Source organism: Micromonospora carbonacea (genome assembly GCF_014205165.1).
Classification (GTDB): domain Bacteria; phylum Actinomycetota; class Actinomycetes; order Mycobacteriales; family Micromonosporaceae; genus Micromonospora; species Micromonospora carbonacea.
This window is the reverse complement of record NZ_JACHMZ010000001.1, coordinates 1,377,872-1,433,682: the sequence shown is the minus strand read 5'-3', so window position 1 is coordinate 1,433,682 and position 55,811 is coordinate 1,377,872. Positions and strand designations below refer to the sequence as shown.

At 74.4% G+C, this 55,811-nt stretch carries 55 protein-coding genes and 1 other RNA gene (1 of these 56 cut by a window edge); 19 read left to right on the top strand and 37 right to left on the bottom strand.

Going from position 1 to position 55,811, the window contains the following annotated elements; translation table 11 throughout:
- The 3 genes from HDA31_RS06520 to HDA31_RS06510 all read right to left on the bottom strand — a co-directional run.
- A protein-coding gene (locus tag HDA31_RS06520) for a hypothetical protein (protein ID WP_246384051.1) crosses the window boundary here: on the bottom strand, positions 1-1,388 show its 5' portion. The gene continues 214 nt to the left of window position 1, outside the view; the window shows 1,388 of its 1,602 coding nt (coding positions 1-1,388); it begins with the start codon at positions 1,386-1,388; its stop codon lies beyond the left edge, outside the window.
- Positions 1,389-1,455: 67 nt separating this feature from the next.
- Entirely contained in the window at positions 1,456-4,590 is a 3,135-nt protein-coding gene (locus HDA31_RS06515) for a bifunctional [glutamine synthetase] adenylyltransferase/[glutamine synthetase]-adenylyl-L-tyrosine phosphorylase (RefSeq protein ID WP_178065931.1), read from the bottom strand.
- 7 nt (positions 4,591-4,597) lie between these two features.
- The gene (locus HDA31_RS06510) at positions 4,598-5,365 is read right to left on the bottom strand and encodes a type 1 glutamine amidotransferase (RefSeq protein WP_074474775.1); all 768 of its coding nucleotides are present in this window, start codon (positions 5,363-5,365) and stop codon (positions 4,598-4,600) included.
- Positions 5,366-5,489: 124 nt separating this feature from the next.
- Here HDA31_RS06510 and HDA31_RS06505 point away from each other — a divergent pair, with 124 nt between their 5' ends.
- A complete protein-coding gene (locus HDA31_RS06505) occupies positions 5,490-6,440 on the top strand; it encodes a S66 peptidase family protein (protein ID WP_246384053.1) in 951 nt (316 codons plus the stop codon).
- 91 nt (positions 6,441-6,531) lie between these two features.
- Here HDA31_RS06505 and HDA31_RS06500 read toward each other — a convergent pair whose 3' ends face one another.
- Positions 6,532-7,416 (bottom strand): Vgb family protein, encoded by an 885-nt coding sequence (locus HDA31_RS06500; RefSeq protein WP_178065932.1) that lies wholly within the window; start codon positions 7,414-7,416, stop codon positions 6,532-6,534.
- Positions 7,417-7,604: 188 nt separating this feature from the next.
- On the opposite strand from HDA31_RS06500, the gene HDA31_RS06495 reads away from it, so the two are divergent.
- Complete coding sequence (locus HDA31_RS06495) at positions 7,605-8,102, top strand: hypothetical protein (protein ID WP_178065933.1); 498 nt, start codon at positions 7,605-7,607, stop codon at positions 8,100-8,102.
- Between the two features lie 112 nt (positions 8,103-8,214).
- On the opposite strand, the gene HDA31_RS06490 is transcribed toward HDA31_RS06495, so the two are convergent.
- The 4 genes from HDA31_RS06490 to glnA all read right to left on the bottom strand — a co-directional run bounded on the left by HDA31_RS06490 (position 8,215) and on the right by glnA (position 11,326).
- Complete coding sequence (locus HDA31_RS06490; protein WP_178065934.1) at positions 8,215-8,592, bottom strand: VOC family protein; 378 nt, start codon at positions 8,590-8,592, stop codon at positions 8,215-8,217.
- A 124-nt stretch (positions 8,593-8,716) separates the two neighbouring features.
- Positions 8,717-9,409, bottom strand: a complete 693-nt coding sequence (locus tag HDA31_RS06485; protein WP_178065935.1) for a helix-turn-helix transcriptional regulator — start codon at positions 9,407-9,409, stop codon at positions 8,717-8,719.
- 35 nt (positions 9,410-9,444) lie between these two features.
- Positions 9,445-9,870 (bottom strand): DUF350 domain-containing protein, encoded by a 426-nt coding sequence (locus HDA31_RS06480; protein WP_074474771.1) that lies wholly within the window; start codon positions 9,868-9,870, stop codon positions 9,445-9,447.
- A 106-nt stretch (positions 9,871-9,976) separates the two neighbouring features.
- Entirely contained in the window at positions 9,977-11,326 is a 1,350-nt protein-coding gene (gene glnA, locus HDA31_RS06475) for a type I glutamate--ammonia ligase (RefSeq protein WP_074474770.1), read from the bottom strand.
- A 214-nt stretch (positions 11,327-11,540) separates the two neighbouring features.
- On the opposite strand from glnA, the gene HDA31_RS06470 reads away from it, so the two are divergent.
- From HDA31_RS06470 to HDA31_RS06460, 3 genes are all read left to right on the top strand, one after another.
- On the top strand, positions 11,541-13,331 hold the full coding sequence (locus tag HDA31_RS06470; protein WP_178065936.1) for an NAD+ synthase: 1,791 nt from the start codon (positions 11,541-11,543) through the stop codon (positions 13,329-13,331).
- Between the two features lie 121 nt (positions 13,332-13,452).
- Positions 13,453-14,298, top strand: a complete 846-nt coding sequence (gene panB, locus HDA31_RS06465; RefSeq protein WP_178065937.1) for a 3-methyl-2-oxobutanoate hydroxymethyltransferase — start codon at positions 13,453-13,455, stop codon at positions 14,296-14,298.
- A gap of 184 nt (positions 14,299-14,482) precedes the next feature.
- Positions 14,483-14,947 (top strand): hypothetical protein, encoded by a 465-nt coding sequence (locus HDA31_RS06460; RefSeq protein WP_178065938.1) that lies wholly within the window; start codon positions 14,483-14,485, stop codon positions 14,945-14,947.
- 147 nt (positions 14,948-15,094) lie between these two features.
- Here the strand turns inward: HDA31_RS06460 and npdG are convergent, their stop codons facing one another.
- The 4 genes from npdG to HDA31_RS06440 all read right to left on the bottom strand — a co-directional run bounded on the left by npdG (position 15,095) and on the right by HDA31_RS06440 (position 18,481).
- A complete protein-coding gene (gene npdG / locus HDA31_RS06455) occupies positions 15,095-15,793 on the bottom strand; it encodes an NADPH-dependent F420 reductase (protein ID WP_178065939.1) in 699 nt (232 codons plus the stop codon).
- A gap of 131 nt (positions 15,794-15,924) precedes the next feature.
- Positions 15,925-17,343 carry an RNB domain-containing ribonuclease gene (locus HDA31_RS06450; protein ID WP_178065940.1) on the bottom strand — a complete coding sequence of 473 codons (1,419 nt, stop codon included), beginning with the start codon at positions 17,341-17,343 and terminating at the stop codon, positions 15,925-15,927.
- Between the two features lie 33 nt (positions 17,344-17,376).
- Positions 17,377-18,195 (bottom strand): histone, encoded by an 819-nt coding sequence (locus HDA31_RS06445; protein WP_178065941.1) that lies wholly within the window; start codon positions 18,193-18,195, stop codon positions 17,377-17,379.
- A gap of 82 nt (positions 18,196-18,277) precedes the next feature.
- Entirely contained in the window at positions 18,278-18,481 is a 204-nt protein-coding gene (locus HDA31_RS06440; protein WP_036372683.1) for a hypothetical protein, read from the bottom strand.
- 438 nt (positions 18,482-18,919) lie between these two features.
- Between HDA31_RS06440 and HDA31_RS06435 the strand changes: the two genes are divergently transcribed.
- The 6 genes from HDA31_RS06435 (at position 18,920) to HDA31_RS06410 (ending at position 24,418) form a co-directional block, all read left to right on the top strand.
- A complete protein-coding gene (locus HDA31_RS06435) occupies positions 18,920-19,291 on the top strand; it encodes a hypothetical protein (protein ID WP_074474762.1) in 372 nt (123 codons plus the stop codon).
- Positions 19,288-19,776: a roadblock/LC7 domain-containing protein gene (locus HDA31_RS06430; RefSeq protein WP_246384056.1), complete on the top strand. Its 489-nt coding sequence runs from the start codon at positions 19,288-19,290 to the stop codon at positions 19,774-19,776. Before HDA31_RS06435 ends, HDA31_RS06430 begins: the two co-directional genes overlap by 4 nt.
- A 25-nt stretch (positions 19,777-19,801) precedes the next feature.
- Positions 19,802-20,593: a nucleotidyltransferase domain-containing protein gene (locus HDA31_RS06425; RefSeq protein WP_178065942.1), complete on the top strand. Its 792-nt coding sequence runs from the start codon at positions 19,802-19,804 to the stop codon at positions 20,591-20,593.
- 89 nt (positions 20,594-20,682) lie between these two features.
- A complete protein-coding gene (locus HDA31_RS06420; RefSeq protein ID WP_178065943.1) occupies positions 20,683-21,906 on the top strand; it encodes a S8 family peptidase in 1,224 nt (407 codons plus the stop codon).
- Positions 21,907-22,092: 186 nt separating this feature from the next.
- A complete protein-coding gene (locus HDA31_RS06415) occupies positions 22,093-22,635 on the top strand; it encodes a hypothetical protein (protein ID WP_178065944.1) in 543 nt (180 codons plus the stop codon).
- A gap of 241 nt (positions 22,636-22,876) precedes the next feature.
- Complete coding sequence (locus tag HDA31_RS06410) at positions 22,877-24,418, top strand: SulP family inorganic anion transporter (RefSeq protein ID WP_178065945.1); 1,542 nt, start codon at positions 22,877-22,879, stop codon at positions 24,416-24,418.
- A gap of 140 nt (positions 24,419-24,558) precedes the next feature.
- Here HDA31_RS06410 and HDA31_RS06405 read toward each other — a convergent pair whose 3' ends face one another.
- The 5 genes from HDA31_RS06405 to HDA31_RS06385 all read right to left on the bottom strand — a co-directional run bounded on the left by HDA31_RS06405 (position 24,559) and on the right by HDA31_RS06385 (position 29,685).
- Positions 24,559-26,226 carry a CotH kinase family protein gene (locus tag HDA31_RS06405; RefSeq protein ID WP_246384060.1) on the bottom strand — a complete coding sequence of 556 codons (1,668 nt, stop codon included), beginning with the start codon at positions 26,224-26,226 and terminating at the stop codon, positions 24,559-24,561.
- 114 nt (positions 26,227-26,340) lie between these two features.
- Positions 26,341-27,165, bottom strand: a complete 825-nt coding sequence (locus tag HDA31_RS06400; RefSeq protein ID WP_178065947.1) for an ABC transporter permease — start codon at positions 27,163-27,165, stop codon at positions 26,341-26,343.
- On the bottom strand, positions 27,162-28,121 hold the full coding sequence (locus tag HDA31_RS06395) for an efflux ABC transporter ATPase subunit, DrrA-related (protein WP_178065948.1): 960 nt from the start codon (positions 28,119-28,121) through the stop codon (positions 27,162-27,164). The genes HDA31_RS06400 and HDA31_RS06395 overlap by 4 nt, the downstream gene beginning before the upstream one ends.
- A 30-nt stretch (positions 28,122-28,151) precedes the next feature.
- Positions 28,152-28,991 carry a DUF4097 family beta strand repeat-containing protein gene (locus tag HDA31_RS06390; protein WP_178065949.1) on the bottom strand — a complete coding sequence of 280 codons (840 nt, stop codon included), beginning with the start codon at positions 28,989-28,991 and terminating at the stop codon, positions 28,152-28,154.
- A 160-nt stretch (positions 28,992-29,151) separates the two neighbouring features.
- Positions 29,152-29,685: a YlcI/YnfO family protein gene (locus tag HDA31_RS06385; protein WP_178065950.1), complete on the bottom strand. Its 534-nt coding sequence runs from the start codon at positions 29,683-29,685 to the stop codon at positions 29,152-29,154.
- A gap of 124 nt (positions 29,686-29,809) precedes the next feature.
- Here HDA31_RS06385 and HDA31_RS06380 point away from each other — a divergent pair, with 124 nt between their 5' ends.
- Both HDA31_RS06380 and HDA31_RS06375 read left to right on the top strand, forming a co-directional pair.
- On the top strand, positions 29,810-30,802 hold the full coding sequence (locus tag HDA31_RS06380) for a DMT family transporter (protein ID WP_178065951.1): 993 nt from the start codon (positions 29,810-29,812) through the stop codon (positions 30,800-30,802).
- Positions 30,799-31,479, top strand: a complete 681-nt coding sequence (locus HDA31_RS06375; RefSeq protein WP_178065952.1) for an HAD family hydrolase — start codon at positions 30,799-30,801, stop codon at positions 31,477-31,479. Before HDA31_RS06380 ends, HDA31_RS06375 begins: the two co-directional genes overlap by 4 nt.
- Before the next feature lie 55 nt (positions 31,480-31,534).
- Here the strand turns inward: HDA31_RS06375 and HDA31_RS06370 are convergent, their stop codons facing one another.
- Positions 31,535-32,248 (bottom strand): TetR/AcrR family transcriptional regulator, encoded by a 714-nt coding sequence (locus HDA31_RS06370; protein WP_178065953.1) that lies wholly within the window; start codon positions 32,246-32,248, stop codon positions 31,535-31,537.
- 76 nt (positions 32,249-32,324) lie between these two features.
- On the opposite strand from HDA31_RS06370, the gene HDA31_RS06365 reads away from it, so the two are divergent.
- Positions 32,325-32,555, top strand: a complete 231-nt coding sequence (locus tag HDA31_RS06365) for a hypothetical protein (protein WP_043967039.1) — start codon at positions 32,325-32,327, stop codon at positions 32,553-32,555.
- Positions 32,556-32,576: 21 nt separating this feature from the next.
- Here HDA31_RS06365 and HDA31_RS31980 read toward each other — a convergent pair whose 3' ends face one another.
- A complete protein-coding gene (locus HDA31_RS31980; protein WP_246384063.1) occupies positions 32,577-33,014 on the bottom strand; it encodes a hypothetical protein in 438 nt (145 codons plus the stop codon).
- Between the two features lie 267 nt (positions 33,015-33,281).
- Between HDA31_RS31980 and HDA31_RS06355 the strand changes: the two genes are divergently transcribed.
- A complete protein-coding gene (locus tag HDA31_RS06355; protein ID WP_178065954.1) occupies positions 33,282-33,503 on the top strand; it encodes a winged helix-turn-helix domain-containing protein in 222 nt (73 codons plus the stop codon).
- Positions 33,504-33,568: 65 nt separating this feature from the next.
- On the opposite strand, the gene HDA31_RS06350 is transcribed toward HDA31_RS06355, so the two are convergent.
- Positions 33,569-34,737 (bottom strand): IS3 family transposase gene (locus tag HDA31_RS06350; protein ID WP_178067077.1). Its coding sequence is split into 2 segments (ribosomal slippage): positions 33,569-34,450 and positions 34,453-34,737, totalling 1,167 coding nucleotides; the frame shifts between segments, so codons are not numbered across the junction.
- A 287-nt stretch (positions 34,738-35,024) separates the two neighbouring features.
- Here HDA31_RS06350 and HDA31_RS31745 point away from each other — a divergent pair.
- Positions 35,025-35,504, top strand: a complete 480-nt coding sequence (locus HDA31_RS31745) for a DUF1707 SHOCT-like domain-containing protein (RefSeq protein ID WP_219824943.1) — start codon at positions 35,025-35,027, stop codon at positions 35,502-35,504.
- A 154-nt stretch (positions 35,505-35,658) separates the two neighbouring features.
- Here HDA31_RS31745 and HDA31_RS06340 read toward each other — a convergent pair whose 3' ends face one another.
- From HDA31_RS06340 to rnpB, 4 genes are all read right to left on the bottom strand, one after another.
- Complete coding sequence (locus tag HDA31_RS06340; protein WP_178065955.1) at positions 35,659-36,201, bottom strand: DUF6036 family nucleotidyltransferase; 543 nt, start codon at positions 36,199-36,201, stop codon at positions 35,659-35,661.
- On the bottom strand, positions 36,198-36,701 hold the full coding sequence (locus HDA31_RS06335) for a helix-turn-helix domain-containing protein (RefSeq protein ID WP_246384712.1): 504 nt from the start codon (positions 36,699-36,701) through the stop codon (positions 36,198-36,200). Before HDA31_RS06335 ends, HDA31_RS06340 begins: the two co-directional genes overlap by 4 nt.
- A gap of 115 nt (positions 36,702-36,816) precedes the next feature.
- Positions 36,817-37,032, bottom strand: a complete 216-nt coding sequence (locus HDA31_RS06330) for a hypothetical protein (protein ID WP_246384066.1) — start codon at positions 37,030-37,032, stop codon at positions 36,817-36,819.
- Between the two features lie 407 nt (positions 37,033-37,439).
- Positions 37,440-37,858: RNase P RNA component class A (gene rnpB, locus HDA31_RS06325), an RNA gene on the bottom strand.
- A 217-nt stretch (positions 37,859-38,075) separates the two neighbouring features.
- Between rnpB and HDA31_RS06320 the strand changes: the two genes are divergently transcribed.
- Positions 38,076-38,837 (top strand): sulfite exporter TauE/SafE family protein, encoded by a 762-nt coding sequence (locus HDA31_RS06320; protein WP_178065958.1) that lies wholly within the window; start codon positions 38,076-38,078, stop codon positions 38,835-38,837.
- A gap of 55 nt (positions 38,838-38,892) precedes the next feature.
- Here HDA31_RS06320 and HDA31_RS06315 read toward each other — a convergent pair whose 3' ends face one another.
- Entirely contained in the window at positions 38,893-40,125 is a 1,233-nt protein-coding gene (locus HDA31_RS06315; RefSeq protein ID WP_178065959.1) for an MFS transporter, read from the bottom strand.
- Between the two features lie 53 nt (positions 40,126-40,178).
- Here HDA31_RS06315 and HDA31_RS06310 point away from each other — a divergent pair, with 53 nt between their 5' ends.
- Complete coding sequence (locus tag HDA31_RS06310; RefSeq protein ID WP_178065960.1) at positions 40,179-40,661, top strand: MarR family winged helix-turn-helix transcriptional regulator; 483 nt, start codon at positions 40,179-40,181, stop codon at positions 40,659-40,661.
- A gap of 148 nt (positions 40,662-40,809) precedes the next feature.
- Here HDA31_RS06310 and mctP read toward each other — a convergent pair whose 3' ends face one another.
- The 7 genes from mctP to HDA31_RS06275 all read right to left on the bottom strand — a co-directional run bounded on the left by mctP (position 40,810) and on the right by HDA31_RS06275 (position 47,770).
- A complete protein-coding gene (mctP, locus tag HDA31_RS06305) occupies positions 40,810-42,468 on the bottom strand; it encodes a monocarboxylate uptake permease MctP (protein WP_178065961.1) in 1,659 nt (552 codons plus the stop codon).
- A complete protein-coding gene (locus tag HDA31_RS06300) occupies positions 42,468-42,713 on the bottom strand; it encodes a DUF3311 domain-containing protein (RefSeq protein ID WP_178065962.1) in 246 nt (81 codons plus the stop codon). The genes mctP and HDA31_RS06300 overlap by 1 nt, the downstream gene beginning before the upstream one ends.
- Positions 42,714-42,914: 201 nt before the next feature.
- Positions 42,915-44,144 (bottom strand): bifunctional RNase H/acid phosphatase, encoded by a 1,230-nt coding sequence (locus HDA31_RS06295; RefSeq protein WP_178065963.1) that lies wholly within the window; start codon positions 44,142-44,144, stop codon positions 42,915-42,917.
- Positions 44,145-44,149: 5 nt separating this feature from the next.
- Positions 44,150-44,887 carry a zinc ribbon domain-containing protein gene (locus tag HDA31_RS06290; protein ID WP_074474726.1) on the bottom strand — a complete coding sequence of 246 codons (738 nt, stop codon included), beginning with the start codon at positions 44,885-44,887 and terminating at the stop codon, positions 44,150-44,152.
- Entirely contained in the window at positions 44,877-45,833 is a 957-nt protein-coding gene (locus HDA31_RS06285) for a Nif3-like dinuclear metal center hexameric protein (RefSeq protein WP_178065964.1), read from the bottom strand. Before HDA31_RS06285 ends, HDA31_RS06290 begins: the two co-directional genes overlap by 11 nt.
- A 108-nt stretch (positions 45,834-45,941) precedes the next feature.
- On the bottom strand, positions 45,942-46,544 hold the full coding sequence (locus HDA31_RS06280) for a flavoprotein (RefSeq protein ID WP_178065965.1): 603 nt from the start codon (positions 46,542-46,544) through the stop codon (positions 45,942-45,944).
- Complete coding sequence (locus tag HDA31_RS06275) at positions 46,541-47,770, bottom strand: helix-turn-helix domain-containing protein (RefSeq protein ID WP_178065966.1); 1,230 nt, start codon at positions 47,768-47,770, stop codon at positions 46,541-46,543. Before HDA31_RS06275 ends, HDA31_RS06280 begins: the two co-directional genes overlap by 4 nt.
- Before the next feature lie 251 nt (positions 47,771-48,021).
- Between HDA31_RS06275 and HDA31_RS06270 the strand changes: the two genes are divergently transcribed.
- Positions 48,022-48,693, top strand: coding sequence for a bifunctional DNA primase/polymerase (locus HDA31_RS06270; RefSeq protein WP_074474722.1), 672 nt, complete (start codon positions 48,022-48,024; stop codon positions 48,691-48,693).
- A gap of 402 nt (positions 48,694-49,095) precedes the next feature.
- Here HDA31_RS06270 and HDA31_RS06265 read toward each other — a convergent pair whose 3' ends face one another.
- From HDA31_RS06265 to HDA31_RS06245, 5 genes are read right to left on the bottom strand one after another with little or no spacing between them, the layout of a single operon-like run.
- A complete protein-coding gene (locus HDA31_RS06265; protein ID WP_178067705.1) occupies positions 49,096-49,881 on the bottom strand; it encodes an FAD:protein FMN transferase in 786 nt (261 codons plus the stop codon).
- A gap of 49 nt (positions 49,882-49,930) precedes the next feature.
- Positions 49,931-50,506, bottom strand: a complete 576-nt coding sequence (locus HDA31_RS06260; RefSeq protein ID WP_178065967.1) for an FMN-binding protein — start codon at positions 50,504-50,506, stop codon at positions 49,931-49,933.
- Positions 50,507-50,530: 24 nt separating this feature from the next.
- Positions 50,531-51,949: a ferredoxin reductase family protein gene (locus HDA31_RS06255; RefSeq protein WP_178065968.1), complete on the bottom strand. Its 1,419-nt coding sequence runs from the start codon at positions 51,947-51,949 to the stop codon at positions 50,531-50,533.
- Positions 51,946-53,325 carry a DUF1501 domain-containing protein gene (locus HDA31_RS06250; protein ID WP_178065969.1) on the bottom strand — a complete coding sequence of 460 codons (1,380 nt, stop codon included), beginning with the start codon at positions 53,323-53,325 and terminating at the stop codon, positions 51,946-51,948. The genes HDA31_RS06255 and HDA31_RS06250 overlap by 4 nt, the downstream gene beginning before the upstream one ends.
- A gap of 32 nt (positions 53,326-53,357) precedes the next feature.
- Positions 53,358-55,454, bottom strand: a complete 2,097-nt coding sequence (locus HDA31_RS06245; protein ID WP_178065970.1) for a DUF1800 domain-containing protein — start codon at positions 55,452-55,454, stop codon at positions 53,358-53,360.
- Between the last annotated feature and the right edge of the window lie 357 nt (positions 55,455-55,811).

Genomic DNA, 55,811 nt, shown 5'->3' with positions numbered 1-55,811 from the left:
GGCGCCCCGACCAGGGGCACGGGGTCGGTGACGGCGTACAGCCGCCAGGTGGCGTCCCGCCACACCTCGCGCAGGTACGGCTGACCGGCGGCGACGAGGGCGGCTTCCTGGCGGGCGTACCGGTCGGGCACGCTGTCGGGGGCGAGCGCGACGTACGCGACGGCCTCCCGGCGCAGCCAGCCGGCGTACGCGTCGGCGGTGAGGTCGTCGCCGTAGAACAGGGGGTTGCGGGCGGTGTCGACCTGCCGCTCCCAGCCCCGGGCCAGCGGCACGGTGTCCGGCAGGTACGCCGACTCCCAGTGGTCGCGCAGCGGCACCACCTCGACCCGGCCCACCGGCTGCCGGCGGGCCAACTCGTCGGCCAGCGGCCGGTAGTACGCCGCCGCGCTCTCGGGCGAACCGGCGCGGGCGAGGTCGTTGGTCAGCACCGGGTTCTGCCACCAGACGCAGGCGGCGAGCAGCCCGGCCAGCCACGGGCCGGGCAGCGGCGCGTACCCGGCGAGCAGGGGCAGCGTGAACAGCAGCGGCAGCCGCAGGGCGTTGGAGCCGATCGGGCTGGGCACGAGCTGCGCGGCGACCAGCAGCAGCACGGTCAGCCCCGCACCGGCGCGCAGCGCGCGGCGGCGACGCGGCACCGCGAAGAAGACGACCACGGCGAGGGCGACGTTGATCCGCATCGACTCGGCGGTGAACGGCTGCGTCCCGCCGTTGCCGAACAGCAGCGCCATCGGGGCGAGCGCGACCGCCGGGGCGAGGCACAGCGTCAGACACTCGGCGAGCGGCCGGTCGGCCCGCCACCCGCCGGGCAGCGCCCGCCCCGGTCCGGCACCCCGGCGCAGGCTCGCCAGCAGCAGCGCCGCGCCGGCCAGGCCGGTGAACAGGCCGGCGACGGGGCTGGCCCAGGTGGCCAGCGCGGCGAGCAGGCCGGCCACGGCCAGCCGCGCCGGACGGGCCCGGTCGCGTCGGCCCGCCCCCGCAGGCCCGGGCAGGTCGACGCCGACCGCGCAGAGCGCGAGCAGCCCCAGCGTCAGCCCGACGGCGAAGGTGACCCGACCGCTGGCCAGGTTGCCGACCAGCACGACCGCCCCGAGGACCCCGGCGAGCTGCGGCCGCCGGGCCCGGTGCCGGGCGAACAGGTGGCCCAGCGCGGCGGCGGCGAGCACCGCGGCGGCGGCGCCGAGCGGGCGGGGCCCGACCCACGCGGCCAGCCGGGCGGTGAAGAGGCTGTAGCCGAACTGGTCGACCCCGCCGTACCAGCCGAGGTCGACCGGGGTTGCGCCGTGCCGGTCGGCGAACCCGGCGCGGGCGACCTGCGCGGCGAGGTCGGTGCCCATCGGCGGGGCGATCAGGTACGCCCCCGCGAGCAGCACCGCCACGCCGGCCGCCACCACGGCAGGTGTTAGCAGGGGCCCCCTGCTATGCGGAAAGTGATAAGAAGGGGCCCTTCCTTGCGCCTCAGGCATCGAGGACGCGTTCCATCGCCGCGCGGGAGCGGCGAGCGGTGCGCAGGTATTCGTCGAGGAACTCGCCCGGGTCGTCGCGGCCGAGCAGCCGCACCACCCCGGCCAGCTCCACGCCGTGCCGGGGCAGTTGGTCGCCGGCGCGGCCCCGCACCAGCATCAGCGCGTTGCGGACCTGCGCGGCGAGGGTCCAGCCGGCGGCCATCGCCGTGGCGTCCGCCGGGTCGATCAGGCCCGCGCCGGCCGCTGCCGCGAGCGCGTCGAGGGTACGCGTGCCGCGCAGCTCCGGCAGTCGGCCGGCGTGCCGGAGCTGGACCAGCTGCACCGCCCACTCGACGTCGGCGAGCCCGCCCCGGCCCAGCTTGGTGTGGGTCGCCGGGTCGGCGCCCCGGGGCAGCCGCTCGGTCTCCACCCGGGCCTTGATCCGGCGGATCTCGACGATCTGCTCCCGGGTCAGCCCGTCGGCGGGATAGCGCACGGGGTCGACCATCGTCTCGAACTCGGTCCCCAGGTCGGCGTCGCCGCAGACGAACCGGGCGCGCAGCAGCGCCTGCGCCTCCCACACCTTCGACCAGCGGGCGTAGTACTGGGCGTACGCGGCGAGGCTGCGCACGAGGGGACCCTGCCGGCCCTCGGGGCGCAGGTCGGCGTCGACGCCCAGCGCCGGGTCGGGGGCGGGGGCGGACAGCAGCCGGCGCAGCTCCTCGGCGATCGCGTGGGCGGCGGCGCTGGCCGCGCCCTCGTCGGCCCCGGCGGGCGGGTCGTAGACGAAGAGCACGTCGGCGTCGGAGAGGTAGTTCGACTCGTACCCGCCGAGCCGGCCCATGCCGATCACCGCGAACCGCAGGCCGGGCAGGGCCGGCTGGGCGGCCCGGGCGGCGCGCAGCGCGGCGGCGAGGGTGGCGTCGGTGACGTCGGACAGGGCGGTGCCGACGGCGGTGACGTCGGCGAGGCCGAGCGCGGCCCGCCCGGCGGCGTCGGGGTTCCGGCCGGACGCCGGCCGGTCGGCGTCCCGGCCAGCGGCCACCCGGTCCGCGTCCCGGCCGGGGGTGGGGGCCAGCGACCCGGCCCGGCTCAGCATGTCGGCGCAGGCGATGCGGACCAGTTCCCGGCGGCGCAGCGCGCGTACGGCGCGGGTCGCCTCGACGGGGTCGGCGGCGTGCCGGGCCGCCGCGGCGGCGAAGCCCTCGCAGAGGACGGCGCGCGGACGGGGGGTCAGCTCGTTCTCCTCGGCGAGCAGCCGCAGCGCCTCCGGCTCGCGGGCCAGCAGGTCGGCCGCGTACCGGGAGGAGGACAGGACGCGGGCCAGCCGGCGGGCCACCGGGCCGGAGTCGCGCAGCAGCCGCAGGTACCAGGGGGTGCTGCCGAGGGAGTCGGAGACCTGCCGGTAGTTGAGCAGCCCCCGGTCCGGCTCGGGGGCGTCGGCGAACTCGCTGAGCAGCACCGGCAGCAGGGTGCGCTGGATGGCGGCGGTGCGGCTCACCCCGCCGGTGAGGGCCTGGAGGTGCCGCAGCGCCCCGGCGGGGTCGGCGAAGCCGAGGATCTCCAGCCGGTGCCGGGCCGCCTCGGGGGTGAGCCGCAGCCCGTCGGCGGGGACGCGGGCCACCGACTCCAGCAGGGGCCGGTAGAGCAGCTTGGCGTGCAGCCGGCGTACTTCGGTGGCGTGGGTGACCCACTCGGCGCGGAACTCCTCGACGGCGCTGCGGCCCGGCGTGGCCGCGTAGCCGAGGGCGGCGGCGAGCCAGCGCAGCGCGGCCGGTTCGGTCGGCACGGTGTGGGTGCGGCGCAGGCCCTGGAGCTGGAGCCGGTGCTCGACGCCGCGCAGGAAGCGGTAGCCGCGCAGCAGCGCCTCCCCGTCGGCGCGGCCCACGTAGCCGCCGGCCACCAGGGCGCGCAGGGCGGGGATCGTCCCGGGCACGCGCAGCGTCTCGTCGCCGCGGCCGTGCACCAGTTGCAGGAGCTGGACGGCGAACTCGATGTCGCGCAGCCCGCCGGGGCCGCGCTTGATCTCGCGGTCCAGCTCCTTCGGCGGGATGTTGTCGATGATCTTCCGGCGCATCGACCGGACGTCGTCGACGGCCTCGGGGCGCTCGGCGGCGGTCCACACCAGCGGGGCGAGCTGGTCGATCCACTCCTGGCACAGCGCCAGGTCGCCGGCCGCCGGGCGGGCCTTCAGCAGCGCCTGGAACTCCCAGGTGCGCGCCCAGCGCCGGTAGTAGGCCAGGTGGCTGGCGAGGGTGCGCACCAGCGGCCCCCGGTTGCCCTCCGGGCGCAGCGCCGCGTCGACCGGCCAGGCGACCAGCCCGCAGACGTGGATCAGCCGGGTGGCGATCGTGGTGGCCGCCGGCAGCTCGTCGTCCTCGGCGCAGACGAAGATCACGTCGACGTCGGAGACGTAGTTGAGCTCGCCGCCGCCGCACTTGCCCATCGCCACCACGCCGAGGCGGGGCACGGCGGTCCCCTCGGGCAGCTCGCCCACCGCGATGTCGTACGCCGCCGCGAGGGTGGCGTCGGCCAGCGCGGACAGCGCGGCCATGGTCTGCTCCAGGGCCCGGCCGCCGGTCAGGTCGGCCGCCGCGATGCGCAGCAGGGCCAGCCGGTACGCCTGCCGCAGCACCGCCACCGGCTGGGTGGACGGGGTGACGCGGGCGGCGGCGGCCAGGTCGAGCCGGCCCTCGGCGGCGGGGGCGAGCCCGTCGGGGGCCGTGGCGAGCACCGGCCACTGCCGGGGGTTGGCCACCAGGTGGTCGCCGAGGGCCGAGGACGCGCCGAGCACGGCGACGAGCCGCCGGCGCAGCCCCGGGTCGGCGTGCAGGGCGTCCAGCACGGCCGAGCCGGCGGGCCGGTCGCCGGCACCGCCCGCACCGCTGCCGTTGGTGGCGGGCGTGGCGGTGCCCCCGGTGGTGCGGCGCTCGGTCTCGACGAGGCGGTGCAGCTGGCGCAGGGCCAGGTCGGGGTCGGCGGCCCGGGACAGCGCGGCCAGCAGCTCGGCGGCCCGGTCGTCGACCGGCTCCTGCTCCTGCGGGTGCCACAGGTCGAGCCCGGCCGGGCCGAGCAGGTCGGCGGCGCGGGAGCCGTCGTCGGTGCCGAAGCCGTAGCGGGCGAGCCGGCCCCGCGCGGGTCTGCTCATCATCGCCTCAGTGCCCCAGCAGCGGCAGGGGGCGCCGGACGCTGTCGTCGCCCAGCTCGCCGAGGGCGAGGGCGGCGAACCGGATCGCGAACGGCTGCCACACCTCCTCGACGTCGGCCATCACCCGGTCGCAGGCGGCGACCACCAGCTCGGGGTCGTAGCCCAGCTCGTCGAGCAGGGCGGAGCCGGTCGCCCAGTCGGCGATCATCGCGGTGTCGCACTCGACGTGGAACTGGAGGCCCCAGGCCCGGTCGCCGAGCCGGAACGCCTGGTGCGGGTAGCGGGTGGACGCGGCCAGCAGGGTCGCCCCGTGCGGCAGCTCGGTGATCTCGTCGGTGTGCCACTGGAGCACGTCGGGGATCAGCGGCACGTACCGGAACAGCGGGTCGGTCTCGGCGGCGTCGCGGCGGCCGACGACGGCGGGGCCGACCTCGGGCCCGGACGGGCTGCGCTCGACCAGGCCGGCGTGGGCGGTGGCGAGCAGCTGCGCGCCGAGGCAGACGCCGAGGGTGGGCACCCGGTGCCGGACGGCCTTGCGCAGCAGCCCCTCCAGTTTCGGGAACCAGGGTGCGCCGGGGGCGCCGTCGGGGCCCGGGTAGGCGTGCTGGTCGCCGCCGAGCACCACCAGCGCGACGTGCCCGTCCAGGTCGTCGGGGAGGTCGTCGCCGGCGTGCGGGCGCAGCACGCGCAGCTCCAGGCCCCCCTCCACCAGCCACTCCCCCAGGCGGCGGGGGTCGTCGGTCGGGTCGTTCTCGATCACCAGCGCGGTTCCCACGCCGTCGAGGCTATCGGGTGCGTCGACCGCCGCCCGGAACGCCTCGGCCCGCGCGCCGGGCGCGTCCGGTCCCGTGCAGGAGTGCCCGCTGCGGGGAGCCGGCCGGCGGCTAGGCTCTGCGGCTGTGACCGCCGACGACGCCGCGCCGCGCCCGGCCGCCGTGCTGCGCCCACCGGCCCTGCGCCCCGGCGACACGGTGCTGCTGGTGTCGCCGTCCGGGCCGACCCGCCCCGAGCGGGTGGCCCGGGGCGTGGAGCTGCTCACCGGCTGGGGGCTGCGGCCGGTGCCCGCCGCGCACGCGTACGCCCGGCGGGGTTACCTGGCCGGCGCGGACGAGCTGCGCGCCGCCGACCTGAACGCCGCGTTCGCCGACCCGCAGGTGCGCGGGGTGATCTGCACCCGGGGCGGCTACGGCGCGCAGCGGATCGTGGACGCCATCGACATGGCGGCGGTGCGCCGGGACCCGAAGGTGGTGGCCGGCTTCTCCGACATCACCGCGGTGCAGCTCGCCCTGTGGCGGGGCGCGCGGCTGGCCGGCGTGCACGGCCCCGGCGCGGCCTGGCGGGACGAGCGCACCCCACTGCGCTCCGCCGAGTCGCTGCACGCGGCGTTGATGACCACCGCGCCGGTCACCGTCGCCGCCGTCCCCGGCGAGGAGACCTTCGGGGTACGGGTGCCCGGTCGCGCCACGGGCACCCTACTCGGCGGCAACCTGTGCCTGCTCACCGCCACCCTCGGCACCGCCGACATGCCGGACCTGACCGGCGCGGTGCTGCTGGTCGAGGACGTGCAGGAGCCCCCGTACAAGGTCGACCGGATGCTCACCCAGCTACGCCGTTCCGGGGCGCTGGACGGCCTGGCCGGGGTGGCCGTCGGTCAGTTCACCGACTGCGCGGACGGCTGGGACACCACGGTCGTCGACGTGCTGACCGACCGCCTCGGCGACCTCGGGGTGCCGGTCCTCGGCGGCCTGCCGATCGGCCACGGCCACGCCCAGCTCACGATCCCTGTCGGCACCGAGGCCACCCTCGACGCCACCGCCGGCACGCTGACCGCCGCCCCCGCCGTCCGCTGACCCACGCGATCTTGCACTTTCGGCCCGGGCAAAGGGTACGAACCACCCGCCCTGGGGGCCCGAAGTGCAAGATCGCGGTGAGCCGGGGCCGTCAGGCCGGGGTGAGGTGGGCGATCGCGCCCGACTCCAGGGCGACGTGGACCGTGCCGTCGGGCAGGACCGCCAGGCCGTGCGGCTCCGAGCCGGGGGTGGGCAGGTCGTACGCGTCGACGCGGCCGGCGGCCGTGACGTGGCCGATGCGGTTGGCCGCCCACTCGGTGAACCAGCAGCCGCCGGCCGGGTCGGCCACGATCGCGTGCGGGCGGGCGGCGCGGTCGGGCAGCGGGAACTCCTCGATCCGTCCGTCGGTGGTGATCCGGCCGAGCTGACCGGCGGCGATCTCGACGAACCACAGCGCCCCGTCGACGCCGAGGGTGATGCCGACCGGGCCGGCGGCGGCGGTGGGCAGCGGGTGCAGGGCCACCTCGCCGTCGCAGGCGATCCGGCCGACGGCGTTGGCCTGGTTGAGGGTGAACCACAGGGCCTCGTCGGGCCCCGCCGTGATCATCGACGGGAACCCGCCGGAGGTCGGCAGCGGGTACGCCGTGTGGGCGCCGTCGACGTCGACCCGGCCGACGGTGTCGTTGCTCATCCCCGCGTACCAGAGGGCTCCGTCGGGGCCGGCGGCGATGCCGCCCGGGCCGGTGCCGGCCGGCAGCGCGACGGAGGTCGCCGCCCCGGCGGTGGTGATCCGGCCGAGCCGGTCGTCGCCGGAGCGGGTGAACCAGAGCGCGCCGTCGGGGCCGGCGGTGACGACGAGGGGCCGGCTCGCCGGGTCGCCGGGGTGGACCCGCACCGCGCCGTCGGCGCTCACCCGGGCGATCCCGCCGGAGCGGACCAGCGTCGCCCAGAGCGCGCCGTCGGGGCCGGCGGCGATCCCGTACGGCCCGCAGTCCGGGTCGGGCAGGGCGGTCTCGCGGATGGTCGGCTGCGGCACGGGCGTCCCGCCTCTCTGTGGGATTCCGGACCACCCTGCCGCGCCCGGTGTCCCCCGGCAACCGATTTGTCCGCCCTCAAATGCCCGATTTTCAGCTCGCTGACAGGGTCGCCACGGCTCCGCCCCAGCCAGGTCAGTCACTCTCGGTGACGTCATCGCATCCGAGCAACGAGTCTGGAGGACACAGGATGTCCCGCAAGATGTCGAAGAAGCACGTGCTGGCCGGCCTCGCGGCGGCCGGCGTGCTCGGCGTGGGGATCGCGGCGCCGACCATCGCGTTCGCCGAGGAGGGCACTCCGTCGCCGGGCGCCAGCAGCAGCGAGCACACCGATCGGCAGGAGAAGCGGGCCGAGCGGCAGTCGGAGTTCGCCGAGGCGCTCGCCAAGGAGCTGGGCGTCTCCACCGACAAGGTGACCGCTGCCCTGGAGAAGGTCCGGGAGCAGCACAAGGCCGACCGTCCGGGGCTGGGCAAGCGCGGCGAGCGCGGCGAGCGGGGCGAGCGCCCCGACGCCGCCGAGCGGCAGGCCGCGCTGAAGGAGCGGCTGGCCCAGGCCGTCAAGGACGGCAAGCTGACCCAGGAGCAGGCCGACGCGATCACGAAGGCCGTCGAGGCCGGCGTCTTCCCCGGCGGGGGCGGCTCCCCCGGCGGCTGGGGCCGGGGCCACGGCGGCCCGGCCGGCAAGTGACGCCGCGCGCCTGAGCGACACCGGGTCGCCGACATGGCGGGGTCCGGAGCACTCCGACCCCGCCATGTCGGCGTCATGGCGCGCGGCGTTCACCACCCGCGCAAGGCGGCGTTCACCGCCCCGGGGGCGGCGTGAAGACCCCGAAGTGGTTGCCCGACGGGTCGAGCAGGTGGGCGAAGGTGAGCCCGCTCGGCGCGGTGAACGGGGGCACCAGCACCCGGCCGCCGGCCGTCTCCGCCCGCCGCACGGCGGCGGCCACGTCCGGCACCTCGGCGTAGAAGATCGCGTAGTTCGGCGTGCTGCCGTCGGAGGCGCGGATCGCCCCGCCGATCCCCGCGCCGTCGGCCCCGCCGCCGGTCACCCGGTACGACCGGCCCGGCGCGCCCTGCTCGGCGAACTCCCAGCCGAACAGCTCGCCGTAGAAGCGCTCGGCCTCGTCCGGCCGGTCGGTGCCGATCTCGAACCAGGTGATCGGGTTGGTCGTGGTCATGGAGTGCCTCCCGTTCGTCGCGCCGGCCGGTCGACCGGCGTCGCCGGGACCCAGCCTCGCCCCGCGCCGCGACAGCGTCCTGTCGGTGTTTCCGACGGGATCGGGCGGGAGCCGGCGGCGTGGCTCAGGCGAGGGTGAGCTGGCGGACGACCTGGCGCGGGATGTCCAGCACGTCGGGGCGCAGCTCTCGGGTCACCGGCTCGGTCAGCACGGTCACCGCGGAGATCCGGTCGAGGCGGAACGCCCGCGGACCGTCGCGCAGCCGGCACCAGGCCAGCAGATACCAGTGCCAGGGGTTGCCGAGGAAGCCCAGCGGCTCGACGACCCGCTCGGTGGCGACGCCGGCCCGGTCGGCGTAGCCGATGCGCAGGACCCGGGCGGCGGTGACCGCCCCGGCGACGGCGGCCGGGACGGGCGTGGCGGGCCCGCCGCCGACCAGGTGCACCCGCCCGGCGAGCCGGCGGGCCTCGGCGGCGTCGGCCGGCGGCAGGACGGCGAGCAGCTTGCGCAGGGCCGTCGCCCCCGCCGCGGCGAACGGGCCGCCGTCGAGGCGGTGCAGCGCGACGGCCATCGCCACCGCCTCGACGGCGGTGAGGTTCACCGGCGGCAGGGTGTGCGCGCGGTCGACCACGTAACCGCCGGTGCGGCCCGGCTCGGCCCAGATCGGCACCCCGGTCTGCTGCAACGCGGCGATGTCGCGCTCGATGGTGCGGGAGCTGACCTCGAAGCGGCCGGCGAGCCAGCGGGCGCTGCGCGGCCGGGGCGACACCGCCCGCAGCTCCTCCACCAGGGCGTAGAGGCGGTCCGTGCGGTTCACCCGGCGAACCTAGCCGCCGGGTGTGACAGGCGGGCTCAGGCGATGCAGGCGCAGACGATCAGCGCGGCCCCGAAGTGGGTGGCGGCGCTGACCCGGGCCGCCGGGTGCGGCTCGTCGGAGCAGATGATCTCGCCGAGCCGGCCGGGGGTCAGCATGTCGAGCACGAAGAACGCCAGCGCCATGATCAGCAGGCCGATCAGCCCGAAGACGACCGTGGACGCCAGGCCCTTGGCGAAGTCGCTGTAGCTGGTCAGGATCGCGGTGAACACGATGCCGGCGATGCCGAGCTGGTTCGCGGCGAGCAGCAGCGCCGCGTTGCCGTTGCGCCGCACCCAGATCAGCTCCCGCAACCTGCCGGGGGTGAGCAGGTCGACCAGGCCGAAGCCGGCCGCCATCAGCCCCACCCCGACGACCCCGAACACGACGCTCTGCCATGCTCCGCTGAGCAGGTCCTCCAGCACCGACTGCCTCCCACCACCACCGGCCGCCCGGCGGGGGTGCCGGCGCGGTGATCGAGACGATAGCGGCCCGCCGCAACTCCCCGACAGGCCGCGCCGGCCGGCGCCGCTAGAGCGACAGGTAGCGCTGCCGCTCGTAGGGGGTGACCTCGCGGCGGTACTGCTCCCACTCGGACCGCTTGTTGCGCAGGAAGAAGTCGAAGACGTGCTCGCCGAGCACCTCGGCGACCAGCTCGGAGCCGGCCATCACGTCGATCGCCTCGGCCAGGTTCTCCGGCAGCGCCTCGTAGCCCATCGCCTTGCGCTCGGCGCTGCTCAGCGACCAGACGTCGTCCTCGGCGCCCGGGGGCAGCTCGTAGCCCTCCTCGATGCCCTTGAGGCCGGCGCCGAGCAGCACCGCGAACGCCAGGTAGGGGTTCGTCGCCGAGTCCAGCGAGCGCACCTCCACCCGGGCCGAGTTCGGCTTGCCGTAGGCCGGGACGCGGACCAGCGCCGACCGGTTGAGGTGACCCCAGCAGACGTACGCGGGGCTCTCGGTGATCCGGTCGGGCAGCGCCTGCGGGAACAGCCGCTTGTAGGAGTTGACCCACTGGTTGGTGACCGCCGTGTATTCCCGGGCGTGCGTGAGCAGCCCGGCGATGAACGACTTCGCCACCTTCGACAGCTTCATCGGGTCGCCGCCGTCGTGGAACGCGTTGCGCTCGCCCTCGAACAGCGACAGGTGGGTGTGCATCCCGCTGCCCGGCTGGTCGGTGAACGGCTTCGGCATGAAGCTGGCCTGCACTCCGGTGGAGAGCGCCACCTCCTTGACCACGTGCCGGAAGGTCATGATGTTGTCGGCGGTGGTCAGCGCGTCGGCGTACCGCAGGTCGATCTCCTGCTGGCCGGGGGCGACCTCGTGGTGGCTGAACTCCACCGAGATGCCGATCCGCTCCAGGGCCAGCACGGCCTGGCGGCGGAAGTCCCGCGCCACCGCGTGCGTGGTGTGCTCGAAGTAGCCGCCCGTGTCGACGGGGGTCGGCACCGAGCCGTCCTGCGGGCCGTTCTCCAGCAGGAAGAACTCGATCTCGGGGTGGGTGTAGAAGGTGAAGCCCTTCTCGGCGGCCTTGGACAGCATCCGGCGCAGCACGTGCCGGGGGTCGGCCCAGGACGGGCCGCCGTCGGGCAGCAGGATGTCGCAGAACATCCGGGCGCTCTCGCCGCTGACGCCACCCTCGAAGGGGAACACCTGGAAGGTGGTCGGGTCGGGCATGGCCACCATGTCGGACTCGAAGACCCGGGCGAAGCCCTCGATCGCCGAGCCGTCGAACCCGATGCCCTCCTCGAACGCGGCCTCCAGCTCGGCGGGCGCCACCGACACGCTCTTGAGCGTGCCCAGCACGTCGGTGAACCACAGCCGGACGAACCGGATGTCCCGCTCTTCCAGCGTACGGAGGACGAACTCCTGCTGACGGTCCACTTCCACCCCTCGTGCCACTGTCTCCACCACCGGTGGGGCCTGGCCGCCCAGTCTCCACCGGCTCCTTTACGCAGACGTTACGCGACCGACCTGGACCACGTCCTGTCGTGTCCCGCCCCCTGGCGGACCGGCCCGACCGGCGTCGCCGCACGAGTGGCCGCCGTCTCCGCGCAGCCCCGGTGCCGCCGCCGCCCGGCTGGGGCAAGATGTGGACATGCCCACCCTGCGTCTCGCCCTGTCCCAGGTCAACCCGAGCGTCGGCGACCTCGCCGGCAACGCCGGCCTGGTCCGCCGGTGGACCCGCACCGCCGCCGACGCCGGCGCCCAGCTCGTCCTGTTCCCGGAGATGGTGCTCACCGGGTACCCGGTCGAGGACCTGGTGTTCCGCCGGTCCTTCGTCGCCGCGTCGCAGGCGGCGCTGCGCCGCCTCGCCGCCGACCTGGCCGCCGACGGCCTCGGCGGGGTGCCGGTGGTGGTCGGCTACCTCGACGCCGACGGGCCGCCGCAGGTCAGCTCCGACGCCGAGCCGGGCCGGGGGGCCCGCAACGCCGCCGCGGTGCTGCACGGCGGCGAGGTGGTGGCCACCTACTTCAAGCACCACCTGCCCAACTACGGGGTGTTCGACGAGGACCGCTACTTCGTCCCGGGCGACGCGCTGACGGTGGTCCGCGTCGGCGGGGTGGACGTCGCCCTGACCATCTGCGAGGACATGTGGCAGGCCGGGGGCCCGTTCGCGGCGGCCCGGCAGGCCGGCGTCGGCCTGGTCGTCACGATCAACGGCTCGCCGTACGAGCTGAACAAGGACGACATCCGGCTGCCGCTGGTGCGCCGCCGGGCCGCCGAGGCGGGGGCCGCCGTGGCGTACGTCAACATGGTCGGCGGCCAGGACGAGCTGGTCTTCGAGGGCGACTCGCTGATCGTCGGCGCGGACGGGACGCTGCTGGCCCGCGCCCCCCAGTTCGTCGAGCACCTGCTCGTGCACGACGTCGAGCTGCCGGCGGCCGAGGGGTCCGGCGGCGACACGGCCCTGGCCGGCGGGGCCGCGCCGGCCGGCGGCGAGCTGGCCGCGGGCATGCGGATCGTGCGGGCCGCCGTCGGCGACGTCCCGCCGGCACCCGGCGGCGCGGCGGCGGTGGGCGGGATCATCGAGCCGGTGGCCGACGAGGCGGAGGTGTGGCAGGCGCTGGTGCTGGGCCTGCGCGACTACGTCGACAAGAACCGCTTCCCGTCGGTGGTGCTGGGGCTCTCCGGCGGCATCGACTCGGCGGTGGTGGCGGCCCTCGCGGTCGACGCGCTCGGCCCGGACCGGGTGGTCGGCGTCTCGCTGCCCAGCCGGCACTCGTCGGAGCACTCCCGGGCCGACGCGGAGGACCTGGCCAAGCGCACCGGCCTGGACTACCGGGTCGAGCCGATCCAGCCGATGGTGGACACGTTCCTGGCGAACCTGTCGCTGTCCGGGGTGACGGTGGAGAACCTCCAGGCCCGGGTGCGCGGGGTGATCCTGATGGCGCTGTCGAACCAGGAGGGCCACCTGGTCCTCACGACCGGCAACAAGAGCGAGCTGGCGGTGGGCTACTCCACTCTCTACGGCGACTCGGTCGGCGGCTTCAACCCGGTCAAGGACGTGTGGAAGACGCTGGTCTGGCGGCTGGCGAGGTGGCGCAACGCCGACGCCGCCCGCCGGGGCGAGACCCCGCCGATCCCGGAGAACTCGATCGGCAAGCCGCCGAGCGCCGAGCTGAGCCCCGGCCAGCTCGACAGCGACACGCTGCCGGACTACGACGTGCTCGACCCGATCCTGATCGGATACGTCGACGGCGACCTGGGCCGCACGGGGCTCGTCGAGTCCGGGCACGACCCGGCGGTCGTCGACCGGGTGCTGCGGATGGTGGACACCGCGGAGTACAAGCGGCGGCAGTCCGCGCCCGGCACGAAGATCTCGATGAAGGCGTTCGGGCGGGACCGGCGGCTGCCGATCACCAACCGCTGGCGCGAGGACGGCTGAGCCGGGCCGGGCCCACCGGGGAGTGAAATCCTCCACTGCCTCCTGCCGTCGGCCGGCGCGCGGTGCGACGCTTGCGACGGACCCGGGGACCGCGCGCGCGGCCTCGAGGAAGGAGACAGTCATGGTGGAGTCCACCCCGACCGAGGTGACCGCCCTCTACGGCGGCCCGGCCACCCGGCGGGTGCGCACCCGCGACCTGCTCGCCGCCAAGGAGCGCGGCGAGAAGTGGTCGATGCTCACCTCGTACGACCAGTACACCGCGTCGATCTTCGACGCCGCCGGGATCCCGGCGCTGCTGGTCGGCGACTCGGCGGCGAACAACGTCTTCGGCTACGAGACGACGCTGCCGGTGACCACCGAGGAGCTGCTGCCGCTGGTCCGCGCCGTGGTGCGGGCGACGAGGCAGGCGCTGGTCGTCGGCGACCTGCCGTTCGGCTCGTACGAGGAGGGGCCGACGCAGGCGCTGCGCACCGCCGTGCGGTTCATGAAGGAGGGCGGCTGCCACGCGGTCAAGCTGGAGGGCGGCCGGCGCTGCGCCGACCAGGTCGCCGCGATCGTCGGGGCCGGCATCCCGGTGATGGCGCACGTCGGCTTCACCCCGCAGAGCGAGCACACCCTCGGCGGGTACCGGGTGCAGGGGCGCGGCGACGCGGCCGACGAGGTGTTCGCCGACGCCCTCGCGGTGGCCGAGGCGGGCGCGTTCGCGGTGGTGCTGGAGATGGTGCCGGGCGAGGTGGCCAAGCGCATCACCGGTGAGCTGACGATCCCGACGGTCGGCATCGGGGCCGGGCCGGACACCGACGCGCAGGTGCTGGTCTGGCAGGACATGGCCGGCCTGCGCACGGGGCGGGCCCCCCGGTTCGTGAAGCGCTACGCCGACCTGGCCGGGGCGTTGACCGAGGCGACCCGGCGGTTCGCCGACGAGGTCCGGGGCGGCGGGTTCCCGGCCGCCGAGCACACCTTCTGACGCGTGGCGGCGCTGCGGTGGGCGGCGTGCCCCGTGTCGTCCACCGCAGCGTCCGGCGGCCCGCGCCGACGGCGGCGACAGCCGGCGGGTGGTGACGCGGGCGTCCGGCCAGCGGACGCAGCGGCTAAGGTACCCGCTCGTGGATCATGTTCGTATCTCAACGGTTGTCCTGACCTGCGTCTCCGTGCTGGCGCTCGCGGCGTGCGGCGGGGAGGAGCCGGCCCCGACGGCCGCGCCCGCCTCGGCCATCGCCACTACTACTGCTGCCGCCGCCCCGACCACCGGCGCGGCCGCCCCGACGGCCGCCGCCCCCGCCTCCGCCGACCCGGCCGCCGACAAGAAGCTCTGCGAGACCGCGAAGAAGGTCGCGGACGACTCGAAGAAGGCGCTGATGAAGGCCGTCGTGGGCGGCGGGGACCCGGCGGCGGCGATGAAGAAGGCGTTCACCGAGATGTCGGAGGTGGCGCCCGCGACGGACGGCTCCGGCAGCGAGGTCGCCGTCGCGCTGGCCGCGGTCGGCGCGGAGGCCCGCAGGATCGCGAACGCCGCGGACGTCGAGGCCGCGGCCGAGGACAGCGCCGCCCTGGAGAAGGCCGGCGCGAAGGCCAACGCCGCCTGCAAGAAGGTCGGCGTCGACCCGAACCTCTGACCCGAGCGCCGGACTGGGTGCGCCGGCGGCCTTCCACCGCCGCTGTGCCGCCCGTCCCACGAATGGTGATCGACTCCACGTCGGCGACCTGGCGGTATCCCGACCGCCCGGATACCGCCAGGTCGCCGACATCGCGCGGGGCGTCGCTCAGAGGTCGGTGACGCGGAGCCCGGCGTGGGCCCGGTAACGCTTGTTGATGGCGATCAGGTTGGCCGTGAACGCCTCGATCTGGTGGGCGTTGCGCAGCCGGCCGGCGTAGATGCCCCGCATCCCGGGGATCCGGGCGGCGAGCGCGCCGACGACGTCCACCAGCTCGCGGTCCTCGGTGCAGATCAGCACGTCGAGGTCGATCCGGTCGACCTCCGGGTCGGCCAGCAGCGGGGCGCTGACGTGGTTGAACGCCGCGCAGACCCGCGAGTCGGGCAGCAGGGCGGCGGCCTGCTGGACGGCGCTGCCCTCGGCGACGGTCAGCGCATAGGGGCCCTGCCGGTCGAAGCCGAGCGGGTTGACGCAGTCGACCACGATCTTGCCGGCGAGCGGCCCGGCCAGGGCGGCGACGGTGGCGGCGTGCCCGTCCCACGGCACCGCGATCACGACCACGTCGCTGCGCCGGGCGACCTCGTCGTTGCCCGCGCCCGCCACCTCAGCCTCGGCGGGCACGCCCCGCAGGGCGGCGATCTCGGCGGCGGCCTCGGCGGCCCGCTCGGCCGACCGGGAGCCGATCAGCACGGACTGCCCGGCGCGGGCGAACCGGTAGGCCAGGCCCCGGCCCTGGTCGCCGGTGCCGCCGATGATGCCGACGGTCAGCCCGGACACGTCGGGCAGCGTGCTCGCGTCGTATGCCATGGCCCCATCCTCGCAAACGAGGCAGGCCGGCAGCGGCGTCGGGCACGGTGCGAAGGCCCGCCGGGCCGCTCCGGGCGCTGCGCGCGGCCCGACCCGCCGGCCCCGCGCGGCCCACCGGCGCGCGACGGCTGTCAGGCCAGCGCGAAGAGGACCTTCCGGGTGGCCGGGTCGGCGGTGACCAGCCGGACCCGGACCCGCTCGCCCAGCGGCAGCACGCCCGTGCAGCGGGCCCGCACCGGCGGGGCGTCCAGCGCCACCGTGCCGCCGGGCTGCCGGCCCGGCCGCGGCTCGTCGACGTCCAGCACCGCCGCGTCGAAGCTCTCGCCGACCCGGTGCGCCAGCAGCACCGCCTCGGCCAGCTCGACCGCGCCCCGGGTGGCCGCCCCGGCCGTCCGGTCGGTCGCGGCCATCACCTGCGGCAGCCTGGGCAGCGCCGCGCGGGCCCAGTCGGGCACCGGCCGGTCGGCGTGCAGGGCCAGGCAGACCTCGGTGGCGTACCGGTCGGCCAGCCGCCGCAGCGGGGCCGTGACGTGGGCGTACGCGGCGGCGACCCCGCCGTGCGCCGGCTGCTCGGGCAGCGCGCCGTCGAACGCGGTGTACGCGGCGCCGCGCATCAGCTCGGCCGCCTGGTCGACGAACGCGGCGGCCCGGGGCTCCGCGGCGTCCAGCCCGGCGAGCAGCTCGCCGACGCCGACGCCGTCCGGCCAGCGCACGCCCAGCGGGGCGGCGGCGGTGCGCAGCCGGGCCACCGCCTCCGGCCTCGGCGGCGGCATCGTGCGCAGCAGGCCGACTCCGCCGGCCAGCATGATGTCGGCGGCGGCCATCCCGGTGAGCAGGGAGATCTGCGCGTTGTGCTCCTCCATCGGCGCCGGGCCGCGCAGCACCAGCCGCCACCCGTCGCCGTCGGATTCGACGTCCTGCTCGGGCAGCGGCAGGTTGACCGCGCCCCGGCGCAGGCCGCGCGCCGTGAGCAGCGCGCCGAGCTCGGGGAGCAGGGCGATCGGCTCGGGCAGCCGGCCGGCGTCGGCGGCGGCCTGGACGCCGACGTAGTCCAGCTTGGCGCGGCTGCGCACCAGGGCGCGTTCCAGCGCGACGGCGACCGTGCCGCCGTCGGGGTCGAGGTCGATCGTCCACAGCACGGCCGCCCGGTCCTGGTCGGGCAGCAGGCTGGCCGCCCCCTCGCTGAGCGTCTCGGGGTGCAGGGGGACGTTGCCGTCGGGCAGGTAGACGGTCTGCCCGCGCCGCCAGGTCTCCTCCTCCAGCGCGCCGCCGGGGCGCACGTGGGCGGCGACGTCGGCGATGGCGTACCGGACCCGGAAGCCGCCGCCGGGACGGCGGGCGAGGTGCATCGCCTGGTCGAGGTCCCGCGAGGTGGCCGGGTCGACGGTGACGAACGGGACGTCGGTGCGGTCGACGGCGGGCCGGGGCGGCGCGGCGGCCGCCGCCTCGGCCTCACGCTGCGCCGCGGGCGGGAACCGGTCGGGCAGTTCCAGCTCGCGGCGCAGCGCGCCGAAGTCGATGCGGGGCGCGAGGACGCGTCGGATCAGCACGGCCCAATCCTGGCACCCCCACCCGCCCGCGGGTCAGAGGGTGCGGGTGGACGTCGGCTTCTTCGCCGGCGCCTTCCTGGCGGTGGCCGTGCGGGTGGCGCCGGTGGACCGGGCCGCCGCCGTGGTCTTCCGGGCCGTGGTCTTCTTCGCCGCCGGGGCCTTCTTCGCGGCCGTGGTCCGCTTGGCCGCCGTGGTCCGCTTCGTCGCGGGGGCCTTCTTCGCCGCCGTGGTCCGCTTCGTCGCCGGGGCCTTCTTGGCGGCCGTGGTCTTCTTCGCGGCGGTGGCCGTGCGCTTCGCCGCCGTCGCGGGCGCCTTCTTCGCCGCCGTCGTCGTCCGCTTCGCCGCCGCCGTGCCGGTCTTCTTCGCCGCCGCGCCCGTGCCACGGACCGTGGCGGTGGTCTTCCGCGCGGTGGAGGTGACCTTGCGGGCGGCGGTGGTCTTCTTCGCGGGGGCCTTCTTCGCCGCCGTCGCGCCGGTCCGCTTCGCGGCGGTGGCCGTGCGCTTCGCCGCCGTCGCGGACGCCTTCTTCGCCGCCGTCGTGCTCTTGGCGGCCGGGGCCTTCTTCGCCGCCGTCCGCGTGGCGGGCGCCTTCTTCGCCGTGGTCCTACTGCCGACCGGGGTCCTGCTGGCCGCCACCTTCGTCGCGGCGGCCTTCTTCGCGACCGCCTTCTTCGCCGGGACCCGGCCGGCCCCGGCGCCGGAGGCGTTCGGGGACGCCTTGGTCACGGTCGGCCGCCGGGTCGCCGTGCCGGCGGCCCGGGTCGTGCCCGTGGCCCGTCCGGCCGCGGCGGTCTTCTTCGCGGTCGTACGTTGGGCGGCCGGGCGGGTGGTGGCCTTTTGTGCTTCGGCCATCGTGGTTCCCTCCTTGGGGACATGCTCTCGCGTGCCTTCTCTCGGGGCACGGAGTTCCTCGACGCGGGCCGTCCCGCGCCGCTTATCTGTCCTCCCCGGCCCAACGGGCGTCCTCGGCGTCCCACGCGTCGTTGCGCTCCCGCACCTGTTGCAGGGCGTTCTCCGCGTCGGCCGCCGAGGCGTACGGCCCGAGCACGTGCCGCGCCGCGCAGACGTCGGCCTCGGTCTCGACCCGGTGGTGTCGGGTGCACCAGTAGTAGTGCCCACCACTTCCGCTGTCGCTCATGGGATCACTGTGCACCGCGCACCGCCCGGCCGCCACCGGTTCAGGCAAATGGTCGCCGACGTCTTCCACAGTAGACGTGCTGACCGGCCGCCGGGCCGAAACGGCGGAACCCGTCGCCGGGCGGACCGGCGCGGGCACAGCGGCGCGGCGCAACCCGCGCGCCGGTCGGTAAGAACGGTCCCGTCCCCTACCACCCAGCCTGGGGGGCTTCATATCAGCCTGGACGATAACGTGCCATCCGTCGCCGGGTCCCATTTACGGGACCGGCGGACGGCGCACCCCTCCGCTCAGGTCGATACGTCCGCTCGCGGGTGCGCCCCGCCGCGCCGTGTGCAAGCCTCTGCGAAACCTTCTGCGCGGCGCGGCGCCCCCGTCACCGACGGGTGACCCTCGGCAACGTCGAGGCGACGCCCGCCGCCCGACCTGGGGGACGACACCGTGGCGAATCTTGACGTCGCGCTCAAGAGCGCGATGAACATCGATGGCGCGATCGGCGCCGCACTGGTCGACTACAACAGCGGGATGACGCTCGGCGTGGCCGGCGGCACCGGGGAGATCGACCTGACGATCGCCGCCGCCGGCAACACGGACGTGGTCCGCGCCAAGCTGCGCACGATCGAGATGCTGAACCTGAACGACGAGATCGAGGACATCCTCATCACCCTCGGTTCGCAGTACCACCTGATCCGGCCGGTCACCAGCCGGACGGGCAAGGGCCTGTTCCTCTATCTGATGGTGAGCAAGAGCCGGGCCAACCTGGCGATGGCCCGGCACCAGCTCCGCGTCATCGAGGAGAGCCTGGAGCTGTGAGCGTGGTCGACAGCACCGGAACCGTCCTCCCCCGGCGCACCGCGCGGCAGCCGGGGGAACCACCGACGCCCCGGGCGTTCCCGCCCTCGCTGGCGGGCAACCCCACACTGCCGTACGCGGCGATCGGGCAGGAGCTGGCCGACCTGCGGGTGCAGATCCCCGGCGTGCACGGCTGCGTCCTCGGCGGGGTGGACGGCCTGCTCATCACCCACAACATGCAGACCGACGTCGACCCGAACGACCTGGCCGCGCTCGCCGCGACCACGTACGGCCTGGGCCGGCAGGTGGGGCTGCGGCTGAGCCAGGGCGAGTTCCAGCAGTCCACCGTCCGCAACGACCACGGCTACCTGAGCGTCTACGCCGTCAGCCGGCAGGCGCTGCTCGCCGTCGTGGGGCAGGACAGCATCAACGTGGCCCGGCTGCACCTGCACGCGCCGTCGACCGCCGCGCGGCTCGCCGCCCTGCTGGAGCGGGACCGCCCCTGATCGGCCGGGACGCCACAATGCGACGGTGGACATCGAGGTGGCGCGCTACCTGACGGAGCTGGTCGCCGCGGCCGGCGAGGCGCTCGGCGACGACCTCGTCGGCGCGTACGCGGCCGGGTCGGTGGCGCTGGGCGCGTACCAGCCGGGGCGCAGCGACGTGGACGTGGCGCTGCTGTGCGCGCGGCCCCTGCCCGCCGGGCGCAAGCGGGAGCTGGTCGCCCGGCTGCGGCACGAGGCGCTGCCCTGCCCGGCGCGCGGGTTGGAGCTGGTCGTCTACCGCCGGGACGTGGCCCGGTCGGGCACCCCGGAGCCGGGCTTCGAGGTGGAGCTGAACACGGGCGCCCGGATGCCGCCCCGGGTGACCTGGTCCGGCGACGAGCGGGCGGCCGCCGACGGCCGGTTCTGGTACGGCCTGGACCGCAGCATCCTGCACGCCGGCGGCCTGGCCCTGCTCGGGCCGCCGGCCGGGGAGGCGTTCGCCGACCTGACGCCGGCCGACCTGCGCCGGCTGCTGGTGGACGCGCTGACCTGGTGGTTGGCGCTGCCGACCCCGCCCGGCGACGAGCCGGCGGCCGGCACCGAGGACGCGGTGCTCGGCGCGTGCCGCGCGCTGGTGCGCTGCCGCGACGGCGGCTGGCTGCCGAAGGTGGCGGCGGGGCGGCGGCTGGTCGGGCAGGGGCACCCGGCGGCGGGCCTGATCGAGCGGGCGATCGCGGCCCGGCGCGGCGGCCGACCACCCGGCGGCGCGGCGGCGCGGGCGTTCCAGCGGGCCGTGCGCGACGAGATAACACGATGCTATGACCCATTCGATATATAGCTCACTGTGGATCTCTCGATAGCCTGTCCTCACGATCTCAGACCGCGTACCCGCAGGTCGACGCGGTCGACGACAGAGGAGACCGATAGATGACGCTCCACCGCAAGGCCGCCACCCTCGGCGTGCTGACTGCTTCGGCGCTGGCCGCCACCATGATCGGCGGCCCGGCGTCCGCGGCGCCCGCGGCCGGCGAGATCCGCCACGCCGGTGGCGCCACCGCCGTTCCCTCCAGCTACATCGTGGTCCTGAAGGACAGCGCCGTCGGCGGGAAGGCCGGCACCCGCGCCGCCGCCGTCGCCAGCTCCGCCGGCAGCCTCGCCAAGCAGTTCGGCGGCAGCGTCGCCCAGGTGTACGGCGCGGCGCTCAACGGCTTCGAGGTGCGGCTCTCCGAGGCCGCCGCGAAGCGCCTCGCGGCGCACCCGGCCGTCGCCTGGGTCGAGCAGAACCACGAGGTCAGCCTCCAGACCACCCAGGCGAACCCGCCGTGGGGGCTGGACCGCACCGACCAGGCCGCCCTGCCGCTGAGCAAGTCGTACAACTACACCAGCGCCGGCACCGGCGTGACGGCGTACATCATCGACACCGGCATCAACATCAACCACAACGACTTCGGCGGCCAGGCCGCCGACGGGTACGACGCGGTCGACAACGCGCTGCCGGCCGCCGACTGCAACGGCCACGGCACCCACGTCTCCGGCACCGTCGGCGGCACCACGTACGGCGTGGCCAAGGACGTCAAGCTCGTCGCCGTCCGGGTGCTCAACTGCCGGGGCCGGGGCACCAACGCCGGCGTCATCGGCGGCGTCAACTGGGTGACCTCCAACCACCAGGCCGGCCAGCCGGCGGTGGCGAACATGAGCCTCGGCGGCGGGGCGAACTCGTCGCTGGACACCGCCGTGGCGAACTCCATCGCCGACGGGGTCACCTACGCGGTGGCCGCCGGCAACTCCAACGCCAACGCCTGCACCTCCTCGCCGGCCGCCGTCCCCACGGCGATCACCGTCGGGGCGACGCAGAGCAACGACGCGCGCGCCAGCTTCTCCAACTTCGGCACCTGCCTGGACATCTTCGCCCCGGGTGTGGACGTCCTCTCGGCCTGGTACAGCAGCAACACGGCGACCAACACCATCAGCGGCACCTCGATGGCCTCGCCGCACGTGGCCGGCGCCGCCGCCCGCGTCCTGTCCAACAACCCGACCTGGACCCCGGCCCAGGTCGCCTCGTACCTGACCAGCACGGCCACCGCCGGCGTGGTCACCAGCCCCGGCACCGGTTCCCCGAACCGCCTGCTGTACGTCTCCCCCACCAGCTGATCCCCCTCGCCCCAGGTCGGCCCCGGAGCGCCCGTCGCTCCGGGGCCGCACCGCGTCCGGGCCCGGCCAGCCGCCCACCGTACGCATCATTCCGTTAAAAGGGGCGTAACCGGCAACACGGGTCGGAGGTTCTACGGTGTGGTGGCACGCGGCGTGCGTGTACGCGTACCGGCCTGGGGGTGAGCGGTGCAGCGCAGACCCGGCACCGCCGTTCGCCTCGCCCCGCTGCTCGTCTGCGCGCTCCTGTTGCACGTCGGCCTCGCCTGCCGCGCCCCGCTCGACGCCGTCGCCGTCACCGTCGCGCCGCATCCCGCCGTCGCCCCACACGCCGTCGCCCCGGCCGCCGTCGCCGCCGCGTCGCCCGCCGACCCGGGCATCCCGGTCCGCGCGACCGCCCGGTCCGCGGCGGCCCCCCGGGCCGGCGTACCGCCGCGCACCGGGCGGGCCGGGCGGGTCGCCCTGGAGGCGTACCGCCTCGTGACCACGCTCGCCGCGCACACCGACCAGCCGCCGGACCCCACCGTCGTGCCCCGCTTCGACGGGAAGGCGTGCGGCTCGGTCAGCCGGTCCGGCCGGGGCAACCAGGGCACCGACCGACGCGACCCCGGGCCGCAGGCCGGGGCGGCCCTGCCCGAGGCCGCCGTGCGCCGGGGCAGCACCGCCGACGGTCGCCCCGCCACCGCCGACGCCGGACCCGACCCGATCCGGCTGCGCGTCCTGCGCTGCTGAGCGACGCCAGCCGGAAAACCGGACCGCCCGCCGTCGCGGGCGGCGTACGGCCGGCGGGCGGCGCGGACGTCCCCCCGGCCCGTCGGGCACCTTCGCGTACCCCGACCACCACGCGGTCACCCGCCGGCCACCGCGCCGCCGACACCCGTACCCCCGGCCCCGCCGGCGGTGCGGCCAGCCGGCGGCCGGCGTCGGCGGCCGACCCGACGCCCGCTCGCCCCGCCTTCCCCGGATGTGAACGATGTCGCCTCCCGCCCTGCCCTGGCGCACCCTGCGCGCCGACCTGTCCGCCTCCGTCGTCGTCTTCCTCGTCGCCCTCCCGCTCTGCGTGGGCATCGCCGTCGCCTCCGGTGTGCCGGCCGAACTCGGCCTGGTCACCGGCATCGTCGGCGGCCTCGTCGTGGGGTTCATGCCCGGCAGCAGCATGCAGGTCAGCGGCCCCGCCGCCGGCCTGACCGTGCTGGTCGCCGAGGCCGTGGACCGTTACGGCCTCGCCGGCCTCGGCACGATCGTCCTGGTCGCCGGGCTGCTCCAGGTCGGCCTGGGGCTGCTGCGGCTCGGCCGCTGGTTCCGCGCCATCACCGTGTCGGTGGTGCAGGGCATGCTCGCCGGCATCGGCCTGCTGCTCATCGTCGGGCAGCTCTACGTCCTGGCCGGCGTCGCCGCGCCACACACCGGGCCGGGCAAGTTCACCGGCCTGCCGGGGCTGGTGGGCGAGGTCGTCACGTCCGCGCCGGCGCGGGTCTCGCTCGCCGTGGGCGTGGCCACCATCGCCGTGATGGTGGGCTGGGACGGCCTGCCCGGCCGGCTGCGGACGGTCCCCGGCGCGCTCGTCGCCGTCGTGGCGGCGGCCGGGGTGACCGCCGCGCTCGGGTTGCCCGTCGACACCATCGAGGTCGAGGGGCTGCTCGCGGCGATGCAGCCGTCGCTGGGGCACTGGGGCACCCTCGCGGACGTCGGGGTGCTGGCGACGATCGCCACGTTCACCCTGGTCGCCTCGGCGGAGAGCCTGTTCAGCGCGGCGGCCGTCGACCGGCTGCACCGGGGCCCCCGCACCGACTTCGACCGGGAACTCGTGGCGCAGGGCACCGGCAACACGATCTGCGGCCTGCTCGGCGCCCTGCCGATGACCGCCGTCATCGTCCGCAGCTCCGCCAACGTGCGGGCCGGCGCGCGGACGAAGGCGTCCCGGGTGCTGCACGGGCTGTGGCTGCTGCTGTTCGCCGCCGCCGCGCCCGGCCTGATCGGGCTGATGCCGCTGCCCGCGCTCGCCGCCGTGCTCGTGCACGCCGGGGTCAAGCTGCTGCCGCTGCGCGCGCTGCCGGAGCTGTGGCGGCAGCACCGGGGCGAGGCGGTGGTGCTGGCGGTGACGGCCCTGGCCATCCTCACCACCGACATGTTCACCGGCGTGCTCGTCGGCCTCGGCCTGGCCGTGGTGAAGACCGCGTGGGAGATCTCGCACGTCCGGGTCACCGTGCGCGAGGTTCCGGTGGCGCGCGACGCCGCCGTGGGCGACGCCGGCCCGGGGCCGGTCGAGGTCGCGATCACCGGGAACGCCACCTTCCTGCGGCTGCCCACCATCCTCACCACGCTCAACGATCTGCCGGCCGACCGGACCGTCCGGCTGGACCTGCGCGGGCTGCGGCACGTCGACCACGCCTGCCGCACCGCGCTGGACACCTGGATCGAGACGCACAACCGCAACGCGGGGGTGTCGGTGCACGTCGTCGCGCCGCGTCCGGCGGAGGACGACCGGCCCCGCACGGTCGACGCGACGGACTGACCCGGTCCGGCCTGGCCCGGACTGACCCCGGTCCGGCCTGGCCCGGCGGGCCGGGTCCGGTTCGCCATGTCGGCGAGATGGGGGTGTCCCGACCGGCCGGCTGCCCCCGTCTCGCCGACATGATCACGGCTGGGTGGTGCTCACCCGCCGGCTGCGGCGGCCCCGCCCCAGCCGGCGGACGAATCCAGCCACGCCATCCGCTCGGTCATCCAGTCCCGCATGTACCGGACCTGCCCCTGCCAGGTGTCGGCGGTCGGGGTGACGATGGGCCCGATCTTCTCGGTGGTCAGGTTCGGCCACCGCTGGAAGTTCCGCTCGGCGGCGTTGACCAGCGGGGCCGTGATGGCGGCGAACCGCGCGTCGAGCTGCGCACCGGAGAGCGGACCCCGGCGCAGCTCGGCCCAGCGGGCCCGGACCAACCCGACGAACGCGGGGTCCGTGACCAGCCGGTTGATCCAGTTGTTGGGCTTCGGCCAGCGCGGCTGCTCGTACTGCCAGCCGGCCGTCTCCAGGTTGTCCCCGCCACCGACGCCGTAGGTGATGTCGAGGTCCCACAGCGGCCCGGCGGTGATCTTGCCGCCCCGGTCCTTGTAGAAGTAGGAGCTGCGGGCGTAGGCGTCGAAGTTGCGGGTCAGCTCGTTGAGGATCAGCGAGTCGACGAACGATCCGACGTCGATCCAGGCGGGATAGCCCGTCGTCGGGTCGGCAAAGCTCCGGGACTGCATCAGGTCGTTGAACTGCTGGAGGTGGCCGGTGAGCCAGACCTGCTGCTCCGGTTGCAGCGGCGACGGGTCGACGACCTCCAGGTAGTGCCAGCAGGTCGCGGGCCGCCCCACGCACTCCAGGGTCGGCTCCTCGGCCGTCAGCCACTCGAACTTGAAGATGTACCCGCCGGAGATCGCCGGCAGGGTGACGTCGTCGGGATCGAGCTCCTTCAGGTCGAGCCGGTTCTTCGCGTTCTTGATGGTCTCCACGATCATGTAGACGCCCTGGTAGTCCTCGGCGCCCAACGGCCGGTCCGCGACGTTGAGATAGAACTCGACGAAGGCGTACCGGGGCGCCTGGTATCCCAGCTGGCGGGCCAGGTCGAAGGTCAGCGCCTCCCGGATCAGCGCCTTGTCGGTGTACGGGCCCCGCAGCACCCAGTCGGACTCCGCAGGCATCCCCAGCACCGGATAGTCGGCGTCGTCGTCCTCGTTGTCCCGGAACTCGACCCGGTACGGGGCCTTGTCGAACAGCGAACTCGACGTGCCGCGCAGGTGGTAGCCGATCCGGGTGGCGAGGGTCGGCGTCGCCGAGAGCGACGCGTATCCCCCGGTCGGCTCGAAGAGCAGGGCCGCCGAGTCGACGTAGTCCCGGCCCGGCTTTCCCTGCCCGTACCCGTCGATCACCAGGATCGGCAGGTCGAGCTGCACGTCCATGGCCCGGGCCAGGTAGAGCGCCGTGCCGGGATCGCCGGCCGGTGCTCCATCCACGAACGGCCGCGCCCGCAGTTGGGTGGTGCCGGAGAGCAGCAGGGGCGTGTCGTCGTACCGGCGGGAGTCCGGCCCGGGGAGCGTCCCGTCGGTCGTGTAGCGGATCTCGGCGCCGGCCACGCTCGTGCCCAGCGAGACGGAGAGCCCGCCCTGGAACGTGCCGCTCGGCACGGAGAAGTCGATGTCACCGGTCAGGTCGGCGGGCGAGTCCGCCGCCGTGGTCGGCGCGCCCCGCACGTCGGCCGCCCGCTCGGGGACCGGCGCGGTGCCGCCGACGGCGGCCAGCGAGATCGCGGTCGCGATGCCCAGCAACTGGGCCAGCAGGTTCCGCACCGTCACTCCCATCAGGCCCGCCGAGCAGACCAACCCAACATATCGAAGTAGTTGGATTTTACGCGCCGGGCGGGCTGATCGGGGTGTCCGATGGGCGCACCGGGAACTCCACCGTCAGCGCGCGGGCTCCCGGTTGAACAGCCGCCTCGACCAGAGGTAGCCGCCCAGCGCGATGGCCGCGCACCAGGCGAGCGCCACCCACGCGTCGCCGCCGACCGGCTCGTCCATCAGCAGGCCGCGCAGCGTCTCGATGATCGGCGTGAACGGCTGGTGCTCGGCGAACCAGCGCAGCCCGGCCGGCATGGAGTCGGTGGGGACGAACCCGCTGCCGAGGAAGGGCAGCAGGACCAGCGGCATGGGCAGGTTGCTGGCGGTCTCGACGCTCCCGCTCACCTGGCCGAGCGCGACGGCCAACCAGACCAGCGCGAAGGCCACCGCCGCCAGGAAGCCGGCCGCGGCCAGCCACCCGCCCGGCCCGGCCGTGGGCCGGAAGCCGACCAGCAGGGCCACCCCGGTCACCACCGCCACGCTGAACGCCGCCTGGATCAGGCTGCCCAGGACGTGTCCGGTCAGCACCGAGACGCGGGCGATGTGCATCGTCCGGAACCGGGCGACGATCCCCTCGGTCAGGTCCATGGCGATGGTGATCGCCGTCCCCTGGACCGCCGCCGTCACGGTCATCAGGATGATCGCGGGGGCCACGTAGGTGGCGTACGCGGCCCGCCCGCCGGCCGCGCCGCCGGGCACCGCCCCGCCGAGCCCGGCGCCCAGCGTGCCGCCGAACACGTAGACGAACAGCAGCAGGAAGACGATGGGCATCGCGACGAGCGTCACGGTCATCGACGGGTAGCGCAGCATGCGCCGGAGGCTGCGGCGCAGCATCGTCGCCGAGTCGCGCAGCGGGTGGAGCCGGAGGGCCGCCGGGGCGGGGCTGCTCATCGGGTGGTCACCTTCTCGTCGGTGGGGTCGCCGGTGAGGGCGAGGAAGACGTCGTCGAGGTCGGGGGTGTGCACGGACAACTCGTCGACCTGGACGGCCCGGTCGTCGAGCCGGCCGATCAGGGTCCTGAGCGAGCGCAGGCTGCCGTCGCCGGGCACCCGCAGGGCCAGCGCGTCGCCGTCCCGCGGGACCGGACCGAGCACGCGCCGGGCGGCGTCGAGGCCCTGCTCGTCGGTGAACCGCAGGCGGACGTGCCCGCCGGGGACGCGGCGCTTGAGCTCCTCCGCGGTGCCCTCGGCGACCACCCGCCCACGGTGCAGGACCGCGATGCGGTCGGCCAACTCGTCGGCCTCCTCCAGGTACTGCGTGGTGAGGAAGATGGTGACGCCGCCGGCCACCAGCTCCCGGACGAGCTGCCACATGGTGCGGCGGCTGCGCGGGTCCAGCCCGGTCGTCGGCTCGTCGAGGAAGATCACTCGCGGGCTGCCGACCAGGGTCATCGCCAGGTCGAGCCGCCGCCGCATGCCACCGGAGTAGGTCGACGCCGGCCTGCGGGCCGCGTCGGTCAGGTCGAACCGTGCGAGCAGCCGGGCGGCGAGCCGCCGGCCCTCGGCCCGGGGCAGGTGGTGCAGGTCCGCCATCAGCAGCAGGTTCTCCTCGCCGGTGAGCAGGTTGTCCACGGCGGAGAACTGGCCGGTGACCCCGATCGCGGCGCGCACCGCGTCGGGTTCACGGGCGAGGTCGTGCCCGGCGACCCGGACGTCACCGGCGTCGGCCCCGAGCAGGGTGGACAGGATCCGCACGGTGGTGGTCTTCCCCGCGCCGTTCGCGCCGAGCAGCGCGAAGACCGTGCCGGCCGGCACGGACAGGTCGACACCGTCGAGGACGGCCCGGTCGCCGAACGACTTCCGTAGGCCGGTCACGGCGATCGCCGGCCGGGACTGCGTACTGGACATGGTTGTTCTCTCCTCAGGCCGGAAGGGGGGTCAGGAGCGGTGGATGGTGATGTCGCCGTAGGAGGTGGCGGCGCGGACCTCGACGGTCTGTTCGGTCCCGCCGGGCCGGCCGGTGTTCTCCAGCAGGTTGCGCACGTGCCCGTACCCGGTGTTGACCTCCAGCCAGGCGGCGGTGCCCTCGGCGATGCCGACGTCCAGGTTCCCGGCGGCGGTGCCGAGCACGATCGCGCCGCGGACCACCTCGCCGAGCCGGATGCTGCCGTTGGACGTCTTCGCGTCGACGCCGGCACCGGCCCGCTCGACGTGGATGTCGCCGTTGGCCGCGCGCACCCGGGCGTCGCCGGTGGCCGCGTCGATGCTGGTGTCGCCGTTGGAGTTCTTGACCGTCGCGGCCCCCTCGACCGCGCCGAGTTCGACCCTGCCGGAGCCGGTGGAGACCTCGGCGTCGCCCGCGACGGCGTCGACGGCGACGTGACCGACCCCCGTGTGCAGGCGCAGCGGGCCGGTCCGTTCGACCCGGACGTCGCCGGTGGTCCTGATCCGGCACTCGCCGAGCCGGCCGGCGCAACGGACGTCGCCCATCACCAGGTGGGCGGAGAGCGGGGAGCCGCTGGGCAGTTCGATGGAGACCTCCACCGACCTGCTCTTCTTGGAGAAGTCGAACGTCCGCTTCGGGCCGGTGACCTGGAGCGCGCCGTTGGCGCACTCGACCCGGACCTGCGCGGCGGCCTGCACGTCGGACTCGTCGGTCTCGTCGCTGGGCCGGACCTCGACGACGGTGTCGGTCCGGTCGCTCGCGGCGACCCGCACGTGGGCGACGCCGAGCTCCAGCGTGACGGCGATCGGTCCGGGGGTCTCGAAAGTAGGCATGGTCGTCTCCGCATCGTGGGTGGGTGGGTCGTCCCCGCAGGTCGGGGACGTGCGGCCGGGGGGTGCGGCCCGGCGTGGGGGGTGGTGCGGCGCGGGTGAGGTGTGGGGGGTGGCGCTGTGGCGGGTGGTGCGGTGGCGGTGGCGGTGGGGCGGGTTCCGGTCAGCGCACCCAGCCGGTGAAGCTCTGCCGGGCGCGCCTGCCGCTGTCGCGGGGCTCGGGGCGCTGGTCGGGGTCGGGCCGTTGCAGAGCCGCGGTGGCGGCGCGGACCAGCCAGGCGTTGACCGAGCGGCCCTCCCGCGCCGCCGCCTCCTCGATCGCGGCCTTGAGCTGCTCGGGCAGGCGCACGTTGATCCGCGCGGCGGGGCCGTCCTCGGCAATCGGCAGGGCGGCGTCCGGCGTGCCGGCGGCCGTCGCCGTGCCGCCGTCCGCGACGGGCCGGGGCGGCTCGGCGGGCGGCGGGGTCACGACGAAGTCCGGGTCGCGCCCGCGCAGGCGCAGCTCCACCGAGCCCGGGGCCAGGTCCCGGGTGATCTCGTCGGCCGCGGCCGACAGCGCCTCCAGCAGGGTCATCCGGATCGCCGATTCCAGCGCCCCGGTCAGGCGCTCGATTAGCAACCGCGACTCGTCGCCGCCAGCCTCGGCGAGGGTGGCGAACTCGCGCCCGAGGTTGCTCACGTAGGAGTTCAGGTCCATGGCACCACTATGGCACATGAATGGCACACGAACAAGCCAGGTTGGCGCGATCCGGCACCACTCCTGGCATCAGGGTGGCGTAAATCGGATCGAACAAGTTCGGCGCGCCGCATAGGTTGGTCCCGTGACGACGACAGCGGAGGCCACCCACCGACGCGCCCGCATCGGGCTGCTCCAGGTCTGCGCGGCAGGCGTCCTGTGGGGCACCGGCGGGCTGGTGGTCACCGTGCTGCACGACCGCGACGGCCTCGGCGCGATGACGGTCAGCGCGTGGCGGATGGCGCTGGCCGCCGTCGCCCTGGCCGGCTTCGCCGTGGCGACCCGCCGGTCGGGCGTCGTGCTCGCCACGATGCGCGCCCACCCGGTGCTGGCCGTCGTGGTCGGCGTCGGCACCGCCCTCTACCAGGCCCTGTACTTCGGCTCCGTCCTGCTGGTCGGCGTGAGCGTCTCGACCGTCGTCTCGCTCGGGCTGGCACCGGTCCTGACCGCTGCCTGGGAGCACGCCGTCGCCCGGTCACGCCCGTCGCTGCGCGAGGTGGCCGTGCTGGCGGCGGCGCTCACCGGGCTGGTGCTGATCAGCGCGACCGCCGGACACGGCTCACCCGCCCCCGGCGGCCGGCCGGGGCTCGGGATCGTCCTCGCCGTCGCGTCCGGGGCCACGTACGCGGCGACGACGCTGCTCGGGCACACCCTGGCCCAGCGGGTCGACTCCGTGGCCCTGACCACGTGCGCCACCGCCGCCGGGACGCTGGTGCTGCTCCCCTGGCTCGGGATCGCCCTCGTCGCGGGCGAGCCGGTACTCACGGCAGACCCCGCCTCGCTCGCCCTGCTGGCCTACCTCGGGGTCGCGACGATGGCCCTGGCGTACGGCCTGCTCTACGCCGGGCTGCGGACGACGTCCGGGTCGGCCGCCACGGTGGCCACCCTGGTCGAGCCGCTCTCCGCAGCCCTCCTGGCGGCCCTGCTCCTGGGCGAGCGGCTCACCGCGCCGGCGCTGCTCGGCGGCGCGCTCATCCTGGCCGCAGTCGTCGCCCTGCACCCTGCGGGCCAGGACCGGACCGCCCCCGCAGCGGCAAGACCCGGCCCGGCGCAGCCCGACGGGGCCGCCGGGCCGTGACCGCCGTTCTCGCTCCCCTCGTCGGCCGCGCCCGCGTGGTCCTGCTCGACTTCGACGGGCCCGTGTGCGCCGTCTTCGCCCGGCACCCCGCGTCGGCCGTCGCCGACGAGCTGCGCCGGCTGCTCGCCGACCGGGACGTGCCCCTGCCGACCGTCGTCCGGCGCGAGCCCGATCCGCTCGCCGTGCTGCGCTTCACCGCCACGCTCGGCCGCCCCGCCGTCGTCCGGCTGGTCGACGAGGCGCTGACCCGCGCGGAGGTCACCGCGGTCCGCACCGCCGCGCCGACCCCGTTCGGCCGGCAGGTCATCCTCGCCGCCCACCGCACCGGCCGCCGGGTCGCCGTGGTGTCGAACAACTCCGCCGCGTGCGTCCGCGCCTACCTGGACGCCCATGGACTCACTTCGTACGTGCACCCGGTCGTCGGCCGCCCCGAGGCCGCGCCCGGGCGGATGAAGCCGGACCCGTACCCGGTGCTCGCGGCCCTGCGGGAGTTGGACGCCGAACCGGCGGACTGCGTCCTGGTCGGCGACTCGGCCACCGACGTCGAGGCCGCCCACGCCGCCGGGGTCGCCGCCATCGGGTACGCCAACAAGCCCGGCAAGCGCGCCCGGCTCGCCCCGGCGGACGCCACCATCGACAGCATGGCCGAGCTGGTGGCCGCCCTCTCCCCCGCCTGACGGCCGCCCGGCCCGGTCAGCCCGGTGCCCTCACGCGTGCCGCCGCCCGGCCCCGTCAGTCCGATGCCCCCGCCCGGCCCGGTCGACCCGGTGCCCCCGGGCGTGCCGCCGCCCGGAGGACGCCGTCGAGGCCCTCCTCGAACAGCAGGTCGTCGTCCCACCTCGTACCGTCGAGATGGCCGGAGGCGTGGAGGGTCGGATAGGTGTCGGCGCTCGCGGCGACGTGCTCGCGGGCGGCGGCCCTCGCCCCGGGGTCCGCGTGCTGCCGCCAGGTGGCCTCCGTGAGCGACGCGCCGATGACGTAGTTGGCCAGCATCCGCGTGGCCACCGCGAGCCGGAGCCCGCCACAGCCGCCGCGCACCAGCGCCGCCTGGAGGAACTCGGTGCGGGCCAGGACGTTGGGCCCGAGCATCGGCCGCCCGATCAGCCCCGGCGCCCAGGGATGGCGCAGCATCGCGGCGCGCCAGGCACGGACGAGGGCGCGGACGTCCTGTCGCCAGTCGTCGGTCACCTCGGGGATCGGCACGTCGCCGAAGACCCCGTCGACGGCCAGGTCCAGGACGTCGTCCTTCGTCTTCACGTGCCAGTACAACGCGGTGGCCGTCACGTCGAGCTGCTGGGCGAGGCGGCGCATCGTCAGGCCCTCGATGCCGTCGGCGTCGAGCAGGGTCACCGCCGCGCCCACGATGCGGTCGAGGGTCAGCGGCGGCTTCCGCCGGGCGCGCGCCGGCTCCGCGCGCAGCCAGACGGGCGGCGGCGTGGTGGTCATGGAGTTCATTCTAGTACGGTGGACAGGCAACTTAACGTTGGTAAGTTGGGCTCGGAATCGGGGAGGGGATGGCGTCATGCCTCTGCTGCGGGTCCACCTCGACAGCGACCGGGTCACCGCCCGACGCATCCTGCAACTGCACCAGGAGGGCAAGACCCACCACGAGTCGCGGGAGGCGGCGCGGGACGCGGTGTGGCGGCAGGGCCGCACCCCGGCGGGTGAACCGGTCTTCGTCGGCATCACGAACGGCCGCCGCAACGTGCAGTTGCTCTACGACGTCGAGGTCTACTCCGACACTGCGCCCTGAGTGCCCGCCCAACCGGCAGACCTATGTCCGCATCTGCAGTCTGGGCCTCCTCGACTGCGTCGGGACGGTTGGTTGTTGGACCGTCAGCCCCGCCCGCAGCACGAAGATCTCCCGTCGGGCCACCGCCTCGCCGTTGGCGTCGAGCTGATAGCCGTCGAGCCAGATCCACTGTTCGTAGGTCACCAGGTCGTGCCGAACCTTGATCAGACGAAACATCATCGGCTTCGTGAACTGGACGCTGCACGCGGCGGTTATCTGAAGGACGTCGCCAGTTTTCAGCTCGATCATCGGCGAGGCCCGTAACGTCGCCATGCCCTGATCCGGTTCCGGGCCAACTCCATTAGGGGACACCCGCCGCTCGGGCGGCAAGCGGAACACCGCCGGTGCTTGTGCCAGTCGAGGGCACGCCAGGCATCCAGGATCAGCGGGGGCAATCGCCGGGCGGTCACGATCGATCACCGGGCCGGCGCCCCCTGCTGGCCGGGACGCGATGTTTGGCCCGGCACGGCAGCTCCGAGCCGCATCGACATACCCGCCGCCACCTGACCCAGGACCACACCGGCCGATGCCGCCGGGCAAGGGTTAGAGCTGCGACCAGCAGGTATTCGTCGTGGCGAACCATCGGCACCTCACAACCTACGTTACTGGGTGTACCTGGTGTACCGAAGATACCCCGTGTCGGCTGCTGTGGTGCCTTACGTGTTCCCTTGCGTGGGGAGGGCATCGATGGCTGAGCCGCTATACCAACAGATCGCCGACGACATCACGCGCCAGATCGAGGCTGGCGTGTTGAAGCCCGGTGACCGTCTACCCAGCACCCGCCAGTTGTGCGATCAGTACGAGGTGAGCGAGACGGTCATCCGGTTCGTGATGATCCAGCTCAAGGCGCGGGACCTCGTGTACGGGCAGCCTGGCCGAGGCGTCTACGTCAAACCCCCGGTAGCGTAGGCCCACCGGAACCGACGGGCTGGCATGCCCGTTGGGTCTGCTGCACCGATAGGTGACAGTTTCAGTCACGCGGCCTGACTGGCCGGTGGGGTCATGATGGTCTCGTACTCGATAGGGGTCAACCGGGACAGGGATCGTTGGCGTCGTCGGCGATGGTAGGTCCGTTCGATCCAGGTCACGATCGCGGTCCTGAGCTGCTGCCGGGTCGTCCAGGTTCGGCGGTCGAGGACGTTGTTCTGCAGCAGGCCGAAGAACGATTCCATGGCGGCGTTGTCGCCGGCGGCGCCGACTCTGCCCATCGACCCGGTCACGTCGTGCTGGTTTAGGGCGTGGACGAATTTTCGGCTGCGAAATTGCGACCCGCGGTCGGTGTGCAGCACGCAGCCGGCCACGTCACCACGGCGGGCTGCGGCGTTGTGCAACGCGGTGACGGCCAGGCGGGACTTCATCCGTGAGTCGATGGAGTAGCCGACGATCCGGTTCGACCACACGTCCTTGATCGCGCACAGGTAGAGCTTGCCCTCACCCGTGCGGTGCTCGGTGATGTCGGCCAGCCACAACCGGTTCGGGCCGTCGGCGGTGAAGTCTCGCTTGACGAGGTCGTCGTGAACCGGTGGACCGGCCTTGCCACCCTTGCCGGGCTTCCTGCGCTTGCTGAAGGCGCTCCACCAGCCGTTGTCCGAGCAGATCTTCCATCCGGTGCGCTCTGCCATCGGCTCTCCGGCGGCGCGGGCCTCATCGATCAGGAACCGGTAGCCGAACTCCGGGTCATCGCGGTGGGCGTCGACCAGGGCATTCGCGCGGTAAGCAGCGACGAGTTCGGCGTCGCGGACAGGCCGGGCGAGCCACCGGTAGTAGGGCTGACGAGCGATGTTCAGCACCCGGCACGTCACCGCGACGGGGATCCCGTCGGCGGCCAGCTCGCTCACGAGCGGGTAGAGCCTTTTCCCGGCAGATGCGCCTGCGACAAGTACGCCGCGGCCCGCCGCAGGACCTCGTTCTCCTGCTCCAACAACCGGATCCGCTTGCGGGCCTCGCGCAGCTCGGCTGACTCGCCACCGGTCGTGCCGGGCTTCGCGCCAGCATCAACGTCGGCTTGGCGCAGCCACTTGAACAACGTCATCGGGTGGACCCCGAAGTCCTTCGCGATCTGCTCGACCGTCACACCTGGCTCGCGGTCGCGGGCCACCCGCACGACGTCATCACGGAACTCACGAGGGTAAGGCTTGGGCACAGCGACATCCTTCCAGCCCGCCACCAGGGCAAGCCATCTCAGATGTCACCTACCGGTGCAGCAGACCCGTTGACCGGCAACCACCCGCACCTCACCCCACAGCAGGCAGGGTCACCGCCATCGGGTACGCCAACAAGCCCGGCAAGCGCGAACAGCTCGCCGCAGCGGGCCCCGCCATTGACAGCATGGCCAACCGGGTGGCCACCTTCACCCTGGGCCCGCAAGAGCTACCAGTGAGAATCGGCCAAGGCCCATCAGCATGACCAGAGCATCAGTAGGCTCTGCCTGTGAACGACCTGCGGGTGTCCGATCGCGACCGGGAAACTGTCGTCGCCCAGCTCGGTGCCGCTGCCGGCGAGAGGCGCTTGACCCTCGCCGAACTCGGCGATCGGTCAGGGCAGGCCTATGCCGCGAAGACCTACCGTGAGTTGGAGGCCCTGGTCGCCGACCTACCCCCAGTCTCAACTCACCCTGACCGACAAGGCGAGCGCCGGACGCCTGTCATCGACCACACGGGCTTCACTCTGTCCCTCTTGGCACTGGCGGGAGGCTTGGCCTGGATGCCACTGTTCCCGCACCTTGACTTCAGCGCCCTGCTGGGAATCACCGGCATCGTGTTCGGCCTCTTCGGGCTTCGTGCAAGCGCTCACGCTGTTTACCGTGCCGTTGCAGCACTGGGATTTGTCGGCGGCTCGGTCGGCGTTGCACTGCAAGTCACCTGGATCGCCATGTACGCCCTGATGCACGTCAAGGACTCGATCTTGTAACGCATCGAGCCAGGGGGCGACGGAAGAGTCGGCCTACACACCCAACCAGCAACGTGAAGCCGCTCCGACCACGTACGGAGCCGCCGGGGCCCGCCGTGAGCGTCACGCCGCCCGTCAGCCGGCCGGGCTACGCTCGATCCGCCGTCAGCGGACGTCAGTCTTCTAGACGCGCGGCGATCCAGCCCCTCAGTCGCTTCATCACCAAGGGATGCACATCGACCAGGAGTTCGATCCGCTCAGCGAGCACGTCCGGTCTTACCAGACCCGCTCGGAGCAGCGCGGCCGCGAACCTGGTGTCCTTCTCCCTGCCGGCTACCAGCTTCGACACCACGCAGTCGTGCGGATCAAGCGCATAGCCGCGTCCCGGCCGGGTGTTCTCGGACTCCACCAGCACCAACCGATCGCGCCACCCGTCGGGCAATACCGCAGTCGACACACTCACGCCCTGCGCGTAGTAGCCGTACGTCTCATGGAACGGCGAGAACTCGCCGATGAACGCGTCGACCTGGTCGGCCTTCCGATCGCCCGGATCATCGAAGAAGGCAACATCTACCTCCATCGAGGCAGTGGCTTCCAACGGAAGCTCACCTTCCGGGATCGTCGCCAGCACCGACTGGCTGCCGATGATCAGAACGTTCCGGTCTTCCACAATCCGGCCCGTCGACCTCAGCACATGCTCCAACTCTTCGCGCTTCACGCCGCCTGGTCCCACCCGCGGCGATTGAATGCCTCAAGCACTTTGAGGCGCTGCGGCTGCGAAAGCACGCCGGCGAAGGGAGAGTTCTGCCGCAACTCGACAGCCTCCGGATCTTCCGAGGTCAACGCCCGCAGGACAGACCCAACCCCTTCGTCGATCTTCTCTTGCCAGCGCCGCAGCCAGACCTCGGCCATGGTCCCCCGATGCTGCCGGAGCAACCGATCAAGATTCGCTCCGGCCTTTCCCAGCACCTCATCCGGGTCGACGACCAGGCTGCCCGCCACGGCTTGGTGCAGCCACAGCGACTTGAGCTGGTCACGGGTCAATGCCTGCTCAGGTCGCAACAACGCCTCGACGTGGTCCCGCCGCACCTTGCGATGCGCACCCACCCGCACGAACGGCAGGTCTCCACGCTCGCAGAGGTTGACCACCTGCTGGCGGGAAGAACCCAGCAGCTTGGCCGCCTGACCAGTGGTCAGGAGCTCCCCACGCACGGTCATCACACCCGCCAGCATGCGCCGTAAACGCCACAAACGCAAATCGCCGGCGCTGCGGCCCGGCCGGCGGTGAGCCACCGACAGCCGCCGGGACACCGCCCCCAGTTCGGAGCAAGACTCAGCCAAGTGCAAGTTCGTCCGGGAAGCGCTCGCGAAGCGCGGTGATCGCATGGCGCAGGCAGTAATCGAGGCTGTTGCCGTCGACCTTGATCGACGCCCCATCGAGCCGCCCGCCCGAGATCACCACGGTCCAGGGCCTGTGCTCCCGTTCCCCGTCAATCTTGACGATTCCGACCAGGCCCATCTCCCCCAGATGCGCCAGCAGCTCCGGCACGCACTCGTCCCACCCCATTCACGGATGGGACCACGCAGGCCGCTACGGAAGCCAGCGGGTCGGCCTGGTCGCGTGGTCGGGGCTTCCGGCGGCCGCGCCAGTCCAACCCCGGGACTGGCTTGCCACCGGGTAGCCGGGTCACGGCAGCAGCTCCACCACCAGGACGACGCCCACAGCAACCGGCGGGCACCGCGCAGAAGCCCGGCCACACCGCTACAAAGCCCCTCAGGATGATCCAGCGCGCCGCCCCGAAGCGAGCTTCACTGAGCCCACACCAGGCCGTCTCCAGGCCGTCTCCAGGCCGTCCCAGGCCGTCAGACGCCGCCCAACGATGACCAAGGTCAACCAACGGCACCAGATAAACGACCAGCTCAGAGCCCCGATCAAGGCTCTGAGCTGGTGGGCGACGGACGAGTCGACCTGTACGCCGGATTCTGTGCCCGGCGCGCGCCCCTCGCGGGGTTGCGCGCCAGCGGCGGCCATCCATCTAGGCCTGCCGTCGCCGGCAGGCTCCAGCGGCCTACCCGCAGACATCGGGCGGGCAGCCCTCGAGCGTCTGCGCAGGCCGTCATCTTGCGGTGACGGCCCATTTTGGCCTTGCTCCGGGTGGGGTTTACCGAGCCATCCCGGTCACCCGGGATGCTGGTGGGCTCTTACCCCACCGTTTCACCCTTACCGTCCCTGTTGGGGGCCGGCGGTCTGTTCTCTGTGGCACTGTCCCGCGGGTCGCCCCGGGTTGCCGTTAGCAACCACCCTGCCCTGTGGAGTCCGGACGTTCCTCGGCGACGGGCACCTGGCCCGCCGACGCGACCGCCCGGTCGACTCGTCCGTCGCGCACCCATCCTAACGACCACACCCCCGCGCCCATTTCGCGGCCTTCCGGGCTGGCCGCCGACACCATGTCGGCGACATGGCGGGATCCCAGCGCTCCGGATACCGCCATGTCGCCGACATGCAGATGATCAAGGAGAGCGGGGCCGGACAGGGCGAGGCGGGGCAAGGGGACGGGGCAAGGCCGGGCGGGGCGGGCTAGCCTCGGCGGCGTGGAACTCTCCGACGCCGCGCTGCTGGTCACCGCCGGTCTCGCCGCGGGCACGGTCAACGCGGTGGCCGGCGGCGGCTCGCTGATCACCTTCCCGGCCATGATCGCGGTGGGGCTGCCGCCGGTGCCGGCGAACGTGAGCAATTCCGTGGCGGTGTTCCCCGGGTACGTGGCGAGCGTGGCGGGCAGCCGCACGGACCTGCCGCGCGGTCGGGCGCTGTGGGCGCTGCTGCCGACCACGGTGGTGGGCACGATCGTCGGGTGCCTGCTGTTGCTGGGCACCCCGGCGCGGGCGTTCGAGCTGGTGGTGCCGTTCCTGGTGCTCGGGGCCACCGCCGTGCTCGCGTTCCAGGATCCGCTGCGCCGCCTCGTCGGGCATCCGGCCGAGTTGGGGCCGCGCCGCCGTACGGTCACCGTGCAGGCCATGGTCGCGGTCGGCGCGGTGTACGGCGGCTATTTCGGCGCGGCCCTGGGGGTGATGCTGGTGGCCGGCCTGGCGCTGGTGCTGGACGCGACGCTGGCCCGGGTGTCGGCGGTGAAGAACCTGCTCTCGGCGACGGTGGGGCTGACCACGCTTGTGGTGTTCGCGCTGTTCGGCCCGGTGAACTGGGCAGCCGTCGGGGTGGTGGCCCCGGCGACCCTGGTCGGTGGGTACGTCGGCGCGCGGCTGGTGCGCCGGCTGCCGCCGGTGGTGCTGAAGACGCTGATCGTGGCGTTCGGCACGGCCATCGGCCTGTACCTGCTGTGGCGCGCGGTGCGCTGAGCCGACCTCCCCGGATCGACGTGCGCCGAGCCGCCCCGGCCGGGTCGCCACAGGCTCAGTACGCCTCGCCGACCGGCTCCTCCGGGGCGTGCTCGTTGCGGGCGGCGGCCCGGTTCCAGCGGGCCCAGAGCACCCGCTCGCCGTGGCCGGCGGCCATCCGGTGGGCGGTGGCGAGGTAGACCAGCGCGCCGGCGGCGAGGACGCCGAGGCCGACCCAGAAGGGCAGGGCGAGCCCGTGCTCGGCGAGCTTGCCGGAGATGATCGGGGCGGGCGCGGCGGCGCCCCAGCGGACCAGGTTGAACGCGCCGGTGGCGACCCGGCGGTCGGCGGCGCCGAGGCCGAGGGCCAGGTCGGTGAGGTTGGCGTTGGCCAGGCCCATGAACAGGCCGGCGACGACGAGCACGACCAGCGACATGGCGGTGCCGGTCGAGGTGGCGAACAGCACCATGCAGGCCAGCAGGCCGGCGACGGCCACGCCGACGGTCTGCACCGCGCCGATGCGGTGGGCGAGCCGGTGGCCGACCACGAGGATGCCGGCGGCGAGGCCGAGGCCCCAGCCGGTGAACGCGAGGCCCAGCGGGATGACGTCGAGGCCGAGGAAGAGCGGCGTGTAGCCGAGCACGACGAAGAAGACGAAGTTGTAGGCGGCGGTGACGGCGCACAGGGCCACGAACGCGGGCCGGCGGTAGGTGGCGAAGATCGCGCCGAGGCGTACCGGAGGTTGGGGGGTGGCCGGCTCGCGGAGCCGGCGGGACGCGACGGCGAGCGCGAGGACCATGAAGATCCCGCAGACGAAGAACGGCAGCCGCCAGCTCACCTCGCCGAGCAGGCCGCCGAGCAGCGGGCCGACGGCGAAGCCGAGGCCGAGCGCGGTCTCGAAGAGGCCGACCACCCATTCGCGGTCGTTGGCGAGGTTGACCAGCACCACCATGGCGGTGGCGAAGAACATGGCGTTGCCCAGCCCCCACACGCCGCGCAGCACCGACAGTTGCACGATGTCGTTGCTGAACGAGGCGCCGATGGCGGCCAGGCCGACGACGGAGACGCCGGTGATCAGCACGGGCTTGAAGCCGAACCGGCCGCTGGCCAGGGTCGCGGGGATCATGCCCAGGGCCATGACCGCGATGTACGCGGTGAACAGCAGCTCGACCTGCCAGGCGGTGACGCCGATGGCCTCGCCGATGGCGGGCAGGATGGGGTCGACGACGGCGATGCCGGCGATGGCGAGGAAGGCCACCAGCGTGGTGGCGTAGATGGCACTGCGGTGGGGTTCGTTGCGCCGATCCACTCCGCCTCCCAGTTAGCTGTATCGTACAGATATTTTTCTTGTATCCTACAGCTATGAGCGAGGACGGCACTGCGGAAGGCACTGCGGAAGAGGTCACACTCGGGCGGATCGAGACCGAGGTGGCGCTCCTCATGCGACTCGGCGAGGCGACCCGGCGCGCCACCGGCACGGCCGAGCACCGGGTGCTGGACCGCGCGGCGTACGTGATCCTGCGGCACCTCGACAGCGCCGGCCCGCAGAACGTCTCGGCGCTCGCCGCCCGGCTCAACCTGGACGGCTCCACGGTCACCCGGCAGGTCTCCGCCATGCAGCGCGACGGGCTGATCGCCCGCGCCCCCGACCCGAGCGACGGCCGGGGCACCGTGGTCTCCCCCACCCCGGCCGGGCTGCACCGCATGGCCGCCGTCCGGGCGGCCCGCACCCGGCTCTACGGCGACGTCCTCGCCGACTGGGCCCCGGCCGACCGCGACACCCTGGCCGGCCTGCTGCGCCGGCTCAACGAGGCGCTGGAGACCCGGGCCCGCACCCGCCGCTGACCGCCGCCGCCAAGCGCGCCCCGCCGCCGGGCGCACCGGGCCGCCGCCAGGCACCCGCGCCCTCCCGCCGCGCCGGGCGCGCGCCTGGCGGCAGGCTTGTTAGGAAGGGCCCCCTGTACAACAGAATGCGTTAACAGGGGGCCCTTCCTTACGCCACCGGTTCCGGGGCGGCGTCGGCGTCGCGGGCCGGGCCCGGGGTGACGCGCGGGTCGCCCTCGTCGGCGAAGTAGTCGTCCGGCGTGGTGCCGTCGCGGCCCGCGTCCACCTTCGCCGCCCGCAGGGCCAGGGTCACCAGGGCGGCGACCAGCAGGTTCACCAGCACCGCCACGATCCCCACGTAGATCGTCTTCTTGGTGTCGAAGCCGAAGTCGCTCAGCGGGAACGCCGAGCCGCCGAAGTGGGCGCGCTTCGTCGCCGGGTTGGGGATCTGGTAGAGCATCCACATGCCCAGCCCCATGCCGGCCGCCCAGCCGGCGATCAGCGCGCCCCGGTGGAACCAGCGGGTGTAGAGGCCCAGCGCCACGGCCGGCAGCGTCTGGAGGATGATCACGCCGCCGATGAGCTGGAGGTCGATGGAGAACTGCGGGTCGAGGAAGACGATGCAGGCCACCGCGCCGACCTTCACCACCAGCGAGGTGATCTTCGAGACGTTCGCCTCCTGGGCCGGGCTGGCGTCCCGCTTCAGGTACTCCTTGTAGATGTTGCGGGTGAACAGGTTCGCCGCCGCGATCGACATGATCGCCGCCGGCACCAGCGCCCCGATGCCGATGGCCGCGTACGCGACCCCGGCGAACCAGTCGGGGAACTGCTGGTCGAACAGCACCGGCACGACCGTGTTCGCGTCCGCGCTGCCGGGCGTCGACCCGGGCAGCGGCTTCACCCCCGCCGCGATGGCCATGTAGCCGAGCAGCGCGATCAACCCGAGGACCAGGCTGTACGCGGGCAGCGCCGACATGTTCCGCTTGATCACGTCCCGGTTCCGGCTGGCCAGCACGCCGGTGATGCTGTGCGGGTAGAGGAACAGCGCCAGCGCCGAGCCGAACGCCAGGGTGACGTACTGGAGCTGGTTGTTGGCGTTGAGCAGGATCCCGTCGTTGGGGTTCTGCGCCGTGGCCTGGAACTTCGCCTCGGCGGCGTCGAAGATCGAGCCCCAGCCGCCCAGCTTCTGCGGCAGCCAGAGCACCGCCACCAGGATCACCACGTAGATCAGCGTGTCCTTGACGAACGCGATCAGCGCGGGCGCGCGCAGCCCCGACTGGTAGGTGTAGGCGGCCAGGATCGCGAACGCGATGATGATCGGCAGGTGCCGCGCGAGGGCGCTCTCGCCGGTCACCCCCATGGTCTTGAGCACCGCCTCGATGCCGACGAGCTGCAACGCGATGTACGGCATGGTGGCGACGATGCCGGTGACCGCGACGACCAGCGCCAGCACCGGCGAGTCGAACCGGCTGCGGACGAAGTCGGCGGGGGTGACGAAGCCGTGCCGGTGCGACACCGACCAGAGCCGGCACAGCACCAGGAACACCATCGGGTAGATCACGATCGTGTACGGCACCGCGAAGAAGCCCATCGCGCCCGCGCCGAACACCAGCGCCGGCACCGCCACGAACGTGTACGCCGTGTAGAGGTCACCGCCGACGAGGAACCAGGTGATCCAGCCGCCGAAGCTGCGCCCGCCCAGCCCCCACTCGTCGAGGTGGGCCATGTCCCTCGGCGCCCGCCACCGGGCCGCCACGAAACCCATGACGCTGACCAGCAGGAACAGCGTCGTGAAGACGATGATCTCGGTCAAATGGTCGCGCCACATCACCGGTCACCACCCCGCCTCTTGGTCAGCCGGTAGACGAGCGTGGTGGTGGTCACGCCGAGCAGGATGTAGGCCAGTTGCAGCCAGTAGAAGCGCGGGAACCCGAACACGCGCGGCGCGTCGGCGTTGAAGAACACCGGGATCAGCGGCACCACGATCGGGACGAACAGCAACCAGTTCCAGGGGCTGTGGTCCTTCGCCCTGGACGACGCCGAGCCGGGTTCCTCCGGTTCGGATGCGGTCATACGACACACCTCCGGTGGTCTCGTCTCCCCATGACGGCCGGACGTTACGACGTGGTGACGGGCGTCACGTTCGACCGGCGCGGGGCGGTGCGCCGAGCGGACCGCCGGATGCGCCGAACGGCATACCCATCGATGTCTCCCCGGTCGTGGGCAGACGAAGGAGCGGCCGTCCCCGTGGGACGGCCGCTCCTTCGCGGTGGGTCAGAGCGCGGCGAGGTGGGCGGTGTCGTTGACCGAGCGCACCGCGACGCCGCCGTCCGGCCACCGGTCGAGCACCGAGATGCCGGCCGCGTCGAGGTAGAGCCGGTGCAGGAACGCGTCGTCGGCGGCGAGGGCCTCGCGCAGCACCAGCTTGATCGGCGAGACGTGCGAGACCACCACCACGGTCTCCCCGGCGTACGCCCCGACCAGCGCGTCCGTGGCCCGGGTCACCCGGGCGGCGACCTCGGTGAACGACTCCCCGTCGGGCGGGGCGACCCGGGTCGAGGCGAGCCACGCGTCCAGCTCGCCCTGCCAGCCGGCGCGCACCTCGGCGAAGGTGCGCCCCTCCCACGCCCCGAAGTCGCACTCGATCAGGTCGTCGTCGGTGCGGAGCGGCACGGTGCCGCGGAGCGCCCCGGCGATCGCCCGCGCGGTGGCCGTACACCGGGACAACGGCGAGCTGACCACGGCCGCGACGGCCGGGGCGAGGGCGGCCACCCGGGCGGCCGTGGCCCGCACCTGGGCCCGGCCCCGGGCGGACAGCGGCACGTCGCCGCGGCCGGAGTAGCGGCGCTGCTCGGTGAACTCGGTCTCGCCGTGCCGCACCAGGATCAGCCGGGTCGCGGTGTCGCTGGGGCGCGGCTCCCAGGAGGCGGGGGCGGTCGCCGGGTCGGTGCCGGCCCGCTTCGTGGCGGCGCGGGCGGCGGCCTCCCGGGCGAGGGCTCGGGCGGGCGAGTCGGGTGCGGCGACCTCGCGGGGCGGCTCGGCGGCGGGCCGGGCCGCCCCGCCCGCGTCGGCCTTCCGGGCCTTCCCGCCGGTGGCCGCCGCGTCCATCGCGGCGTTGGCCAGGGCGTCGGCGTGCCGGTTGCGCTCCCGGGGGATCCACTGGAAGCGCACCGCCGCGAACCGGCCGACCAGCGCCGCGGCCTGCGCGGCCAGCGGGCGCAGCCCCGGGTGCTTGATCTGCCAGCGGCCGCACATCTGCTCGACCACCAGCTTGGAGTCCATCCGGGCGTCGACCTCGACCGCGCCCAGCTCGGCGGCGGCCTCCAGGCCGGCGATCAGCCCCCGGTATTCGGCGACGTTGTTGGTGGCCGTGCCGATCGCCTCGGAGCGTTCGGCGAGCACCTCGCCGCTGGCCGCGTCCCGGACCACCGCGCCGTAGCCGGCCGGGCCGGGGTTGCCCCGGGACCCGCCGTCGGCCTCGACGACGACCGCGCGCACCGCCATCGGAGCTACAGCCCCGACTCGTTGGTGCGGACCATGATGCGGCGGCACTCCTCGCAGCGCACCACGTCGTCCGGCGCGGCCCTGCGGATGCGGGCCATGTCCGCGCCGTAGAGCTCCAGCCGGCAGCCGCCGCAGCGCCCGCCGGTAAGCAGGGCCGCGCCGAGCCCGGTGTCGGCGCGGATCTTGTCGTAGAGGGTGACCAGGTCCGCCGGGAGGTCACCGGCGAGGGGCTGGCGGGACTGCCGCTTGAACTCCTCCTCCTTGGCGATCTCGGCGAGGGCGTCGTCGCGCCGCTGCTCGGCCGCCGCCCGCCGCTCGCGCGCCTCGGCCGCCCGCCGTTCGATCCCGTCGAGTACGCCCTGGGCGGTCTCCCGCTGCTCCATCAGCTCCAGCTCGGCGTCCTCCAGGTCGCTCTGCCGGCGGTTGAGCGAGACCAGCTCGTGCTGGAGCGCCTCCAGCTCCCGGGCCGGGCCGCTGCCGGCGGCCAGCCGCGCCTCGTCCTTGCTCTTGCGGGCCCGGACCTGGTCGACGTCCTTCTCGATGCGGGCGATGTCGCGGTCCAGGTCGTCGACGGCGACCTGGGCGCGGACCCGCTCGTCCTCCAGCGCGGACAGCTCCCGGGCGAGGGCCTCCAGCTCGGCCAGCTCGGGCAGGGTGCGGCGGCGGTGGGCGAGCTGGGCGAGGGTGGTGTCGATCGCCTGGAGGTCGAGCAGGCGGCGCTGGACCTTCGGGTCAGCCTTCACGTCGGGGCTCCTTGTCGTCCGCGGCGGGGGCGGGGTCGGCGGCGGGTCCCGGGGCGGCGCCGCCGGGCACGGTGCGGGTGGCTGCCGGGCCGGCAGCCGTGGGGGCGGCGGCGTGCACCGTCCACGGATCGGTGTCCAGGTCGGACACGACGGTCTCGACGCCCAGCTCGGCCCGCAGGGCGGCGGCCAGGTCGTCGAGCCAGGGTCGCTCGGTCGCCCAGTGGGCGGCGTCCAGCAGGGCGGGGCCGCCGGCGGCGAGGTGCTCGCCGGCGGGGTGGTGGCGCAGGTCGGAGGTCAGGTAGGCGTCGACGCCGGCCGCGGTCGCCGCGCCGAGGAACGCGTCCCCCGAGCCGCCGCTGACCGCGAGGGTACGAACCATACGCCCGGGATCGCCGGCGGCGCGAACGCCCCAGGCGGTGACGGGGAGCACGGCGGCGGCGTGCCGGGTCAGCTCGGCGAGGGTCATGGGCCGGGGCAGCTCGCCGATGCGGCCGATGCCCCGCCCCGCGCCGGCGGCCGGGGAGCCGGGGGCCGGCGGGTGCAGCGGGCGCAGGCCGGTCAGCCCGAAGCGGGCCGCGAGGGAGTCGGAGACGCCCGGGTCGGCCACGTCGGCGTTGGTGTGCGCGACGTACAACGCCACGTCGGCCTTGATCAGGTCGTGGACGATGCGCCCCTTGAACGTCGTCGGGGCGACGGAGGAGACCCCGCGCAGCAGCAGCGGATGGTGGGCCACGATCATGTCGGCGCCGGCGGCGAGGGCCTCGGCGACCGTCTCGGGGACCACGTCGACCACGCAGGCCACCCGGCGCACCGGGGCGGTGGGCTCGCCGAGCACCAACCCCACCCGGTCCCACTCCTCGGCCCAGCTGGTCGGGTAGCGGCGCGCGAGCGCCGCCACCACGTCGGCCACGGTCGTCGGCGGCGGCGGTGTCGCGGTTGTGCTCACGGCGGGCCAGCTTACCGGCGTCGGCCGCGCGTCACGGCCTGGGCGGTGGACAGGGGCCCCTCGGCCGACGGAATCCGCTGACAAGGGGCCCCTGCTTCTCGGCCGGGCTCAGGCGGCCGGGCTCACCGGGCAGCGCAGGCCGCGCACGGCCGCCAGGACGGCGGCCCAGGGGAACGCGTGCAGGTGGTGCTCGCCGGTGCCGGGCGGGTGCAGCGGGACGACGTGGTCGCCGAAGACGACGTCGACCCCCCACTCGGCCAGCCGGGCCAGGCTGGCCCGGAAGGCCGGGTGCCCGGCCATCGCGACGTTGGTGAACGGCACCGCCACGATCGGCACCCCCTTGCCCTGCCCCTCGACCAGCAGGCCGAGGGCGATGGTGTCGGTGATCCCGGCGGCCCACTTGTTGACCGTGTTGGACGTCGCCGGGCAGACGACCATCGCGTCGGCCGGGGGCAGCACGTCCGGGTCGCCCGGGTCCTTGTAGCGGCTGCGGACCGGATGACCGGTCTGGCGGGCCAGCGCCGGCCGGTCGACGAACTTCGCGCCGTCCGGCGTGGTGACCACGCACACGTCCCAGCCGTCCTGCTGGGCCAGTTCCACGAGCCGGCCGACGTGGCTGGCCAGCGGCGACCCGCAGGCGATGACGTAGAGCACCTCGCGGCGCTCGCTGCTGCGGTGCGGATCGGTGATCCCGACCCCCGCCGCGCTCATACTCCCACTCCCATGTGCTCAGCCAACTCCGCGATCAGCGAAGGCGGCGCACCCCTTGTGCGACGCAGGACGTCCGACATCACCTCGTGGGCGATGGGACGGCAGCGGATCTCCGAGGGGGCGAGCCGGTCGCCGCGTAGCAGCATCTCCCCGGCGTTGGCCACGTCGCCGATCTGGGCGAAGCCCCGGGCCAGGTCGAGCAGGTGGTGGGCGCGGCGCTCGGGCAGCAGGGTGTTGAACGCCGGCTCGGCGATGCGCTGCTGGTGGACCTCCACCGCCCGCCCCCCGTCGCCCAGCTCCACGGCGGCGGCGGCCCGGTGCAGCTCCACGTTGGTCGGGCCGAACGACGTCCAGTAGTGGTTCTGGTCGCTGCCCAGCAGCAGGGCCGCCTCGTGGGCGCCGTTGATCAGGTCGTCGACGGTGGCGGAGTCGCCGAGCCGCGCGGCGGCCATCGCGCCCTGCAACAGCAGCAGCCCGTAGACGGAGAGCCGCCCCGGGTCGGTGTCGTTGCCCCCGCCGGGGGCGAGCCGGTTGGCGATGGTGAGGTTGAGCTCCAGCGCGGGGCGGGGGCGGCCCATCGCGACCATCGCGTTGCAGACCCGGGTGGTGGCGATGCCGGCCAGCAGCGGGTCGTCGGCCCGCTGGGCGACGGCCATCGACCGGTCGGCGGCCAGCCAGGCGAGGTCGCACTCGCCGAGCTTGCGCAGCACCGAGGAGGCGATCTGGTAGACCTGGCCGAGCAGGTGCGCCGCCTCCCGGGAGTGGTCGCCGTCGTGGCCGGCGTCGGCGGCCTGGGCGTCGCGCAGCAGCTTCGGCAGCGCCCGGGTCAGCATCCCGTAGCGGCCGTACTGGTAGGTGAGCCAGGCGTGGTTGACCGCCTTGCGCATGTCCACCAGGGGCGGCGGGTAAGGGGCCGCGTCGAAGTAGGCGCTCATCGAGTCGTACCGCTCCAGGGCGGCCCGGATCTCCTGGACCTCGATTTGGTCGATGCAGTTGAGGGCGTCGGCCCGCCGCTCCGGGTCCTTGCCCAGCAGCAACTGCACGTCGACTTCGAGGATGTAGGCGATCTCGTAGAGGACGGAGAACTTGTCGAGCCGGCGCACCCCGCGCTCGACCTTGTCCACCCAGCTCTTGGACTTGCCGAGCCGGTCGGCGAAGACCTGTTGGGACAGCTTGCGCCGCCCGCGCCAGTAGGCCACCCGCCGGCCAATGGGTAACTCGTCCATCTCCCCGTCCCTCCCCTGCCGGGGGCCGACCGGCCACCGGCGGCCGCCTGCGCGGGTGGCGCGGCAGTCCGTTCGTCCTCAGGTTTCCGCTGGTCGCACAGCCTGTACGTCGGCCGTACGGGTGACCCTCATAGCTTTCGTGCAACTTGCACCAACCGTTCCGTCAGGTCAACGACGGCGGTCTACGGCAGTGACGGCGCTCGACATGTGACCTGGCACCTAGGGATGCCCGGCGGAGGGAGTACGAACGAATGTGGGGGAACGTCGGCCCACGGGTCGCACAGCTGTCGCCGCTGGAACGGGTCCGGCTGCGGAGGGTCGCCGTCCGCTACGCCGCGCACGGCTGGGAGGTGACTCCCGGCGCGTGCCTGGCCCGCAGTCGCTTCGTGTGCGGCCGGGCCGGCTGCCCCACCGTCGGCTGCCACCCCGCCCTCCAGGAGTGGGAGCGGGCCGCCACGGCCGACCCGGCCCGGGTGGCGACCTGGTGGCGCAGCCGCCCGCACGGGGTGCTGCTGCCCACCGGGCGCGCCTTCGACGTCCTGGAAGTGCCGGCCCACCTCGGGCGGCACGTGCTCGACTCGGTCGGGACGCACCCGGCCGGCCTCGGGGTCCGGGGGCCGGTGCTGGTCACCCCCACCGGGCGCTGGATGTTCCTGGTCCGCCCGGGCGACCCGCTCCGGCCCGAGCTGGAACACTGCTTCCACGTGGTCCGGCACGGCGTCGGCTCGTGGATCGCCGCCCCGCCGACCCGGCTGCCGGAGGGCCCGGTCCGCTGGGCGGTCGCCCCGGAGCAGGCGCGCTGGCAGCTTCCGGACTCCTACCTCATGCAGAACGTGCTGGTCGACGCCCTGCGGGCCACCGGCGTGGCGCTGCCGGCCGAACTGCTCCCCGGTCACCTGCCGCTGCCCCGGCGCGGCTGGTGACAACCGCTGTCGGGGAGCGGACGCCGGGCGGGCAGCGTCCCGGCCGCCACGGGCGTCGTTGACCCGGGCGAGGGCGCGACAGCGCCCCGATCGGGGGTCTGATGTCCAGGGATGACGCGGCGCGCCGACCCGACGGGGCGGAACCGCCGCCGCACCACCGCCGGCCACGGCGCTGGCCGCCCACCCGTCCGCCGGGCTCGCGCCCGGGCCGCCCCCGCCCGCTGGGCTCCCACCCGGCCGGCACCCGCCGCCCCACCAGCTGACCCCCACCCCCCACCCCCCCACCCACCCACCCCCGCCCCAGCCACTGCCGCCCGCGATCTTGCACTTGGGGCCCAGGCAAGGCGGGACGAAGGCCGCGAAACCGGGGCCGCAACTGCAAGATCGCGGGGGCATGGGCGGTCACGGGGCCGTGGGGAGGGGCGGGAAGGGCGGGAGGGTGGGGACGGTGCGGGAGGTGGGGAGGGGCGGGAGGATCGGGAGGCGGGTCGAGTGCAGGAGGCGGGCGTCGTCGGTGACGATCGCGTGCTCGTGGCCCGCCAAGCGGTCCAGCCAGCCGATGCCGGCCGCGCCCATCGCCACCGCCGCCGTGGCGTACGCGTCGGCGACGCCGAGATCCGCGCCGACCACGGTGACCGAACGCAGGCCCGTGGCGGGGACGCCCCGGCGCGGGTCGAGCACGTGGTGGCCGCGCTCGTACACCCCGGAGGTGGCGATCGCCAGGTCGGTGCCGGTGAGCACCAGGCACGTGGACGTCTCGTCCCACGGGTGCCGCACGCCGATCCGCCACGGCCGCCCGCCCGCCGACAGTCCCCGCGCCCGCACGTCGCCGCCCGCGTTCACGCAGTGGTTCGGCGCGCCGGCGGCGAGCAGCCGGTCGGAGGCGACCTGCGCCGCCCAGCCCTTCACGTAGCCGGACGGGTCCAGCGCGCCGGTCGCGTACGCGTCGAAGAAGCCGTCGGTGTCGCCCCACAGGTCGGCGCAGCGGCCCAGGACGGCCCGCAGGTCCGGCGACGCCTCCGACAGCAGCACCTCGCCCCGGTCGAAGCGGCGCACCTCGCTGTCGGCCCGGTAGGTGCTGAACCGGGCGTCGACCTCCCGCAGCCAGGCGAACGTCTCCTCGGCCAGCTCGTCCAGCCGCCCGGCGGGCAGGTCGTCGGCGAGGTCGAGGCTGATCGCCGTACCCATGATCTGCTCGACCCGGCGCAGGCCCGGCCGGGTCGGTGCCGCCGCCACCTCAGCGGGCCCGGTCGATGGCGGCCTGGAGCGACCGCCGGTAGGACTCGCTGGTGGCGGTCGCCCCGGAGACCGTGTCCACCTCGGCGCTCTGCCGCTGCACGACCTGCCCCGAGGGGCCGCTGTAGCGGCCGTCGACCTGCTCGCTGCGCCGGTCGGACTGCGCCGTCTCCTGGGGCAGTTCCAGGGCCACGGCGTCGACGATCCGGGTGCCGGAGACGACGATCTGCACCTGCACGTTGCCGTACTCGTTCTCGACGACCGGCCCGGTGACCCGGCGGGTCGTCGCGCGCGGCGCGGCGGTGGTGGCGCGCGGGGCCGAGGTGGGCCGGGCCGTGGTGGGCCGGGCCGTGGTGGCGCGGGCCGACGGGGTGCGGGTGGCGGCCGGGGTGGTGGCGCGGGCGCGGGGCTTCGCGCCGAGGGTGGCGGTGCCGGCCGGCGGGGTGGCCCCGCCCGACGGGGCGGCGACGGCCGGCGGCTCGTGGGCGGCCTGGCCGACGCCCGGGGAACCCTTGAGCACCACCAGGGCGGTGGTGCCGGCGGCGAGGCCGGTGATCGCGAGGAGCGCGCGACGCATGGCGGGGGACCTCTCGGCGAAGGACTACAGCTCGAAGGTGGCGCGGTGGACCTGGCGGCGGGGCACGCCGGCCGCCCGCAGCGCGCGGACCGCCTGCGCGATCAGGCCGGGCGGCCCGCACAGGTAGACGTCGCGGCGGGCCACGTCGGGCACCAGCTCGCGCAGCCCCTGGGCGCTGAGCACCTGCCGGGGGCCGGGGTCGTCGCGGGAGCCGACGACGTACCAGACGTCGGTGCCGCGTTCCTGGGCGAGCCAGTCCAGCTCCCGCTGGAGCAGCACGTCGTCGGGGGTGCGGGCCCGGTAGATCAGGGCCGCGCCCGGCGGCAGCTCCTCCAGCATGGCCCGCAGCGGGGCGATGCCGCTGCCGCCGGCGATCAGCAGGGCCCGCTCCCGGCGGCGGTGGGCGGCGGTGAAGGTGCCCGCCGGGCCCTGCGCCCAGACCCGGGTGCCCTGCGCCAGCTCGCGCAGGTCGGCGGTGTGCGCGCCGACCACCTTGACGGTCAGCCGCAGCCAGCGGCCGTTCGCGGCGGCGGAGACGGAGAACGGGTGCGACTGCCACCAGCAGCCCGGCGCGAGGAACCGCCAGCGCAGGAACTGCCCGCCGAGCAGGTCGAGCCGGTGCAGCCGCCGGCCCGTCAGGTAGATCGACACCGTGTCGCGGCTCTCCGCGACGACGTCGGCCACCCGCAGCCGGTGCCGCAGGTTGAACCGCAGCGGGGCGACCACCCGGCCCCCGAGCAGGGCGGCGGCCACCAGCGCGTACGCGGCGATCCAGCCGGTGCGCACCGGCCCCGGCGGGTGCAGCTGCGCGCCGTTGCTGAACTGGTGGCCGAACCCGAGCACGACGGCGAGGTAGCTGGCCAGGTGCAGGTGGTACCACAGCTCGTAGGGCAGCGCCCGGCGCAGCGCGCGGACCCCGGTGAGGCCGAGCAGCACCAGGATGCCGGCCGCGGCGAACGCGCCCACCATGTCCTCGTAGTGGGCCAGCAGCTCGCCGGCCTGGCCGGGCACCGACCGGCCGCCCTCGGCCGCGTAGCCGACCACGATCAGCGACAGGTGGGCCAGCACCGTGACCAGCAGGGTCGCGCCGACGTCCCGGTGCCAGCGGGAGATCCGTTCCGGGCCGGCCGACCGCTCGAACACGCCGAGGCGGGTCGTCATCAGCACCTGCACCAGCAGCAGGTAGCCGGCCACGAGGCCGGTGATCCGGCCGGCGGCGGTCAGCGCGGCGGCGGTGGTGTCCAGGGAGCCGGCGGGGGTGTCCAGCCACCACGGCAGCACGGCGGCGACCAGGCCCGCCCAGAACAGGCCCACCAGCGCCCGCCGGCCGCCGGGCCCGCGCCGGGGCACCGCAGCCGGGGGTACGGGCGCAGCCGACCGGCCGCCGTGCGGGGCGGGGTTGCCCGTACGACGGCCGGCGGTGTGGGTCTGCGGGTGGGTCACGCGTACAGCTTCATGGGGTTGAACTTCTGCCGGGGGAAGATCTTGTCGACCTCGGCGGTGGTGAGCCCGAACCGGCCCTGCGCCACGGAGCCGTACACGTCGAACATGTTGTTGTACTCGGGCACGTCGCCGGAGTCGAGGTCGCTCAGGCCGTTCCACGCGCCCAGCAGCGAGCCGGCGAGCTTGCGGCCGGACAGGACGGTGACCACGCCGCCGTGGCCGTGGTCGGTGCCGCCGCCGTTGGAGGCGACCCGGCGGCCGAACTCGCTGGACACCATGACCGTGACGTCGGCGGCGGCGTCGCCCAGGTCGGTGAAGAACGCGGCCAGCGCGGCGGCCAGCTCGCCGAGGCGGCGGTGCAGCTGCCCGCCGGGGCGGGTGCCCTGGTTCTCGTGGGTGTCGTAGCCGCCCATCCCGACGGTGGCGACCCGGACGTTGGCCCCGCCCTTGATGAGCTGGGCGAGCTGCTGGAACGCGTAGCCGACGCCCTCGTACTTCACGCCCTCGGCCGGCTGGTAGGGCTTCGCCGCGAGCTGCTGCGCGGTGGCCAGCGCGCCGAGGCCGTCCTGCACCGCCTCCTGGACGGGGTGGTTGATCCCGGTGAACAGGCCCCGGATCGCCTTCTCGGTGGCCGCCCGGTACTTCTCGTCGCCGTTGAGCCGCAGCGAGCCGACGCTGTTGATGGCCAGCGCGCCGTTGGTGCCGACCAGCGACCGGGGCAGGGTGCTGCCGATGCCGACGCTGCGGAACGCGGTGCCCTTGCCGAGGTTGTCGACGAGGCTGTCCAGCCAGCCCCGGCCGCCCGTCTCGTTGGGCAGCCCGCCGAGGTTGCAGGCGTCGGCGGCCTGGAAGTGGCTGCGGGACAGCCGCTCGTCGGAGACCGCCGGCACGAAGCCGAGCTGCCCGGCCTTGAGCCACTTCTCCAGCGGGGCGAACGCGCTGGTCAGCTTGAAGCCGCGGCCCAGGGCCAGGGAGTCGTCGCCGAGCAGCAGGTCGGGGCGGGCCTTGGCCAGCACCGGGTCGTCGGCCGGGGCGACCAGGCTCAGCCCGTCCAGCCCGCCGTAGAGGAAGACGTGGATCAGGGTGCCGGTCTTCGTCGCCGCGAACGAGGCGGAGGTGGTGACGAACTGGGCGGTGGCCAGGGCGGTCGCGGTGGCGGCGGCCCCGGCGACGAAGGTGCGCCGGGTGACGCCCCGGCCGTCCTGCTGGGCCTCCTCCAGCGCCTCCAGCCGGCGGTAGCGGTCGGCCTCGGCGGCGTTCTCGGCGGCGACGATGTCGGCCTCGGCCCGCAGCAGCGCCTCGGCCGGGTCGTCGGCCAGGCGGCGCACGTCGGGGCATTCGGGGTGCAGGGGGAACGGGTGCACGGTCTTCTCCATCGGGTGCCTCGTCGGCTTCTCCATCGGGTGCCTCACCGCAGGTGGTGCTGGGGGGACGCGAGGATCGCCCGCGCGACGGCGGCGACGGCCCCGTCGAACGTGGCGTCGACCCGGGTGCCCGCCGAGACGCCGGCCACGTCGAGGATCAGCTCCCGTTCCCGGGCGCTGAGCTTCTGGTGCACGAGGCGCTGGGCCAGCGCGTCCACGTACGCCCCGGCGGTGGCCGGCGGCTTCGCGACCAGCTTCTGCGGCGGGGTGTAGGTGAACTGGGTGCGCCGGCCGCCGAGCAGCTCACCGGCCTCGTTCCAGCCGTTGACCATCGTGCCGGCGGAGGTCCAGGCGACGTAGACGTCGGGGTAGCCGTCCGGGGTGGGCTGGCCCATCGGATACTGGCCCAGCTCGCGCATCTTGTCCTGGACCTGCCGCAGCCCCTGCGCGAACGCGGTGCGCCGGTTGTCGCCCTGCTGGAAGGCCGGCGACGCCTGCGGGGAGACGCCGAGGCTGCGGTACGTGGCGACGAGGTACTCCAGCGGGCGGCGCACCTTCTGGCCGACCGACGCCCAGAACTCCGAGGAGCTGAACAGCGTCATCAGCATTGGCTTGATCATGCCCTTGTTCGCCGCGTACGTCCTGGCGAGCCGGTCCACGAGGGACTTCGGCGGGGTGTCCGAGACGAACCGGGTGGCGAGGCTCTGCGCCACGTACTTCGCGGTCGACGGGTGCAGCGCGATGTACGCGATGTACGCGTCGATGGCCGCGTCGGCCTTCTTCGGGTCGTCGGAGTTGTTGGCGTGGCTGAAGCCGAGGATCTTCACCTTGCCCAGGTAGTGCCGCTCGGGGCGGAACACGTACTGCCCGTCGTTGACGCCCCGGCCGGTCTGGAGCAGGGCGGCCTGCCGCACGTCCTTCTCGGTGTAGCCGCCGTCGACGCCGACGGAGTACAGCTCCAGGTTCTCCCGGGCCAGGTTCTCGTTGACCGCGTCGGCGCGCGAGTCGTTCTGGTTGAGGTAGAGCAGCAGCGCGGGGTGCCTGTTCGCGGCGACCAGCATCTCCGGGTAGCTGCCCAGCGCGTGCTTGCGCACGACGTCGGTGTCGAAGGACGCCCGGTAGATCTCGCCGCCGTCGAAGTCGGCGGCGACGTGCAGGAAGTCGTTCCAGAAGTCGACCATCACCTCGAAGAGCTGGCGCTCCGACCAGATCTGCCGGGCGATGGTGGCGTCGACCAGCTCGCGTTCCGGCTGCGCGCCCCGCTCGTTGAGCGCGTCGCGCTGGTCGCGCAGCTGCTGCGGGCTGAGCTTGAGGGTGGGCAGCTCGGACAGCTTCAGCTCGGCGGCGCTGGGCGCGATCTTCTCGGGTTCGAGCTGCTGGCGGACCCACGCGTCGATGCCCATCCGCTTGATGTCGGCGAGCAGCTTCGGGGTGGCGCCGAAGGTGGCCCGGCTGGCCAGGTGCCGCACCGGGTCCTTGGCGAGCACCGTCTTGACCGTCACCTCGGTCGCCTCGGCGGCGGCGGCCGGGCCGGAGAAGGTGCGGCCACCGGTGGGCGTGTTCCTCTTCAGCGCCGCGCCGGCCCGGGAGCCCATGTAGCTCTCGTTCTGCTCCGTGTAGGTGCGCACGGTGCTGGGCTGCTGGCCGCCGGGGCGCACCGAGCTGCCGTCGGTGACGGTGGTGCCGGTGGCGTCGCCGATCGGGGCGTCGCCGAGGTCGAGCAACCCGCGTACCTGCGGGGTCATCGCCAGGGCCGCGCCGCCGGCCACCACGGCGGCGGTGCCGCCGAGCGCGGCGAGGGCGCGGCGGCGGCCCACCCGGCGGCCGGGCTCGCCGTCGTCGTCCAGGTTGGGCAGTCCGGGGCCGTCGGGGCGCGCGGGCCCGCCGAGGCCGTCGGGGCCCACCCAGCGCGGGCCCCGGCGGGCCGCGTCGTGGTCCGCCGCGGCGACCGTCGGGTACGCGGGCTGCGGGCGGCCGGGGTACGGGGCCTGGTGGTACGGGAGCTGGCCCGGCTGGTGGCCGGTGGGTCCGTAGGCGGTGGTTGGTCCGTGCTCGCGGTAGGCGTCCGGGCTGGGGTCCTGTCGCCCGTCCCAGGCGCGGTCGTCCCGCGGTCGGCGCGGTGGCACGTTCTGGTCGGCCATGTACCAATCCCGTTTTCGTCAAGCGCCGGTGGGCCCAGCCCGGGGGTGGGGCGGGTGCGGCGACTGTTGCCCAAGGAGTTCCCAGGAAGTTAACGACGGGCGGAGACGGCTTCAAGACGCTGCGGAAGGGCCGCGGAGGGCACTTAAGACGGCGCTCAACGCCGACGCCGGGCAATCCGGTCCGGGCCCTGCCGCCGCCGGCGTCCCCAGCAGGGCGGAAGCGAACCCGCCGGCCCTGGCCGCGACATTTCGGCCCGGCCGGCCGGCCGGCCACGCCGTTGCTTGCCACAGGGAAACTTAAGTCGGGGATAAGCGGGCGCTCAGGTGCCGCGCGGGCCGACGGCGCACCCGCTCCAC

Coding starts and splice junctions, on each gene's coding strand:
- HDA31_RS06395 (WP_178065948.1), bottom strand. CDS start 28,121: ATGTCCAGTACGCAGTCCCGGCCGGCGATCGCCGTGACCGGCCTACGG.
- HDA31_RS06420 (WP_178065943.1), top strand. CDS start 20,683: ATGACGCTCCACCGCAAGGCCGCCACCCTCGGCGTGCTGACTGCTTCG.
- HDA31_RS06495 (WP_178065933.1), top strand. CDS start 7,605: ATGTCCCGCAAGATGTCGAAGAAGCACGTGCTGGCCGGCCTCGCGGCG.
- HDA31_RS06335 (WP_246384712.1), bottom strand. CDS start 36,701: ATGACCGTGCGTGGGGAGCTCCTGACCACTGGTCAGGCGGCCAAGCTG.
- HDA31_RS06440 (WP_036372683.1), bottom strand. CDS start 18,481: ATGAGCGACAGCGGAAGTGGTGGGCACTACTACTGGTGCACCCGACAC.
- HDA31_RS06390 (WP_178065949.1), bottom strand. CDS start 28,991: ATGCCTACTTTCGAGACCCCCGGACCGATCGCCGTCACGCTGGAGCTC.
- npdG (WP_178065939.1), bottom strand. CDS start 15,793: ATGGCATACGACGCGAGCACGCTGCCCGACGTGTCCGGGCTGACCGTC.
- HDA31_RS06355 (WP_178065954.1), top strand. CDS start 33,282: ATGGCTGAGCCGCTATACCAACAGATCGCCGACGACATCACGCGCCAG.
- HDA31_RS06370 (WP_178065953.1), bottom strand. CDS start 32,248: ATGACCACCACGCCGCCGCCCGTCTGGCTGCGCGCGGAGCCGGCGCGC.
- HDA31_RS06245 (WP_178065970.1), bottom strand. CDS start 55,454: ATGGCCGACCAGAACGTGCCACCGCGCCGACCGCGGGACGACCGCGCC.
- mctP (WP_178065961.1), bottom strand. CDS start 42,468: ATGTGGCGCGACCATTTGACCGAGATCATCGTCTTCACGACGCTGTTC.
- HDA31_RS06365 (WP_043967039.1), top strand. CDS start 32,325: ATGCCTCTGCTGCGGGTCCACCTCGACAGCGACCGGGTCACCGCCCGA.
- HDA31_RS06400 (WP_178065947.1), bottom strand. CDS start 27,165: ATGAGCAGCCCCGCCCCGGCGGCCCTCCGGCTCCACCCGCTGCGCGAC.
- HDA31_RS06410 (WP_178065945.1), top strand. CDS start 22,877: ATGTCGCCTCCCGCCCTGCCCTGGCGCACCCTGCGCGCCGACCTGTCC.
- HDA31_RS06470 (WP_178065936.1), top strand. CDS start 11,541: ATGCCCACCCTGCGTCTCGCCCTGTCCCAGGTCAACCCGAGCGTCGGC.
- panB (WP_178065937.1), top strand. CDS start 13,453: ATGGTGGAGTCCACCCCGACCGAGGTGACCGCCCTCTACGGCGGCCCG.
- HDA31_RS06445 (WP_178065941.1), bottom strand. CDS start 18,195: ATGGCCGAAGCACAAAAGGCCACCACCCGCCCGGCCGCCCAACGTACG.
- HDA31_RS06300 (WP_178065962.1), bottom strand. CDS start 42,713: ATGACCGCATCCGAACCGGAGGAACCCGGCTCGGCGTCGTCCAGGGCG.
- HDA31_RS06250 (WP_178065969.1), bottom strand. CDS start 53,325: ATGGAGAAGACCGTGCACCCGTTCCCCCTGCACCCCGAATGCCCCGAC.
- HDA31_RS06280 (WP_178065965.1), bottom strand. CDS start 46,544: ATGAGCGCGGCGGGGGTCGGGATCACCGATCCGCACCGCAGCAGCGAG.
- HDA31_RS06515 (WP_178065931.1), bottom strand. CDS start 4,590: ATGAGCAGACCCGCGCGGGGCCGGCTCGCCCGCTACGGCTTCGGCACC.
- HDA31_RS06295 (WP_178065963.1), bottom strand. CDS start 44,144: ATGGCGGTGCGCGCGGTCGTCGTCGAGGCCGACGGCGGGTCCCGGGGC.
- HDA31_RS06265 (WP_178067705.1), bottom strand. CDS start 49,881: ATGGGTACGGCGATCAGCCTCGACCTCGCCGACGACCTGCCCGCCGGG.
- HDA31_RS06310 (WP_178065960.1), top strand. CDS start 40,179: ATGAGCGAGGACGGCACTGCGGAAGGCACTGCGGAAGAGGTCACACTC.
- HDA31_RS06270 (WP_074474722.1), top strand. CDS start 48,022: ATGTGGGGGAACGTCGGCCCACGGGTCGCACAGCTGTCGCCGCTGGAA.
- HDA31_RS06385 (WP_178065950.1), bottom strand. CDS start 29,685: ATGGACCTGAACTCCTACGTGAGCAACCTCGGGCGCGAGTTCGCCACC.
- HDA31_RS06260 (WP_178065967.1), bottom strand. CDS start 50,506: ATGCGTCGCGCGCTCCTCGCGATCACCGGCCTCGCCGCCGGCACCACC.
- HDA31_RS06490 (WP_178065934.1), bottom strand. CDS start 8,592: ATGACCACGACCAACCCGATCACCTGGTTCGAGATCGGCACCGACCGG.
- HDA31_RS06275 (WP_178065966.1), bottom strand. CDS start 47,770: ATGGACGAGTTACCCATTGGCCGGCGGGTGGCCTACTGGCGCGGGCGG.